This window comes from Acidobacterium sp. S8 (assembly GCF_009765985.1).
Classification (GTDB): Bacteria; Acidobacteriota; Terriglobia; order Terriglobales; family Acidobacteriaceae; genus Alloacidobacterium.
This window is the reverse complement of the sequence record NZ_LMUM01000028.1, coordinates 159,138-216,808: the sequence shown is the minus strand read 5'-3', so window position 1 is coordinate 216,808 and position 57,671 is coordinate 159,138. Positions and strand designations below refer to the sequence as shown.

The window sequence follows — 57,671 nt, the reverse complement described above, 5'->3', positions numbered from 1 at the left end:
CCGATCACTCCAATGCGGATCGTGTCGTTTGCGCCGAATGCTCTGGTTGAGGCGAGTGCGGTGAGTCCGCTGGCAATAAGAAAACTGCGACGTGTCGGGTTATAAGTCATTACGCTCCTGTTCCAGTTCGTTTTCGCAAACCATTATCCATGACAGATCGCCGCAACAGCCACGAACTCACCGATTTCCGCAGAAATGGCATTCTAAAAATAAATTTATTTGTTCAAACAAATGCTGGCATGGAATTATGCCTCAAAAAGCTATACTTGAAATAGAGGAAGAATTTCACTCTTGGAAAGAAAAACCTGGGTGCCCCATCCTTTCGCGTTTTTGCGAAAGGGTGGGAGATGACCATGGAAAAGCAGAGACCCCCTGCTAAGTGATTGAAAACACTAGATTGCACTTAAATCATTTCGATTCAATGGGATAGCGGGGGATGATCCCCCGCTATGTGTTTGATAATACGTGAAAGAGAGCCGATGAGAGGGGGGTAGTCCCCGACCCCTGGGATGGGAAATCCCCGCTGCACAGGTCAATTAAGGCTCATGCCGTGCATGCTGACACTGGATTCCGCGGAGTCGGTGCTCACCCGACATGCACTGTTCGTGAAGTGAGTTACTTCTTGCTCATTTCATCTCTAAAAGTAGTAGTTAAGTCGCCATATCTATCAGTACATGCCCCTAAGTAACACCTATCTCCTGCTTACTATCTTCTGAAAATAGTTTGACCGATGAAAATCAATCGGTGCTAACGTAGCTGCACAATTTCGCAGCGGACCTCGCTGCCCTATATCGTCTGGGCGTTGCCGACAGCAAATTGTCCTTCAGTACAGCAAATACAGAAAAACGATACCCACATTGCATTTCCCAAGGAGCATGGTTCATGGTTATGGATAAGGCAGTTCTCGCAAGCTCGGCTTTTACTTCGTCGAGAAGATGTCGAGCAGTCTTGCTCGCAACACTCACCCTCTTATTCGGTACTGCAATCACCCGCGCCCAATACACGGCCACGCGTCACGTCCGCGATACCGTACGCGATAAGCTCTCGTCTCCCGTTGGACGACTCGCTCCAACACAGATCATGAGCCTCAATATCGTCTTGCCGTTACGCGATCACGCTGGTCTCGACTTGCTCCTGGAAGATCTCTACAATCCGGAAAATCCCTCTTATCGGCATTTTCTTACCGTCTCCGAATTTACCGATCGGTTCGGACCAAGCCAGGCAGACTATGACGCCGTCCTCAAGTTCGCCAAAGCCAACGGTCTCACCGTTACCGGCGGATCAAGAGATGGCATGAATGTAGAGGTGAAAGGACCGGTTTCCGCGGTGGAATCCGCCTTCAACCTAACCATGCGCCTGTACCGGCATCCCACCGAGAATCGCATATTCTACTCGGCGGACCGCGAACCAACGACCACTCTGTCCTTTCCGTTATGGCACGTCTCCGGACTGGACAACTATTCCCTTCCACATCCGTTACTGATCAGCAAGACCGAGTATGCCAAGGCACATGGAATTGATCCGAAGACGCTTGTAAGTCACGCTACCACCGGCTCTGGACCATCAGCTTCCTTCCTGGGCAGCGATATGCGTGCAGCCTATTACGATGGAACGGCTCTGACCGGTGCTGGCCAGAACCTCGGCCTCTTCGAGTACGAAGGCACCGATCTTGCCGATCTGACCACGTACTACAAGAATGTGGGGCAGACCAACAAGGTTCCCGTCTCCCTGGTCTCCGTCGACGGCACAAGCACTTCCTGCGTCGACAGTCGCGCAGGCGGCCGATGCGACGATACCGAACAGACCCTCGATATGACCCAGGCCCTCGGCATGGCGCCCGGCCTGTCGAGTCTGGTCATGTATATCGGCTCGACAGATACGGCGATTCTCAGCTCGATGACAACCCACAGTCCCCTGCCTACGACCATAGGCTGCTCGTGGGGATGGACACCCGCCGACCCCAGCACACTCGACCCCTACTTCGAGAGGATGGCAACTCAGGGACAGACCTTCTTTGCCGCATCCGGCGACTCTTCAACATGGTCGAGAAGAAATGAGGCATGGCCCGCCGACGATGCGTACGTCGTCTCGGTCGGAGGCACCGACCTCATAACGGCCAGCGCAGGTGGCGCATGGAAGTCTGAGACAGCCTGGGCCGACAGCGGCGGAGGAATCTCGCCGGATAAGATCGCAATCCCCTCGTGGCAAAAACTTTCCGGCGTCATCAACTCCAGCAACAAGGGCTCCACAACCTATCGCAACGGACCCGATGTGTCAGCTAATGCTAACTTCACCTTCTACACATGCTCTGACCAGACAACCTGCCTGGCGAACGAGTACGGCGGCACCAGCTTCGCAGCTCCCATGTGGGCCGGCTTCATCGCACTCGTGAACCAGCAGCTGGCATCTGAGGGGAGCTCGAAAGTCGGCTACCTGAATCCAATCATCTATCCACAGAACGTGACAGCCACATATGGCACCGACTTCCACGACATCACCAGCGGCACATCAGGCTCGTATTCCGCAGTTACGGGCTACGATCTTGTCACCGGGTGGGGTAGTCCGAAGCCTGCCCTGATCAACACACTCGCACCCTAGCAAAAACGTAACGATTCAGCCAAAATAAACGGTGCCGTAGGCCAACTGCGGCACCGTTTATTTTGGCTGCCGGCAATTCATACGCAGGCATGCCAGAATGAATCAGATATTCAAACCAACCAGGAGAAATCCCATCGCCGTCTGGATATTGCTGGCGGGACTACCCGCAACAGGAAAAAGCACGCTGGCCAAAGCACTCGCAGCGAAATTGAATGCGGCAACCATTCTCGATAAGGACCGCGTCCGGGATTCCCTGTTTCCCGGCCCAATGACTGACTACACAGCAGAACAGGACGCTCTCTGTATGCATGCCATGATCGATGCAGCAGCGTATCTTACACAACATCGCCGCGGAGAATATATCTTCTTTGATGGCCGCACCTTCTCACGCAATGCGCAGATCGAAGAGGTGATCACAGCGGCTGAGAAATCCGGAGCGCCATGGCGGATCCTGTTATTAACATGCTCCGATGAGGCCGCGGAAAGCCGCCTTCGTATCGCAGATTCGAATCACCCTGCGCGCAATCGCGATTTTGATCTCTACCTTCGAGTGAAGGCTGCCTTCGAGCCTATCCTGGGCGACAAGCTGGAGCTCGACACAACCGAAAGCGTCGATTCATTGCTTCCCGCTGCACTGAGGTTCATCACAGCTGTTTAGCCACATACCTCTCAAGCACGGTATATTGCTTTCGTATGCCAACTAAAATTAAGCGCAAAGCTCCAGACACCCTGTGCATCGATGTCGGTGGAACCGGCCTCAAGATCATGTTGCTCGATTCAAACGGAAAGCCGCTTACTGAGCGCTTGCGCACGCCAACGCCAAAAAATCCCACGCCAGATAAAGTTCTGGCGACACTTGAACTACTCAAGAAAAAGGTGCCCTCCTTCGATCGAGTCTCAGTAGGGTTTCCGGGAGTGGTCAAGCGCGGCACGATCTTTACCGCCGTCAATCTACATCCGAAATGGGTCGGATTCAACTTGCAGGGCGAGCTTGAGAAACGCTGGAAGAAACCTGCACGCATAGCCAACGACGCTGCTGTGCAAGGCTTCGCGGCGATCCGCGGTAAAGGCGTAGAGATGATTCTGACTCTTGGCACCGGCCTCGGCTCCGCCATCTATACCGAAGGCCACTTATGCCCCGGTCTCGAGCTGGGCCATCATCCGTGGATCAAGGACAAGACCTACGAAGACTTCCTGGGAAAACGCGGCTTCAAGAAATACGGGAAAAAGCACTGGAACAAACTGGTCGAGAAGGCCGTCGCGCAGACCGTGGCGACTTTCAACTGGGATCATCTTTATATTGGCGGTGGAAACGCTAAAGAGATCACCTTTAAGCTGGCTGAAAACGTGACTGTTATTTCGAACGAAGATGGATTGCTCGGCGGAGCCGCTCTCTGGCAGCACGATTTCTGATCTTTGCTGGCCACCATTTGCGCCGCATCTTCATCGAACCAGACGATTCTGTTCAGAAGGAGTTGCATGCCCGTCGAGATCACCTGGCAAACGATAGCTATAAGGATTGTCATCACGCTGCTGGCAGGCGCACTGTTAGGCACGAACCGCAGCAAGCATGGCAATCCCGCTGGACTGCGTACGACGATGCTGGTGGCACTCGCTGCGTCGATTGCCATGATCCAGATGAACCTGCTGCTGCCGACGAATGGCAAGCCGCATGATTCCTATGCCGTGATGGATCTGATGCGCCTGCCCCTCGGCATCCTCACCGGGGTGGGATTTATCGGCGCCGGAGCGATTCTCCGCAAAGACAATTTGGTCATCGGAGTGACGACGGCAGCGACGATGTGGTTCGCCACAGTTGTCGGCCTCTGCCTCGGCGGAGGACAGATCATACTCGGTTCCGTCGCCGCAGTACTTGGCTTTATTATTCTTTCCACACTGCACTGGCTAGAGACGAGAATTGAAGAGCAACAACAGGCGACTTTGTGCTTAACGCTTTCGGACGATGGTATTTCTGAAACTGAGCTGCGGCGACTTTTGGAATCGGCGAGAATCGCAGTTCGCTCCGTTTCCGTGAAGCACCAGATGCAAACGCACCTGAAGAAATTCGAATTGGAGGTGCGCTGGCCTGCACACAAGGATTCGAAGAAGAACCCTGGTGTATTGAATGATATCGCTCAACTTCCGGGCCTCATCGAAATGGAATGGGTTCCTGCGGGCACGTCTACATGACAACTGTCATCCCGGATTTGTGACAGACTCCACTGATTTTCGTCCGCGCTAAGTTGCATTCTGTCTCCTGTAAGCACGAGGAGGCAAGATGTCGACTCTCACGGTTTCCGCCGAACAAACAGAAGAAGAATTGATGCCCTCTCACAGTGGCGGGGAAATTGCGCGACTGCATTCGGTGACAAAGCGATACGGAACAAATACTGCCTTGGATCATTTTTCCTTTGAGATTTATCCAGGCGAGATCGTCTCGTTGCTAGGCCCGAATGGAGCAGGTAAAACGACGGCGATCCGTCTTCTGTTGGGACTTATTTCCCCGACCTCCGGCAGCGTGCGTGTTCTCGGACGCAATCCACGCGACTCCTCTGCGCGGACGCGGATCGGCGCCATGCTGCAGGTGGCCAAGGTTCCGGAAAACCTGCGTGTACGCGAGCATATCGATCTCTTTCGCAGCTACTATCCGAAACCGTTGTCCGCTAATGAAGTAGTTCGCATCGCCGGACTCGAAGGCATCGAAGATAAATTCTTCGGCAAGCTATCTGGGGGACAGAAGCAGCGTGCGCTCTTCGGGCTGGCCCTTTGCGGCGATCCGGAGCTTGTCTTTCTCGACGAACCCACTGTCGGCATGGACATCGAGGCGCGACGCAATCTATGGACACAGATTCGCTTGCTTTCCGCTCGCGGAAAGAGCGTGCTGCTGACCACGCACTACCTCGAAGAAGCCGACGCTCTCGCGAATCGCATTCTTGTCATGAACAAAGGTTTCATGGTGGCGGAAGGTACGCCTACCGAGATCAAGAACCGCGTCTCCGGCCGCCGTATTCGTTGCGTCACACGCCTCGAACGGGATTTTGTTCGGACCCTGCCAACGGTGACGGATATCGTCGAAGACCGGGACGCTCTGGTTATCACGACGAGCCATCCCGAGTCGGTGATTCGGGTCATGCTGCAGAGGGACGAGACTCTGCACGATCTGGAGATCTCCGCAGCAGCGCTGGAAGATGCGTTCCTCGCACTAACAAAATCAGTCAACCAGTAGAGAAGGGACAATACCATGGCTACATCTGCAATTCGTCCAGTATCGCTGGGCACACCCTATTATCTAAACCTCTTTGTCAAGGAGACGCGCTACGAATTCCTGAAGGCTCTCCGCAATCGGATGTTCTCGCTGGCTACATTGGGCTTTCCTATCATGTTCTATCTGCTCTTCGGAGTGACGAACAGGCACACCGGCCCGGGACTCAACTACGCTCAATATCTAGTAGCGGGATACAGCTGCTTCGGTATGATCGCCGCGGCGCTGTTCAATCTTGGAGCGGGCATTTCCGCTGAGCGCGCGCAGGGTTGGCTGGAGGTAAAGCAGGCAAGCCCGATGCCTCGCGTGGCTTATCTTGGGGCAAAAGTGCTCACTTGCATGGCCTTCGGAGTCGTGATCGTTGCTATGCTCATGACGCTGGGACTGACTTTAGGCGGCGTACATGCGACACCGGGCCAAATTTTCCATTTGGCCGGAGTCGTCATCATTGGTTCAATTCCCTTCGCCAGCCTCGGCTTGCTGCTGTCCCTGATCATGCCGCCCAATGCAGCACCTGGTGTGATCAATCTGATTTATCTTCCTATGTCTTTCTGTTCAGGCCTGTGGATGCCGATCGAAGTGCTGCCCCACTGGCTACAGAAAACGGCAGTCGTGCTACCGACTTATCATTACGCACAACTTGCGTTAAACGTCTTTGGCTATGCTCGTTCGAGTGCTACGCTCATTCATTGGGAAGCTTTAGCTGGATTTACCTGCCTGATGCTGGGCGCCTCGTGGCTAATCTTTACTCGCAGCGAAGCAAAGGCATAGCAACGTGGAAGAGAACCATAAATCCGAATCTTCATCAAGGATGCCGCCTGGAGTGTGGCATTCGCTGGCAAGCGGCTGCGACAAAGTAACTCCCGAACAGGCTTATGAGGCAGTTCGTGTTCACACGGTGCCTGGCGACGCGCGACGTCGGAGCGGCTGGCCAGATAAGAACCGTCTCTATGACTACGTATGGCTGGTCTACTCCGTTTTCTTTTTCATTGAGCCGATAGCCCGCCGCAATCTGCGCTACTGGCTGGAATTTGCCGCGGTCTATGGCGTGTTCCTCGCTATTTATTCCGGATTGGTGTTCGCACGCACAAAAGTTCAGAGTTATTTATTACTCATAGCAATGTTTGCTCTCGGCCTACTGTATCTGCCCTATAACAACTCGGCGTGTGGCATGCTGGTCTACGTTGCAGCCTTCATCCCCTTCATCAGTGACTCGCTCGGACTCGTCGCCGGTACCATTGCTTCTCTCTGCGGCGCCATTGCACTTGAAGGATACTTGCTACACATCAGCCCGTGGGCCTGGGGATTTCCAGCATTTTTCTGCGTCGTCGTCGGCGGAACAAACCTTCTTACATCACAAAAGATCCGATCGAAAGCCACGCTCCAACTGGCTCAGGAGGAGATCGAGCAACTCGCCAAGCTTGCCGAGCGTGAACGCATTGCGCGTGATCTTCATGATGTTCTAGGGCATACTCTCTCCGTCATCGTTCTGAAGTCAGAATTAGCGGGACGCCTCTTCGAACGCGATCCACAGCGGGCGCGTCAGGAAATAGGCGAGGTCGAACAAGTTTCGCGCAAGGCATTGAGCGAAGTACGTGAGGCGATTCGGGGATATCGCTCCGAAGGCCTTATAGCTGAAATTGAACGAGCCCATCGCACGCTGGATGCAGCAGGCGTAATACTCACCTGCGAATCGAAGCCGCCATCTCTCTTGCCTGCAGAAGAAACGGTGCTCGCCCTGGCGGTGCGCGAGGCGGTTACGAACATCGTGCGCCATGCACAGGCCAGCCAATGCCTTATGCGCTTCGATACAGAAAAAGAACGCACATCGCTTACTGTAGAAGACAACGGCCGCGGCAACATACGGCAGGAAGGAAACGGGCTTCGCGGCATGCGGGAGCGTATTGAGAGCCTCGGCGGGAAGTTCAGCATTGACGGCAAGGAGGGTACCCGTCTTTCGATCGACATCCCGGTGAGATCGGCATGAATAAGAAAATCCAAGTCATTGTTGCGGAAGATCAGGCGATGGTGCTGGGCGCTCTGGCCGCATTGCTTGAAACCGAGTCAGATATTGCCGTTTGCGCGCGGGCCCGCAATGGTCGCGAGGCTCTGACGGCGGTGGGAAAGTATTCTCCAGACGTTCTGGTGACCGATATCGAAATGCCGGAGATGACTGGACTGACACTCGCCAGCGAGGTGAATGACCGTTATCCGAAGACGCGCGTCGTAATTCTGACTACATTTGCGCGGCCCGGGTATCTGCGACGGGCGCTGGATGCCGGAGCCAAGGGCTATCTGCTCAAAGATCGTCCGGCGTCGGAACTCGCAGAAGCGGTGCGACGTGTGCATCGCGGACTGCGCGTCGTCGATCCCGACCTGGCTGCGGAGGCATGGAGCGCCGATCCCGATCCGCTGACCGAACGCGAGCGGCAGATTCTCTGGCGCGCGGGTGAAGGCAAATCCAGCACTGAGATCGCCGATGAACTGCATCTTTCTGAAGGCACGGTACGGAATTACCTCTCAGAGGCTATCAGCAAGCTGGGTGCTTCGAATCGGGTGGAAGCAGCGCGGATTGCACGCTCTAAAGGCTGGCTCTAGCTCCTCATTAGCAGCTGCTATTGCCTCGTCATTCTGAGCCGACCGGAGGAAGGATTTCGAGCTCAGATGGTTGGGGATTCTTCGGCCTTCAGCTCAGAATGACGACTAGATTTTTACTGGTTTAAGCCGGCTATCGGGGCGCCCAGAATGGTTCGCCCGCTTTTACGAACTCGACAGGGATGCCCGGCAGAACGCCCTTCAGCCATTGAGCGCAATAACTCATGCCTGCTTCTTCTGAGACTTCGTGGCCGAGCAAGATCAAGGCCTTCTGTCTTCCCTGTCTGGCGGCGTCCCGGACGTATTCCACCGTCTCCCATTCGGATGCTTCGCCTGCGACAAGCACCTGAACATCATCGCGTTCCAGCATTTTGACCTGCTTCTGCAAGCCGGATGCTCCCGGGAGCAACCCGATGTGCGTGACCGACATATTAGGATCGCCCACGACGCGAATCAACCGTGAGCCTGCCTTGGATCGCAGGGTGGCAGCTAACTGGGATACCGTAGTTGGCGGCAAGGTGAAGAGGTGCGGGTCCGCGCTGCTTTGGTAAGGCCTCCAGCCAAACTCATCGATGACGCCTTCGAGGATGCCGTCTGGTTTGCGGAGGTGCCACGTGTCATGGAATCGCCAGACGACCAGGTGATGTTCTTTGATATAGGCCAGCTTCTGCGCCTGCACCGGATCGTTGCCGAGGACAGACATATCGTCCGGATGGTTGTAGAAGGTAGGCTCGTGGGTCACGATGAGATTTTTCCCATCGGCTACGGCCTGCTCTAACACCTGATAGGTATCGAGGAAAGTGGTGACGATGCCGGTCACAACCGTATTCGGATCGCCTGCCTTGATGGTGTCTACGGTATTGTCGGGCGGCGTTGCGCCTGTGGCTGCGATGATGCGCTTGATGACGACATCTGCAGTGAGCGAGGTGGTTGCTGTTTGTGCCGATACTTGAGAAACGGCGAATGCTGCAACAAAGATGACCGAGAGCAACTTCATTCCGAGCGCAAGGCCTCCATGGGGTCTACACCAGCTGCACGACGCGCCGGAATATAACTTGCGATGAGTCCGCAGATTGCGAGAATTGCAGCTACCGCAAAGACGGTGAATATGTCATATCCGTGAAAGCCATAGATGAAGGCCCGCATGACTCCGCTGGCGGCAACGGCGATTGCGATGCCAGCAGCAACACCGATGGCAAGCAGCGCACAGGCATGACGCAACACCAGCCATGCGACACGATTCTGCGAGGAACCCAGCGCAAGACGCACGCCGAATTCGCGTGTGCGTTGGCTTACAGAGTATGAGAGCAAACCGTAGATTCCGGCAACGGCAATGAGCAGCGCAGCCAGACCGAAGATGCCCAGCAGCCGAGCCCCAAGCGTCTGGTTACCCATGGAATCTTCCACAATCTGTTTCATCGGCGCGAGATTATCAAAGGCTATATCGGGCTGAAGCTGGTGCACGGCGGTGCGAATGGATTTCTCCGTAACATCCAGAGGCAGGTGAGTCCGCACGGAGACATTCATGATGAATGATACGAGGATGGGATAGAGCTCGTCCTTAGGAGTCAACTGCATCAGGTTGAGATCAAACTCAGGTAAGGCATTGTCTCCAGCGGAGATCTGGCGAACATCATCCGCGATGCCGACGATCGTTGCCCATCCGCGCGGGCCATTTGTATCTTTGTCACTGACATTAATCTGTTTGCCAATCGGATCCTCATTGGGAAACACCATTTTTGCAAAGGCCTGATTCACGATGGCAACGAGTGGGGAATCCGACGTGTCCTGATCGTTGAAAAAGCGGCCTTTCAACAGCCGGATTCCAAAGGTCGGGAAATATCCCGGATTCATAGCGCGGACAGCCGCATTCTGCGCATCGGCAGCGTTTGGCTTTGGCCGCCCATGCACCCATATGCCGCTGGTGAATGACCAGTTCGGCTGCATAGGGCGCACTGTCTCCAAGCTGACATTACTGATTCCGGGCATATGCGCGAGCTTATCGAGCAGCGGTGTATAGAAGATCTTGATCATATCCGGAGATTTTTCAGAATTGAACTGCAAGCCAAACAGGCTATTGCCGTGCGTGGGAAGGAACATCTGCCCGGTGACGACGTTTTCTGCTACAAACCCTAAGCGCGCATGCTGAAGAAGGAACAAGGTTCGGATCATGAGGCCAGCGGCAATCAGCAATGCCAGTGTCAGTGTTATCTCTCCGACGACAACCGCATCCCGCCAGAATGCCTGTCTCCTGCTGCTTCCGGCAGCTGCCGAATTATCACGCAATCCCTCCTGCGCAGGAGCATTGGCTGCAATCCAGGAAGGAAGCAGTCCGAAGAACACAGCCGAGAGGCAGGAGGCCATGAACAAGAAGGCGCAAACCCATCCATTGATATGAATATCTGCCCCATAGATGACCTCGCTTGAGAGATAGTGACGCAGCATGCGCAGGATCAGAGCGGCGATACCCAAGCCTGCTGTTCCTCCAAAGACTGCCAACAGCAGGCATTCCGTAAGAAACTGCTGCACCAATCTGCGCCGCATGGCGCCGAGAGCGGAACGAATCGCAATTTCTCTGCGGCGGGTATTTGCGCGCGTGAGCATGAGGCCGGCAACGTTCGCGCAGGCAATGAGCCACACCGCGATTACAGCGAAACTGAGAGCATGCAGCGCGGGACGGATTTTTGGAGTCAACGAATCTCGATAAGGAATGACGCGGATCGGATCTTTTCCTTCGTCTTTTGGATACTCCTTCAACAACTGCTGGCGGATGCCGTTCAGTTCGGCCTGAGCCTGAGCAGGCTGGACACCGGGGCGCAGCAGCCCAACAAGCGTTAGCCCCGCATTTCCGCGATCCTGCAGGGAGGGATCACTGGTATCCATGGGCGCGTATAAAAGGCCGTCGGGGCTGTCGCCGGGGAAACCCATTCCCTGCGGCAGAACTCCGATGATCGTGTAAGGGTCGTCATTGATCTTGATCGAGCGTCCGACGACGCTCTCATCGCTATGGAACTGATCCTTCCAGACGCCATAGCTCAGTATCAGCACATTGCTTCTTCCCGGCTTGGCGTCGTCTTCGATAAAGGTGCGCCCAAGGAGTGGCCGCACACCTAATGCGTCGAATAGATTCGTGCTGCTGATGACCTGCGGGGTGAGCTTCGGCTCATCGGTTCCGCTGACAGAGGCAAACTTGTACGAGTAGTAAATTACGCCTTGCAACGAATGACTGCGCGCGGCGAAGTCTTTTGCATCGGGCAGGGACGAAGAGGAAAAATCGTTGCCGCTCTGCGACCGGCCACCGAAACGGATGAGACGTTCTGCATTCTGATAGGGCAGCGGCCGCAGTAGTACCTGATCGATGACGGAGAACATGGCCGCATTGACGCCGATGCCGAGCGCGAGGGTAAAAACCGCAGTGAGAGTAAAGCCCGGAGTTTTCGCCAACTGACGCAGTGCGTACTTCACATCATTCCAGATCATGGCCGCAATTTACCGCCTCACAGATTGAAAACACCCTATCACAGCATCTGGAAATTGCACCTCTGGACGGGCGTGGAGAAGTTGTCAAGAGGGGAGAGGATTTCTGTCTGGCTTAATCTATATACGATGTCGACTCTTTATATAGCCAGCAGCAATCAGGGTAAGCTGCGCGATTTTGCCGCAGCCGCCGAGGTTTACCAATTCGATGTGCTTCCGCTGCCTGATCTCAAAAACATTCCTGCTCCTGATGAAGATGGTCTGACCTTCGAGGACAATGCCTGGCTAAAGGCTGCCTATTACAGCAAATTTTCGCCCGAAGATCTGATCATTGCAGACGATTCAGGGCTGGAGGTAGACGGATTGAATGGAGAGCCTGGTGTGCGCTCCGCTCGATTTGCCGATGACGTAGGCTTTGCAGCACCGACGGAGGCAAGCACGGACGAGCGGAATAATCGATATCTTCTCGAGCGGCTGACTGCGCACAAGGGCGAAAAGATTACAGCTCGTTACCGCTGTGTGATCGCGGCGGCTCGAAAGGGCGAGGTACTGATCACGGCTGAAGGCTCGGTTGAGGGTGAAATCGTGCAGGAACCTCGGGGAACGGGCGGGTTTGGGTATGATCCGCTCTTTTATCTGCCGGAACTGGGTAAGACGATGGCGGAGATCGATCTGGTGAGGAAACAGTCTTTGAGCCATCGCGGCAAGGCTTTTGCGGCATTGCTCAACAAGCTTCCGCAAGGGCAATTTTGAGCAGAGTTGACGGAAGTGCCTCAGATTCTTGACGGTCATTGTTCCGCGCACCAATAATAAAGGGTGATACCTCTAAAAGATTTAGCAGGGTTCAGGTCAGTTCTCTGCAGCGGATGCACGGGCTACAACTTCGACCGGCTCGCATTGCTTTGTCACCGGACATAAATGACTATTAAGTCAGCAAGGAAGATCCATGTTGTTTGAAAACAATCACGCGATGGAAAGAAGCCAATGAGCACAACTGCAGTGAATCTGCCAAAGAGCGGGAAAGCCAGCTTCTGGGGCTCGACGAACGGCAAGAAGGTCGTGATGGCGGTGACAGGATCGATCCTGTTCCTTTTCGTCATTGGCCACCTGGCGGGAAACCTGCAAATTTTTGAAGGCCCGGCGAAGCTGAATGCCTACGGCCATTTTCTGCACAGTATTGGGGAGCTGCTCTGGCCGGTTCGCATTGTGCTGATCATCTCTGTTCTGTTGCATATTACGGCTACGGTGCAGCTTGCACTCCTTAAGAAGAAGGCGCGGCCGGTCAGGTATTCGCGTAAGGAAGCGATTAAGTCTTCGTATGCTTCGCGGACGATGTACTGGTCCGGCCCCATTGTTCTGGCCTTCGTCATCTTCCATCTGCTGCAGTTCACTGCCGGATATATTCATCCGGAATCGCAGTTTATCGAAGGCGATGTGTATCACAACGTCGTTGCCGGGTTCAGCGTGTGGTGGGTTTCGGTTTGGTACATCTTCTCCATCTGCCTGCTTGGATTGCACCTGCGCCATGGTCTCTGGAGCATGTTTCAGTCGGTGGGCTTCAATCATCCGCGGCACACTCCTATCCTGAAGGGCGCGGCTGCGATTATCGCCGTGCTGATTGTTCTTGGATACATTTCCATTCCGATTAGCGTTTTGCTGGGGATCGTAAAGTAAATGACACTCGACGGAAAACTACCTACCGGCCCGATTGAGCAGGCATGGGACAAGGCGCGCTTCGATCTCAAGCTGGTGAATCCGGCCAACAAGCGCAAACATACGATTATCGTCGTCGGCTCCGGCCTGGCGGGGGCTTCGGCTGCGGCTACGCTGGGTGAGCTGGGCTACAACATCAAGTGCTTCTGCTTCCAGGATTCGCCGCGCCGCGCGCACTCGATTGCTGCGCAGGGCGGCATCAACGCAGCCAAGAACTACCAGAATGATGGCGATAGCGTATACCGGCTCTTCTATGACACGGTGAAGGGCGGCGACTTCCGCGCACGCGAGGCCAATGTCTACCGGCTGGCACAGATCAGCGTGAGCATCATCGACCAGTGCGTGGCGCAGGGGGTGCCGTTTGCGCGTGAGTACGGCGGCACGCTGACGAACCGCTCATTCGGCGGGGCGCAGGTTTCGCGTACCTTCTATGCGCGTGGGCAGACGGGTCAGCAGCTGCTTCTCGGCGCGTACCAGGCGTTAGAGCGGCAGATTCAGGCGGGCACGGTGACGATGTACTCGCGCACCGAGATGCTGGACCTGATCGTGATCGATGGCAAGGCTCGCGGCATCGTGACGCGCAATCTGGTTACGGGCGAGATCGATACGCATATTGGCGATGCGGTGATTCTGGGGACTGGTGGATACGGAAACGTCTACTATCTCTCGACCAATGCCAAGGGATCGAACGTTACGGCGAGCTGGCGCGCGCATAAGCGCGGGGCGCTGTTTGCCAATCCCTGCTACACGCAGATTCACCCGACGTGCATTCCGGTTTCGGGCGACTACCAGTCGAAGCTGACGCTGATGAGTGAATCTCTGCGTAACGATGGGCGCATCTGGGTGCCGCTGAAGAAGGGCGATAAGCGGTCTCCGGATCAGATTCCTGAGGCGGAGCGCGATTACTATCTTGAGCGGCGCTATCCGAGCTTCGGCAATCTTGTACCGCGCGACGTGGCTTCGCGCAACGCGAAGGCTGTCTGCGACGAAGGGCGCGGCGTTGGCGAGTCCGGACTCGGCGTCTATCTCGACTTCGGCGATGCCATCAAGCGGCTGGGCGAGCACACAATTCGGGAACGCTACGGCAACCTCTTCGATATGTACCAGCGCATTACGGATGAGAACCCCTACAAGGTTCCGATGCGTATCTATCCGGCGATCCACTACACGATGGGCGGGCTGTGGGTGGACTACAACCTGCAGAGCACGATTCCCGGGCTGTTTGTGCTGGGTGAAGCGAACTTCTCCGATCACGGCGCGAACCGGCTTGGCGCGAGCGCGCTGATGCAGGGTCTCTCGGATGGATACTTCATCATTCCCTACACTGTGGGCAATTACCTGGCGTCGAACAAGCTGGGCAAGGTGGACGCTTCGAACGAAGAAGTTCGCAGCACGGTTTCCAGTGTGCGGCAGATGACCGAGAAGCTGCTTTCGATCAAGGGCAAGCGGACCGTCGATTCGTTCCACCGCGAGCTGGGCAAGATCATGTGGGACGAGTGCGGCATGTCGCGCACGGCTGAGGGATTGCAGAGGGCGATCGGCCAGATTCGCGCGCTGCGCGAGGAATACTGGCAGAACGTCAATGTTCCGGGCAGCGGCGACGACCTGAACCAGAGCCTGGAGAAGGCTGGACGCGTAGCTGACTTCTTCGAGCTCGGCGAGCTGATGTGTACCGATGCCCTGGAGCGTAATGAGTCGTGCGGCGGCCATTTCCGCGAGGAGTATCAGACTCCGGACGGCGAAGCGCAGCGCGACGATGAGCACTATTCCTACGTTGCTGCGTGGGGATATCAGGGACCGGGCAATCGCGAAGAGCTGTATAAAGAGCCGCTCGAATTCAATTACGTTCATCCCAGCCAGAGGAGCTACAAGTAATGAAACTAACGCTGAAAATCTGGCGTCAAAAGGGGCCGAAAGACAAGGGCCAGTTCGTTGATTATCCGGTGAACGACGTGAATCCGGAGATGTCGATGCTGGAATGCCTCGACGTGCTGAATGAAACGCTTATCGAGCGCGGCGAGGAGCCGGTGGCTTTTGAGCACGATTGCCGCGAAGGTATCTGCGGGTCGTGCGGGTTCATGATCAACGGCGTTGCTCATGGGCCGATGCCGGCTACAACCGTTTGCCAGCTCACGATGCGTCACTTCAAGGACGGGCAGGAGCTGGTGATCGAGCCGTGGCGCGCCTCTGCCTTTCCGGAGATCAAAGATTTGATTGTCGATCGGCGCTCGTTCGATCGCATTATTGCCTCTGGCGGATACGTTTCGGTTTCGACGGGCAATGCTCCTGACGGCAACACTATCCTGGTGGGCAAAGAGATTGCCGATCGCGCGATGGATGCCGCGGCTTGCATCGGCTGCGGAGCCTGCGTGGCTGCGTGCCCGAATGCGTCGGCTGCGCTGTTTACCGGAGCCAAGATTGCGCACCTGAGCGTGCTGCCTCAAGGCGAGGTGGAGCGCGATCATCGCGCGATCAACATGGTGGCGCAGATGAATACCGAATCGTTCGGCGGCTGCACCAATATCGGGGAATGCACGGGTGCCTGCCCGAAGGAGATTCCGCTGGAAGTGATTGCGACGATGAATCGTGACTTCATCCGGGGAAGCTGGAAACATCGCGACAACGAGGTGAAGACGATTACGCCGATGACGGAGTGGAGTACAGGGTCGAAGCTCAAGATCGATCCACATGCCACCAGCTAACGGGGTACCCCCTCCCCCCTCTCTGTCCTCTTCATTTCTTTTATTTTCAACAGGTTAGCGGGGGATGATCCCCCGCTAACCTGTTGATATCTAAAGGCTTAGGTTCGTTCTAGTGTTTTCAATGACTTAGCGGGGGGTCCTCCCCTTTTTGTCCATTTCACGCCTGCATAGAAGCCCGGACTCGGGATCGAGGTATGCAAACATTCCCTCTATTTCAAGTATAGATTTTTAACCCATAATTCTCTGCCAATCTCCGTTTGAACAAATATTCCGCGATATCAGACGTTTATGGATTAGAGATAAGAAAATGCTCTTGACACAGGTTGTCGATCAGTTGTGCGGTCGCATAGGAGCGTATTGCTTCGCTGATCTCTTGGTTGAACGCCATGTTCGACATCATACTGCGAGGGTGCTAAGCAGCGCTGCACTCCGTCCGAAATTTACTCGATGAAAACTGAATCTCAGGACATGGGTTCTCATCATCCATTGAGCGCTCACCAGAAGCGCGTTCATGAGGAATTATGCTGCGCAGCGCGGTATGCTAGCTCCACGTCGTCGATGAGCTCAACACCCTCGCCCCGGAGTGGATTCCCTCTCGGCTGGCGACCAACGCGGCGATTTGAAATCCAGAGAAAGGGAAAGGCAATGCAGGTTCCCTACGCGAAGAAGTGGCAGAATGAAACGGATAAGCTGCGGGAGATTGCGCTTGGCTGTGACCTGACCGAAGAACTCAAGTGGGGCAAACCCTGCTTCACCTTTTTGAAGAAAAACGTCGCGATTGTGATTCCGCTCAAGGAGTCGTGCGCGCTTGCCTTCTTCAAAGGCGCTCTGCTCAAAGACCCCAGGCACGTTCTTGAAAAAGCCGGAGAGCACACGCAGGCGGGGCGGTGGATAAAATTCACTTCGATCAAGGAAATAACGGCCTTACAGTCGTCCCTGAGAAAGTACCTCTACGAAGCCATCGAACTGGAAGAGGCCGGGAAGAAGGTAGAACTCAGGAAGCCGTCCGAGTACACCATTCCCGAGGAACTGCAGACCCTGTTGAACAATAACGCGGCTTTAAAGGTGTCCTTCAATGCGCTCACACCGGGACGGAGGAAGTCATACGTCTTCCACATCTCAAGCGCCAAGCAGGCAAAAACGAGAGCAGCGCGAGCAGAAAGATGTATACCCATGATCCAGAACGGACGAGGGTTCAACGAACAGCCGAGATGAGGCGGGATTTGAGCGGCTCATTTCAGGACCCACTACGGACAGCTGCAGTTTCTTTGGCTTGTGACGAGAAGCGAGTCTTCCGAGGAATTACACCGATTCTTCCAGTTCGGTTTCTTCTGGTGCATCGGTCGGACTTGCAAACTCAATGCGATAGCCATCAGGATCCGTAACAGGTACAACCCATAAGCCATTTCCCACGGAGGGGCGGTTCCGCATCTGAATGCCCCGCGATTTGAACTCGCGATAGAGTGCGAGCGCGTCTTCGCACATGAAGTTTACCGAAACGCCAGTGCCGAGCGTTTCCTTTGGCCGACGTTGCGGCATGAACTCCTGAAGCATGATCGCGGCATCTCCAAGCTCAAGCCAGCACCAGCGAATTTTGCCGTTGGCGGGATATTCCTCATCACGATCCGGAATCCAATAACGCTTGATCGCAAATCCGAGGCCATCGACATAGAACCTCAGGGAAGATTCCATGTCCGTTACGCCGAAGAAAGGCACTGCTTGTTTGACGTTTGCGCTCATGTTGGTTGCTTCAGTAGTGGAATCCATGATGGACAAAAGGATAATGCCACATCCGGCTGGAGTTGCACGAAGATTTGAAGAGCGTGGTGGACGTGAGATGTGTACAGGCAATCTTTACAGTTTAACTGTAGATATGCAACACTGATTTTGTGCGTATTCGAAAGTCTTCTACTCAATCCGAGCTCGCTCGGACGCTTGCTACCGAAATCCGTGCCGTATACCGCAAGCTCAAGCTGCGCTTACGCGAGCATGGGGGTGGCAACGATCTGACGCCGTCTCAGGCTTCGGTTCTTCTTCGACTCGAAAATGGCTCGGCCACGGTTTCAAGTCTGGCGCGAGCGGAAGGCATGCGCCCGCAGTCGATGAGCGCGATAGTTTTGCCCTTACAGGAGTCCGAGCTGGTCAGCGGCGCACCTGACCCGAGCGATGGGCGGCAGACTCTGATGTCTCTCACGCCTAAGTGCCTGAAGTGGCTTGAGGAAGGCAGAGCTGCGAGACAGGACTGGCTCACCGCGACCATCTCCCGGAAGCTGTCTGTTCGCGAGCAGGCGAAGCTTCAGGCGGCACTCGAACTGCTTACGCGGCTGATTGAGGATTGAACCTCTGCTTCCCTTTCCTCGTGTTGGCGAGACAGGGTCGACGAAAAAATCATCTCGCTGTTCGAAAAATTGTTGAAAGAAAGGAACGCTGCTTCATGAATTGGCTTTGGCTTGTGTCGTACTTCTTTGGGGGCGTTTTTGCGGCAAACGCGATTCCTCATTTTGTCGCGGGCACGATGGGACATCCCTTTCAGAGTCCTTTCGCCAAACCGCCCGGCAAAGGGCTCTCGTCTTCGACGGTCAATGTTGTTTGGGGATTCTCCAATGCGGTGATTGGCTATCTGCTGGTCGCGCACGTTGGGGCTTTCGATCCGCGGGGGATAACCCACATCCTCGCCTTCGGCCTGGGCGCGCTGCTCATCAGCATTTTTTCGGCGCGTCACTTCGGCCAGTTTCATGGTGGCAACACTTCGTCGCGTCCATGAAGGACGGAGTGTCGGGCACCTTTCGTTCGCTGAGAAGCTTCAACTTCCGCTTGTGGACTGCGGGCGGCCTGGTTTCCAACGTAGGCACGTGGATGCAGCGCGTTGCTCAGGATTGGCTCGTGCTGACACAACTGACTCATCGCGATGCGTCAGCGCTGGGTATCGTGATGGGCCTTCAGTTTGCTCCGCAGCTTTTGTTCCTGCCCTGGACGGGATCGGCTGCGGACCGCTTGAATCAGCGCAAGCTCCTGATGCTCACCCAGGCGACGATGGGCGTGCTTGCGGTCATGCTGGGAGTTCTTACGATCGCAGGAGTCGTCCGTCTCTGGCATGTGTATGTGTTCGCCTTCCTGTCCGGTTCCGCTGCTGCGCTGGATGCGCCGGTGAGACAGACCTTCGTGGCAGAGATGGTAGGCGATGCGGATCTGCCGAACGCCGTGGCGTTGAACTCAACCTCGTTCAATGCGGCCCAGATGATCGGTCCGGCAGTCGCTGGTTTGCTCATCGCAAGGGTTGGCATTGGATGGGCTTTTCTTCTAAACGGGCTCTCATTCGCTGCGGTTGTGATCTCGATGTCTTTCTTCCGTCTCTCGGAATTGCGTACAAGTGCCAGGGCGCATCGGACTGCATCTGGATTCTTGGATGGGCTTCGCTATGTGTGGAGAAAACCAGACCTCAGGGCGATCCTCATCATGTTGTTTCTGATCGGCACATTTGGCTTGAACTTTCCCATCTTCATTTCCACCATGGCCGTGAATGTCTTCCACTCCGATGCCCGCGGTTTCGGCCTGCTCTCCTCGATCATGGCGGTGGGCACCCTCTCAGGAGCCTTGTTCGCTGCCGGTCGACAGAAGCCAAGCCTGGCGTCTCTTTTGGCAGGTGCTGGGGTCTTCGGGCTCGGCTGCACTCTGGCCGCACTGGCGCCTGGATACTGGTGGTTTGGCGCTGCTCTCATGATCCTCGGCGCTGCTGGCGTGATTTTCACCAACGGCACGAATAGCATCATGCAACTCTCAACAGAACCAGCGATGCGAGGCCGAGTGATGGCCCTGCGGGTTGGCATTGCACTCGGGGGAACACCCATCGGCGCACCGATCATCGGTTGGGTTGCCAACCAATTCGGCCCTCGATGGGCGCTCAGTATCGGCGCCGGGGCAGGCTTCACCGCTGCCCTGGTCGCGGCCCACATTCTGGCCCGCCAAAAAGAGCCGGTGCTCGCTTAATTTAGTCCTGCGAAGTCGGGTTCTCTTCATCCACTGATCGATCAGCAGTAGAGCGCTAATCGTTACTTGAAAGAGCTGAAACCGGACTCATGATCAATCCGATACTCGAAGGGTGTCAATCAGAGCGGCTAATGCGGCAGGTTGATTCCGGCGGCTGGGATAGTACAGAAAATATCCGGGGAAGGACGGGCACCAGTCTTTCAGAACCTGAACCAAACGTCCCGCTTTGATTAAGTCCCTCAGTGAACCCTCCATCGCTGTTCCGATTCCTACGCCTCTGAGCACAGCCTGGATGACGAGTTCCGGATCGTCGAACGATGCAGGTCCCTGAGGACTGACGGTGAGCGCCTTGCGGCCCTTCTCAAACTCCCACCGGTATAGTCCATTGCTGAAACGGAAGCCGATGCAAGCGTGATCTTTCAGATCCTGCGGATGTTTCGGGATGCTGTTTGACTCGAAATACTTTGGAGATCCAACTACAGCGAGACGCATCTCTTTCGTCACCCGGGCGGCAATCATGTCCCGTTGAATGAATTCACCAAGCTGCACACCTGCGTCGTACTCTCCGGCTACGAGATCGACAGGGTCGTTGGAAGAAGTGACCTCCAACACGATTTCAGGATAGGTGCGAGCAAACTGAGCCAGCTTCGGCAGAACCACCGCTTTAGTCGCCGTTCGCGGGATGATGAGTCGTATCCGACCGGACGGAGTCTCTCTTTGCTTCCGCGCCTCTGCAACTGCTCGCTCGATCCGCTCCAGGGCAGGCGCGAGTTCATGAAGAAGCGCTGTGCCTGCTGCGGTCGGGGAGACACTTCGCGTTGTTCGCGCGAGCAGTTGAAGCCCCAACCGTTTCTCGATCCCGCGAATAGAATGGCTCAGCGCGGATTGAGAAATACCCAAGCGGGCCGCGGCGCGCGTGAAGCTGCGCTCTTCCGCCACGATTGCAAATGCCGAAAGCTCTCCGAGATCGTTTCTCATAATTCATGAATTTTACTCATAACTCTTTAAACCTGGAACCATCTAGTCTCATAGACGCTTACTGCCTACACTTGTAGCAGATGGACTATGGCGCCATCGACACAGGAGAAAATGATGCAAAAGCGCACATTAGGAAACAGCGGCCTCGAGGTCTCAGCACTCGGCCTCGGCTGCATGGGTTTGAGCTTCGGCTTCGGCCCCGCTACGGAAAAATCAGAAGCCATCAAACTCATCCGCGCCGCCGTCGAGCGTGGCGTCACCTTCTTCGACACCGCCGAAGTCTACGGCCCATACACAAACGAAGAGCTTGTCGGAGAAGCCCTCGCACCGTTTCGTGACCGCATCGTGATCGCGACGAAGTTCGGGTGGGAGGCGAATCCCAATGACGATGGCAAGTGGAGTGCTCTGAATAGCCGTCCCGAACACATCAAGAAGGTAGCAGAGGAATCGCTCAAGCGGCTCAAAGTGGATGTCATCGATCTCTACTATCAGCATCGCGTCGACCTGAATGTTCCCATCGAAGATGTGGCGGGCGCAGTGAAGAAGCTCATTCAGGAAGGCAAGGTGAAGCATTTCGGCATGTCGGAAGCAAGCGCGAAAACTATCCGCCGCGCTCACGCTGTCCAGCCCGTTGCCGCGCTCCAGAGTGAATACTCGCTGTTCTGGCAAGAGCCGGAAGAGACGGTGATGCCTACGCTTGAAGAACTCGGCATTGGCTTCGTTCCCTTCAGTCCGCTTGGCAAAGGCTTCCTGACGGGCAAGATCGACGCAGAGACGAAGTTCGGCAGCACAGACTTTCGCAATACCAGTCCACGCTTCAATTCCGAGAATCGCAAGACCAACCAGGCACTGGTTGATGTCGTCACCGCGTTCGCGGAACGAAAGAATGCTACGCCGGCACAGATCGCGCTTGCGTGGCTTCTCGCGAAGAAGCCCTGGATTGTTCCGATTCCTGGCACAACCAAGCTTTCACGTCTGGAAGAAAATCTGGGCGGTGCGACTATCGAACTCACAGATCAGGATGTTCAGGCTCTTGAGGAAGCATCTTCAAAGGTCAAGGTGGAGGGAGCGCGCTATTCACCATTCCATCAATCGTTGGTAGGGCGATGAGAGACGCTCGCAGACGAACGCCGGCTCAGAATCCTGTTGACCTTTGCGTCGCTCGTCAGCCCATCGCATCGGCCAGACTGCAAAAATAGCAAACACAGTTGAAGGTGAAGGAATCAGTATGCAGATATCGTTTGAAAATAAAGTGGCTCTCGTAACAGGTGCAGCGTCTGGATTGGGACTTGCGACGGCGAAGGCATTTGCGGAAGCTGGCGCGTCCGTAGTGCTGGCCGACTGGAATGAAAAGGATGTGCAGGACGCAGCGAAAGATCTCGCGAGCAAAGGTCATAAAACGCTGGCCGTCCGCTGTGACGTGTCGGATGACGCGCAGGTGGAATCCATGGTGAAGCAGACCGTTGCTGCTTTTGGACAACTCGATGCGGCTTATAACAACGCAGGCATTCAGAATGTACTTGCGGAAACGGCTGATTCTCCCCGTGACGACTACGATCGCGTGATGGGCATCAACCTGCGCGGCGTGTGGAGTTGCATGAAGTTTGAACTGCAGCAGATGCGCAAACAAGGCAGCGGAGCCATTGTGAACTGCTCTTCGCTCGGAGGCCTTATCGGAGGAAACCAGCGCGGAACGTACCACGCCGCCAAACACGGCGTCATCGGTTTTACGAAGAGCGCGGCGCTTGAATACGCTACGCGAGGCATCCGCGTAAACGACGTTTGTCCCGGCATGATCCAAACCCCGATGTCCGACAAAATGATCGCCGAGGGGCAAGGACCAGAGCTGGACAAGATGCTGAAGACCTTCGTCCCGATGAAGCGATTGGGGCGACCCGAGGAGATTGCGGATGCCGTCCTGTGGCTTTGCAGCGACAGAGCCAGCTATGTTACAGGCCAGTCGATCTCAGTCGATGGCGGCTATGTGATGCGTTAGAAAATGGTTCACTTTATACCTCAAACGTCGCGGTGATGCGATATGAAGGAAGACTATGAGCGGCTGGACAAAAGACGAATTGACGAGGATTGCCGGGACGGACGATCTGCATATCTCACCATTTCGAGAGGATGGATTGACGTATGGAACGCCTACGTGGGTTTGGTCGGTAATCGTAGAGGACCAGCTCTTCGTCCGGCCTTACAACGGTAGTTCCTCGCGCTGGTACAAAGCTGCAATGACCCGGCGCGCTGGTCGCATTACGGCAGCGGGCCTAACGAAGGAGACCAATTTTGAGGCGGTCGCGGGGCCGCTCAATGATCAAATCGATGACGCATATCGGGCGAAGTACAAGGGGAGTCCCTATCTCCAATCCATGATCAGCTCACGCGCCCGCGCGGCAACTGTGAGAATCACGCCCCGCGACGTTTAGATTGAAAAACGCAATTCTGCCCGTATGAGATCGTCCTTGAACTGATGGCGGAGAGCTGCTTTACACTTGCTCCATGATCCGTCAGATCGCACCTCTGTTCTTTACCATTGATATTCCTGCCACGCTCGCCTATTACAAAGACAAGCTTGGCTTCGAGTGCGTGGGAAGATGGCAAGATCCGCCGACCTACGCAATCGTGACGCGCGACCAGCACGCGATTCACTTCCGCTGCGCCGAGCCGCCCACAGCCAATCCGGAGAAGTACGACGACGAACTGCTGGACGCATATCTCTTCGTCGACGATGCGGACGCGCTTCATGCCGAATATGAAGCTCACGGCGTAGAGTTCACCCGGCAGCTTGGCAACATGCCGTGGCAGTCACGAGAGTTTGTGGTGAAGGATTGCGACGGCCGTTTGCTGGCCTTCGGCGCGAACTTATAGTGCGTGGCAAATGCCTTTCCGGCGGATTCCCTACGAACTGGAAAGGGCCGGCTGCCTTGGTCGGCCGAAGAACAAGATGTAGCCGTCAGGATCGCAAATCTCGAAGCCACGCAGACCGTCGTGGGTATCGTTAAGATGCTCGCTGAATGTTGCGCCACGATCGGTGAATTCGGCGGCAAGCGCATCTGGATCCGGGGTATCGACATAGGCGTCCCACCGCATGAAGGGATGGCGCCTGGCATTCGGCAATGGTGACACGTCTTTGTCGGATTTGACGAAGAGCTGGACTCCATCGCGGCCGATGATGGCGAAAAATGGATTTCGATCGGGCTGCTGAAATCTCGTCTCAAAACCAAGCTTAGCGCTGTAGAAGGCGATGGTTTGATCGACATTGCTGACGATGAAGAATGGTGAAATTCCCTGGATGTTCGGTCGTGTCATAGGCATGCACGCTCTCGTTGCGGATCAATCGTAGGATATCAGCGCGATGGCTGACTACTATCTGTCTCGGATATGTACCGTTTATTGCCGTATCAGCAATAATCCCAGGATGGCCATGAAGATGATGGAGCCGGCGTGGAGGAGGACCTGGTAGGTAAGGCCGCTCTGGGTGAAGACGGTTGTTGCGTCGGTAAGTGGAACGACGATCATGAGCAGGATCAGGATGCCGGCGATTCGGCCTGCTTTCATGGCCATGATGGCGAGGAGCATGAGGCTGAGTGCTATGTCGCGGATGCCAGCGAGGCGGACCCATGGGAGCGCATCGATAGTTGTAACGGGCATACCGAAGAGAGCAGCTGCGTTATGCGGTGCGATGAGCGCGAGCAATCCGATGAGCAGGAGTCCGAGAGCGAATGCGCCGCAAAGCCAGTAGAGCGGGGATTTCAGATCAAAGTCGCGTGGCATGATTGCTTTCACTGGCCTGTTAGATTCCGAGGATGAGGCGAGTTTGCTTCAAGCGCGGATGGTGCCCGGGCTTACGCGGCGTGGGTCACGTCCATTTCACTGAGGCGCAGTACGAGACACTTAGCTGCGCCGCCTGCCTTCAGAAATTCCGTCAACTCGACCTGGATGACGTGAAAGCCTCGCGATTGCAGCCGCGCGCAGAGTTCGGCGCTGACCTGGTTGAGAAGTATGTTCGGGCCTACGTTCACGGCGTTGCAGGCGAAGCGCAGGGCGTCGGCTTCAGAGACGCAGATTCTCTGTGAGGCGGTGTAGCGCGCTTCGATTTTCTGTTGCGATGCGGCGTCGAAGGCGGCGGGGTAGTACATGACGTCGCCATTCGAGAGCGGACAGAAACAGGTGTCGAGGTGATAGAAGCGCGGGTCGATCAATCGCAGCGAGACAACTTCGAGATCCCATAGCCCGGTGAGGTGGCTGTGGCTGTCTTCCAGCGTGCGCAGTCCGTGGCCGGCCCAGAGGCGCGAGCCATCGGCTTCAAAGAGTGCGTCGCCTTCGCCTTCAAAGGGCGTGGCGCGAGGGATCTCGCTTATGGCGAAGCCTGATTCGTGAAACCAGCGGCGGAAGTGCGGCTCTTCGCCCTGGCGCTCGGGATGATGAAAGCTGCTGAGGGCTACGATGCCGGCGCGGACGAGTCCGGCATTCGCGGTGAAGACCATGTCTGGCGAGCCGGGTTGTGGCTCTACGAGAAGCACGTGCGCGATCCCGGCAAGCGCGGTGTGAAGCTGCTGCCATTGCGTGGCGGCATGCTCCCGGGAGGAGCGATGGACGTTGCCGGCCATCCAGGGGTTGATGACGTAATTTACGTCGTAGAGCGTTGGCGGACACATGAGAAATGTGGGCCGTTGATTTGCCGGTTTTGAAGTCGTTCCTTCCGGTCTCATGCTCGGGTCTCCTGCCAGAGTGTGGCTTGGTTTCGACGGGGCGTCAATATGAATGAAAATGCATGGAAAACCTGCATATTCATGCATTTGTGTGCGAGATGAGGGGCGTCCTGCTACAATCCCGCCATCGCCAAAACATTATGAAAACCAGATATGCCGCTATTATTCTTCTTGCTTCCACGCTGCCTTTGGCTGCTCAGACAACCGCTAAGACGACCGTGAAAAAATCTGCCGCTGACCCGCTGACGGTTCACCGCAATGCGATTGTGATTGATACACACGCTGACACGACGCAGCGGCTGGTGGATGAGAATTATGATCTTGCCGATCCGCTGAACGGCGGCCAGCTGAATCTTGAGTCGGCGAAGAAGGGCAACCTGGGTGCGGAGTTCTTTTCGATCTGGGTAGAGCCTGATCTTTACAAGGGCCAGTATGCGAAGCGGACGCTGGAACTGATCGATGCGGTGTACCAGCAGGCGGCGAAGCATCCGGATCAGATGATGATGGCGTATTCGCCTGCGGATATTGAGAAGGCGCATCGGGAACATAAACTGGCGGCGTTGATGGGGATTGAAGGCGGGCACTCGATTGAAAATTCGCTGGGTCTGCTGCGCGACTACTATCGGCTGGGCGTGCGGTATATGACGCTGACGTGGTCGAACTCGAATGACTGGGCGGATTCTTCGGGCGATGCAGACAACGAGAAGGTACACCATACGCAGGATGGGCTGACGGATTTCGGCAAGGACGTGGTGTACGAGATGAACCGGCTGGGGATGATGGTGGATATCTCGCACGTCTCGGACAAGACGTTTTATCGCGCGGTGATTACGTCGCGTGCTCCGGTGATTGCTTCGCACTCGTCGGCGCGTGCAATTACGAACGCTCCACGCAACATGACGGATGACATGCTGCGCGCGGTGGCTCGCAGCGGCGGCCCGACCAGCAAAGGCGGCGTGGTGATGGTGAACTACTATTCGGCGTTCATCAGCCAGGCGTACCGCGATGCCGCGCATGCGCAGGAGGCCGAGGTAAAGAAGGCTACGGACGATTTGAAGGCGCAGTACGCGAAGGATGGTAAGCAGGTCACCTATGGCGATCTGGAGAAGCTAGAGGAACAGTATGCGAATAAGATTCCGCGGCCGCCGTTGAGCGCGTTGATCGATCACATTGATCACATTGCCAAGGTTGCTGGTGTGGATCATGTGGGGCTTGGGTCGGATTTCGATGGCGTGTCAGGACAGTTGCCGGAAGGGATTGATTCGGCTGCCGATCTGCCGAAGATTACGCAGGCGCTAATGGCTCGCGGATATTCGGCTGCGGATTGCGACAAGATTCTTGGCGGAAATTTGCTGAGGGTGTTTCGTGAGGTGGAGGGTACTGCGAAGCGGTTGCAGGCTGAAGCGGGAACGCGGCCTAAGATCGGGGAGTCGCAGCCGTTTAAGAAGAATTGATTGGGTGTTAGATGGCTTTGTATCCCACCCTTTCGCACAAAACGCGAAAGGATGGGGCACCCGGGCTTGTGTTGCCAGTCGAGGCGGAAGAGATAGTTCGCTGCACTCAGGATGGCAATTCTTAGAGGACGATTCTTCGTGGGGTGCGTGGTTTTCACTTCCTGCGGCGATGCTGTACCCTAACCATTGGGAAACTGCATGAACGTACTCGCTCGCCTCGCCTCGCTCGCTGTCTTTTCTTCCGCTCTTATTTGTACTGGCTTCGCTCAGGAAGCTACGCCGCCTCCTAGTACTCCACCTGCGACACCTCCCGCTTCGAGCAGCCAGGACTTGCCGGATTCACCGGGAACGCAGGTGCATGTGAGTCCACAGCCTACGGGACCGACGGCGGTGCTGGATACCAGCATGGGCCGCATTACCTGCAAGCTGTTCGCGAAGGAAGCACCGAAGACGGTGGCGAATTTTATCGGGCTGGCGCAAGGAACGAAAGACTGGACCGATCCGACGACGCACCAGAAGATGCACAACAAGCCGCTGTATGACGGCACGCAGTTTCATCGCGTGATTCCGGATTTCATGATTCAGGGCGGCGATCCGACGGCGACGGGGATGGGCGATCCGGGATATATGTTTGAGGATGAGTTCGATCCGAACCTAAACTTCGATGTGCCGGGACGATTGGCGATGGCAAATTCGGGACCGAATACGAATGGCTCGCAGTTCTTTGTTACGGAGGTTCCGACGGAGCATCTGGACCAGAAGCACACGATTTTTGGGCAGTGCGATGATTCGAGCGTGCTGGTGGTGAAGTCGATTGCGCGCGTGGAGCGCGACGAGAATGACAAGCCGACTGATCCTGTGATTCTGAAGAAGGTAACTATTGTGCCGGAAGGGCAACCGCTGCCGCCGTTGCCTGCGACTCCTGCATCTACAACATCGAAATAGTTTCGATCCCACCCTTCGTTGTGCAAAGAGTGGGACATCCACGGTTTCTAATTCACGAGGAATATTCAAAGGAGTAAAACATGGCTCGTTCTACCGGAACATATGCAATTTTCAACACCAGCGAAGGTACGATTGTGTGCCGTCTTTTTGAGAAAGAGGCGCCGAAGACTGTTGCCAATTTTATTGAGTTGGCAGAAGGCTCGCGTGAGTGGACGCATCCTGTTACGAACAAGAAGAGCAATGACAGGCTGTTTGATGGCACGATTTTTCATCGCGTAATTCCTGACTTCATGATTCAGGGCGGCGATCCGGCTGGATCGGGCTTTGGCGGACCGGGCTACAAATTTGAGGACGAGACAAAGGGCTCGCCACACAAATTTGACGCCAAGGGCAAGCTGGCAATGGCGAATGCAGGACCGAATACGAATGGATCGCAGTTCTTCATCACGGTCGCACCGACACAATGGCTGACCGGTAATCACACGATCTTTGGTGAAGTGGTGGAAGGCCAGGATGTGGCCGATAAGATTTCAAAGGTCGCGCGCGCCGCACAGGACAAGCCGAAGACACCGATCACGATTGAATCGCTGGTGATTGAGCGCGTCGCTTAGGACATTTTCTTATATAGCTTACGACTGTCGGCATTTGACGACCGTGGAGGAAGAATCCTTCGCTACGCTCAGAATGACGTTTCTCTATTTTCGCAATGGCATAGAAGTAAGGTGTAGAACAGAAAGGCGCGGCTCAGGCCGTGCTTTTCTGTTTCTTGACAGTTTCCCGCAGGCGCGTAACTATAAAACTAAGCAGTTGTGGTGAAGGAGTTCACCCAAACCGCTGTCCTTCCTAACGGCCGGACAGATGATGACTCCTGACAGGAAACCCTGTCCAGGAGTTGTATCGTCCCGGCGAGTTTCCTCAAAACTTGTTTTTGTTGAGCAGGAAGGAGAAGCTCATTTGCAAAACTATTTTTATATAGCCGCCGGCGGTGCGCTCGGTTCGCTTACCCGCTATTGGGTTGCGACTGTTGTTGCGAATCGCATGGGGACGAAGCTTCCCTATGGAACGTTTCTCGTCAATATGTCTGCGTGCCTGGTTCTTGGATTTTCACTCACTCTGCTGGACAGCCGGCCGGAAGCGCATCCCGCTTGGAGATTTCTGATTCCGATTGGCTTTATCGGTGCATACAGCACATTTTCCACTTTTGAGTGGGAGACATTTGCTCATCTGGAACTGGGCGCGTTCCTGCTGGCGGGACTTTATGTTGCACTGAGCTGCATCCTGGGCCTGGCTGCGGTGTGGTGCGGTGTAACGCTTGCCCGCGTGTGCTCCTGAAGCTTATCTATGCGATCTCGGTAAGCGGTTTGCCCTGGCTGAAGCGCGCATCGAAACCGAGCCTTGCGCCAATGGTCGGCACCAGGTCGACCGATTCGATGGGACGATCGATGACAATTCCCTGCCGAGTGTCGGGGCCGAGAACCATCATCCATGTGGTGCGTGAGAGCGCATCGCCGGTGCGATGATGTTGGAAACCATTGCCACTCGCATCCATATCGGAGTCGCGTCCGAAGTCGGGGAGGATGAACATGGTTGTGCGGTCTTTATATTCCGGCTCAGCCTGGATTGTTTTCCATATCTCGGCGCAGAGGCGGTCGGAGCGCTGGATGCCGTCAATATAGAGCGAATAAGCTCCGGAATGGGCGATGTCGATATCGTGCAGCGTGATCCACAGAAGACTGGGCGCCATCTGCCTCATCAATTGTTTCGCGATATATACGGAAAGCTCGTCGGGGCTGGCGAGGCTGAGCGCGTGATGGACGAAATCATTCACTGACAGCTTGAGAATTTGTTCAAGATGCTGCATCTGCAACTCGTTGCCGGCGAGTTCAGGAGTGTAGAAAGGCGTCTCATAGTTGTCGCGCAGGAGGTGGGAGTAATCGGTAGAACTACCTGTGGGTAATGAAGCCTGCAGCAGGTGTTTCGGTAAGATGACCCCGGCGCCAAGGCCCGCACCATAAGATCGATTACTGCTTTCGCCAATGCGATTGAAGCCATTGCTGGGCGCGACTACCCAGGCATCATTCAGCGGCCGCTTGAGGTCTTTGCGGAAGTATTCGAAGATTGTCGGATTCTGCGGCGGCACGGTTGCAAAATTATTGAATGTCTCGTACACGCCTGTTGCCAGGCTTGCGGTGGCAACGTAGTGCCCGAGGATTCCGCGATTGACGACCTGCGTGTAAAGCGTGGATTGCGGGAAGAGAGTTTTGAGCAGGTTGGGGATATTTTCCTGGCCTGCCGGGGCGAAGGTCTCCTCGTCGCGCGCTCCTCCGCCAAAAGTTACAACGACCACTTTTTGATTTTTCAGCTGAGCCAAGGCGGACAGCGGTGCGAAGCTGAACATCGACGATGCGGCGGCAACCCCAATGCTGGATCGCAGAAAATCACGTCGACTCCAGGCCAGCGCCTGCGCTTGTTCACGCGGATTGAGATCACTTCTGAACTTCAATTTAGGTCCACCTGGAGCACCTTCGCTGCTGCTATAAGTCCGTGCCTAAAGGCCCTTTCTGCGTTGCGACCTTATTCACCGGCCTAAAGGCCGGGTGCTTCTACCGATGTCCTTACAAGCTTGCAGGTTACAGCAACCACTAAATTGACTTAACATTCAACTGCATTGCGATCATTCCTTCTCTCGGTGGGGGTCCACTGAGTGTATTTTTATCCAATTGTGAGCGAAAGCAACTCTCCCATACCTATTGATGAACTTGATTCTGTGCCACGAGGCAGCGATGGAGCAACCACAAGCGCCTGATTGTGGCCTTCGAACCACGCGAGGAACGAAGATTGCTCAGAGCCGGGGAGCCGCTGCTGGTCTATCCATTGATAATAGGCACCCATGTCCGCGTCGATCAGCGAGCCAGTGAAATCGAGTTCGGGATTGGCGCTGCTGCCAGTCATTAGCTCGTTCATCGGCCTTTGCCGTTGGCGCGGGGCGAAGCGAACCATCAATGTGAGTGGCTGTGCTCGCCGCAGAGCTTCGCGTGCCGTCCACTGAGCGAAGGTGGTGCTGAATATCTGGGTTCCGGAGCCTTCTGTGAGGATCTTGATTTGAAAGCGGTCGAGCACGGCATCTCCGGCATTGTTCATGCCGAGATCCGCCGGCGATAGCCGGGCTAGATGTGAACGCAGCTCCTCGGGACCATTACCGGGCCGTACGATTTCGCCCTGCATGTTTTTCAATAAGGCAGCGCGCACGGGCTCCAGCGCCTGATAGGAGACGCACGTGAGCAACGGGCTGTGATCGGCTTCCTGTCCTCCATCGACGTACCAATGGCCATAGCGGACAGGATGCGCCTGCGCGCGAGCTGCGACCGCAGTCAGCAGCAGCTCCAATCCTTTCTCCGGCTTGACTTGCGTGAAATGGGTGCCCTGCTCGCGCAGCTTGCTGAAAAGTGGCGCGTCGTAGGAGGTAACGCCTTGTCCGATGACTGCAATGCCGAGTCTGCGTAGGGGAAGCGGTTCGGATGAAGGTACTTGCGGCAAGCGATTCGCGTAGTCCACGGCTGCTTTGCGAAAGGCGTCAATCTGATGCGTGCTCCAGAGATAGGCCGACAGTTGTTCTACAAACTGCGCAGGCTGATCGACCCAGTCGAATTGCTGGAGCTGAGGGGACAGCGAGAATTGCGAGAATGCCTGAAACCAGTCTTTGATCTGAGCCGAGGAGAGAGAGCTTAGATTGGCCAGTTCCCTCTCAACGGCGGCGCGTTCCGCCGGGAACTTGTAGTCATAGTCGATGACTTCCCGAAGCAAGCTTGGCACAAAGATAAGCGGGAGCTGCTGCAGCGCTGCCAGGTGGGCCACGACCAGTTTCTTCGCTTCGGGAGGATATCCGGAAAATTGTTCGGCTTTGAGATTGCTTGGCAGCATAAAACTACGATCGTTCCGCTTGTTCCGTTGCTAAATCTTCATCGCGCCGGAATCAAGGCTTGGTGGAGGGTGCTGACTTCGCTGCATACACGAATTGCTGCACCTCTGCCCGCTCTTTGTCGACTTCGGCCATATGTTGCGCCCGAAGCTGCTGGTACATATCGAACTCTTTGTGTGCGCGGTCCTTTTGTCCGAGGTGCACATAGTCTGTTCCTAAACGATAGTGGGCATCCGGGAGATTCGGATCCAGTTCCAACGCGCGCGTGTACTCGGGGATTGATTTCTCATACTCGTGTTGGTCGGCATATAGATTGCCTAGCTGCACGTGGGCTTCGGGAAGCTTCTCATCCAGAGCGATTACCTTTTGCAGTAATGATTCTACTTCGTGAAGGTCCAGTCCCGAGTTTTCGGATCGCTTTCCTTTCCATAAACTCATCGCGTAGTAATACTGAGCCAGCGCGTTGCCGGGCTGAAGTTCGGCATAGCGCCGGAATCTCTGGATGACGTCTTCTGCGTGATTCGGAGAACTCTCGTAAGCCTTGGAAAGAAATAGATAGCAGCGAGGATCGGAGGGGTTGAGGTCGGATGCGGCGAGGAGTGCAGTGATCGACTCGTCATAAAGCCCCCGCGAATAAAGGGCCATTCCGAGGCCGATCTTTAGGCGGGGTGAATCCGGATAACGCAGCGTAGCTTGCTTGAAGACTTCGATCGCAGGTTCATAGGTGCGGTGAAGAAGCAGCTCACTGCCCCAGTCAAACAAGTTTTCTTCACTGGGATCCATATGAGCGGCAGTTTCATACTCGTTGCCGGCGGCTACGAATTTCCCTTCTTTCTCGTAAATCTGGCCTAAGAGGTTATGAAGTTCACCGACGTTCTTTTGCTGTAGCAGGCTTTGAGCAAGCTTCTCTGCTTCGCCGAGCCTGCCTGTGAGGTAGTAAGCGAGCGCCAGATCATAACCATTGCCGTAGGAAGCAGGATTGATTTGCTGGGCGCGTTCGAGATAAGGACTTGCTTCCTTAATTTTTTTGGACTGGATGTAGAACTCGCCGAGGTTGTGATTGGCGTCAAAATTCTGCGGCTCCAGCGACAGGGCTTTCTGAAATTGCTCTCCGGCTGAGTCAAGCTTTCCAAGACGGGTGAGGGTAGCGGCGAGATTTGTTCTGGCGGGAGCGGAATCGGGTTTCAATCGAACGGCGGTCTCGAGATGTTCGAGGGCTTTTGCATCCTGCGACTGCGCGGCGTAAACCAATCCTAAAAGCTCGTGAACCTCGAAGCTCTTTGGGGCGCGGGGTAAAAGGTCTTCCAGTTGGCTTGTTGCTTCCGCAAGGTTTCCTGCATGGTATTGGGCGACTGCCGACTGAAACTGAAGATTCAGCTTCTGGTTCTCGCTCTGATTGTTCTGCGCTTTCGCAAACGCTGCGCACACCAGAGAAATAAAAACCAACAGCCGAAACCAGGGCCTCTTGCTCACAATTCACCTTGTTAATCGCCGAGAAGCGAGCTGCTACGACGTTCCATAAATCATTTGCGTTCGTAACAGTGAAATTTCCGGGGCTGAAGCCCGCTGGATATCTCGCTGATTTCACCGGGCTAAATTCCGGTGCTTCTACCCGAATCCATTTATGAAACTCGCCTATACACGGAGAACACCCCGGGAAGTCAGCCGATAACCGTGACTTCCCGGGGTGTTTTCATCTTAGCTCAGAACAACAGCTTCAAGGCGAATTGAATCTGTCTCGGATCGAATGGGGCATCGCGAGTGGATCCAATTTCACCGAAGGTCGAACTGGTGAAGTTGGCCGAGTTTCCGACGGAGGTGACACCGTTGCCGCCGAAGTTAGGAGCATTGAAGTTAGGATGGTTGAGAATGTTGAAGAACTCTGCCCGGAACTGCATGGTGAACCGCTCAGTAATCGGGAAAGCCTTAAAGGTTGAGAGAGTGAATTGACGGAACGGCGGTCCGTAAGTCGTCGAAGGACCAGCGCCGAGAATGGCAGAACCGGTTAAGGGGAAGCATCCGGCGGTGGGAGCATTTCCCAGCGGGCACGGCTGCTGGAAGGCATTCGGATTCCCAAACCAGCTAAGCTTTCCATTCGAATCGGTGTGCAGCCCAAGCTTCGGACTTTGACCGGGGACCTTCACATCATTGCAACTGGTTCCAGAGGTGGTTCCGGTCGGGCAACTGAGCGAAAGGGGTTGGCCGCCCTGGATGGTAACAATCGTGTTGGCACTCCATCCACCGAGGATCGCATTTGCCAGTCTGCCGGAGTTGGCCATATACGCCTTACCCTTGCCGAACGGCAGTTCGTACCCGCCGCTCAGATGGAAGACGTTACGGACATCGAAGTCGGCCAGTCCCCAGTCAAAACGAGGACCAAGTCCGGGTACCCAGGGTGCACGATACCCGTTTGTGCTGCCGCCGTTTAACAAGTCGCCTGCGTCCGAAAGCGTTTTTGAATAGGTATAGGCGACGAGGTAATTCAAACCGTTCGAGAACTGCTGTTCCAGTTTGGTCTGCAGGCCGTTGTAGATGCTGCTTCCGATGGTCCGCTGATAGCTGCCGCCCGTTCCAAAATCATGGAACGGCACGTAGGGCGTGATGCTGGTGTTTGCCGGAAGAAGCTGCGATACCTCGTTGTTGCCGATGCCTGCCTGAAGTGCGCTGCCGTCAGTAAGCACGTATGCTACCTGCGCGGACAAGGTATTCGTCAGGGCGTATTGGACACTCAGGTTGGTGCTGAAGGTGCGGGGTGTCTTGTAATTAAACTGCAGTCCCTGGAGACTCAGGCCTGCAGCGTTGACTGCCAATGGAGTAAAGGCCGCGCAGCTGAGACCTGAACCGATGGTCGCACTGCCACCCGGACCTGCCGTTCCGCATGTGCCATAAGGGTTAGGTCCGGAGCTAAAGGGCGCTGAATCCGTTGTCCCTTTGAAGTCAAAGTTGTAGACGAATGGATAATTCTCTCCAATGTTAGGTCCGTAGCCCTGGTTTTCAAATGCGTTGTAGAAGAGGCCGACACCGCCGCGCACTACAAGTTTCGGATCTACTTGATACGCAAAACCGAAGCGTGGCGCAAAATTACTATGTTGCGTCTGAACCAGCGATTTTCCGTATTTGTCGGTGAGTCCGAGCGCAATTCCGTCCTTGGCAAGCAGATCGAGGAAGCCCTGACCATTGAGAGCCGGATTGTTTGCCGTCGAGGATAGAGACCTGTCGGCTTTGCCCGAAGCTGGGAGAAGGAACGTGGGAACACCGTTTGGAGGACCGTTTTGAACGAAGTTAGCCTGTGCTCCGTTTGATTCGGAGATCGGGCTGAAATAATCCCAACGCATGCCAAGGTTGAGGGTCAGATTCGGAGAGACTTTCCAGTCGTCCTGGAAATACGCGGCGAAATAATTCCTCGTATCGTAAGTCTTGCTGATGTTTGAGGCATGCACTTCATTCGCGCCGCCTACGTAATCCACACCGTTTGCAACAGTTGCAGCGGTTGGAGTAATGAGAAGCTGCGCGCGGCCTGTCTGATCGCCGCCCTGGCCCGGGACACCTGCGTAGTTGCCGTTGAAGTCAAATTCGCCACGGGAGTATGCAGGCTGCAGCGTGTTGAAGTGTACGTCCTGGTATTCGATACCTACTTTGAAGCTCTGGTTTCCGTAGATCTTGGTAAAGTCATCGGTGATTTGGAGGGTTTGGCTGACTTCATCGGAGGGGAGGAAGTCATTGCTGCCAAGTTCCTGCAGTCCCTGGATGACAATTGCCGGCAATCCACCGTTGTCAGAGCTCTGCGGGACGCCATTGATTCCGAATTGAGCGGGAATACCCTGTGTGCTGCCCTCGGGGCCGAATCGAGTGGTGTGAAGGTGGTTGAAGCCTACGTGCGCTACGTTGATCGTGCTCGGCGAGAAGACATGGGTGTATCCCACGACGGCCTGTTCCGATGTTGCGCCCTGCAGACCCTGCTGGAAGCCACCACCGTCGGCGATGCCGCCAAAAATGCCGGGAATAAATTGCGGGTCATCCACGTAGCTGAAGCGGACGAATATCTGGTCTTTTTCTGAGGGGTTCACATCTCCGCGAATGTCATAGGCGTTGCTGTGTTCGAACAGACTGGGGCTCGAAGTAAAGTTTGTACTGAACGAGCTGTTGGTCGGTGTCGGATAGAGATTCATGAGCTTGATGGCGTTCGCGTCCAGGCGGTTGGCCGGGATTTGGTTCAGGCCGCAGCCACCAAGCGTAAAGGTCTGGGTACCTGCGGGGCATGTGCCGAACGGATCACGAACAAAGACGGTATCGCCGCTCGTATTTTGAAAACCTGAGACGGGATCGATGGCATGGGGGCCGACTGACCGTGTTGTCGCCGGATCCAGCACGGTGCCGTAGGGGATGGATCGGCCAACGGCGTCAGTTCGCGGCGCACCATTCTGACCAGTGATGAGGTCGGAGAGATCGGTGAAACCGCTGTTGCGCTCCGTCAACGTTGGTACGCTACCGGGCAGTACAGTTCCCTGCACGCGACGGAACCCTTGATAGTCGCCGAAGAAGAAGATTTTGTTCTTGACGATCGGGCCTCCGATGGAAGCGCCGAACTGATTCCAGCGCAATTCACCCTTTTTGATTCCGGCGTTGTTTTCAAACCAGTCCGCAGCATCGAGCACGTCGTTCCGGAAGAACTCCCAGGCTGCACCGTGGATGCTATTTGTTCCCGACTTGATGGTTGCGTTCAGCACTGCGCCTGCGGAACGACCGAGTTCAGCACTGAAGTCCGCTGTCTGGACCTTGAACTCCTGGATCGCGTCTAACGGCGGAAGGATGACGAAGTTTGTTCCGTTCAGGAAGTCGACGGCGTTGGAGTTGTTGTCGATGCCATCGAGTAGATAGTTGTTTTGTGCTGGGCGCAGACCGTTGGCGGTGAAGGCACCGGAGGCTGCATTGCCTCGGGTGTCGGCTTGCGGCGTGTTCACACCGGCGCCGAGCTGCGCCAGGAATGTGAAGTTACGACCATTCAAAGGCAGGCTGTTCACTGTGCGTTCGTTGACTACCTGACCGACTGAAGCTTCACTCGTCTGCAACTGCGGTGGCGCGGTAGTGACCTCGACGGTTTCAGTCGCGGCGCCCAACTTCAATTGGACGGGGACCTGCAGTCGTTGGGCCACGTTCACTTGTAAATTCTGCTGGGTAGTAGTTGAGAAGCCACCGGCAGTTACAGTCAAGGAATAATGCCCGATTCTGACCGGTGAAAAGATGTATTGGCCATCGCTGTTCGTCGTGGTCTCAAGAGACAGACCGACATCAGTATTGAGGAGCGTGACCTTGGCACTGGGAACGACGGCACCGCTGGCGTCTGTAACCGTTCCGGAAATGGCGCCTTCGTCTACCTGACCGAATAAGGACTGGCTCTGTGCCAGAAGAAAGAATAAGCATGTGAGGGTTATGTAGCTAAGAAATCTAAACGAGCGTGAGCTCTTCGATTTACGACCCATGGAACAGCCTCCCTGTAATGACATTCATCGGTTTAACCCAGTGACGAATCGGTACATCTGCTCGCTTTGAGTAACCGGTTACATATACGTATCTTTGTGCTTTAAGTCACTTTGTCATTGCGGCGAGGAAGGTAGCATCGTGAATTGTTCATTGTCAACTGAAATTATGACAATGCTCTAAACCGCTGGGTGGAGAACTGTTTCGTTGGCGATGCAAAGTGTGATTTCACGAAAATTTTTCTGAGATGACCTCTGGGACTGAAACTCGCAGCCTGTTGACGATTTTGGATCGGACCCACCTTAGTGCTAGCATGCAAACGCTGAGCACCCACACGAGGACCTGTAGAGGATGTCGCGTCACCAGAACGAAAATCATTCCCTGTCTCGACGGACACTTCTAAAAGGCATGGGTTTGGCGCCGCTGCTTTTGCGTGCGGCACCCTTTCACGGATCGTCATTGCTTTTCGGGCCATCAGAATTCTTAGCAGAGCAGAATCACACCTTCCCTTTTTCCGAAGTTCGCCTGACACCGCACTATCCGGCAAGATCTCCTCTGGAAGATGTCCTTCGCCTTGTCACTCCGGGCCTGGATGAATACATCACGGAGAAATATGCCGCTGAAATTCAGTCGCTCCTCAAACAATGGAGCGAGACTCTCAAGGCATCCGGCGTCCGCGATCTTTCCGTTCTCGCAAAGTTGCTGGCTCCCTCAATCGAAGCTTCTCCGCTCGTTCCCGTAAGCGAGATCGCGCTGCGTGCCGGAGGCGGCATCGATATCAAGAAGCGGCGATTTGCTGCCGCTGCCACTTCCGGGCCTGGGCGATTTCTCAAGGAGGTTCACTCATGGCTGGGACAGGGTTCGCGAGTGGAAGCAGCGGAATTTGAGATTACCGGAATCGAAGAAATCGCGAGTGCTCCACTGACGGTTCGGCTGGATATTCGATATGACATTGTCGCCAGCCTGAGCGATGAGCGGCGCGAGGAACGTGTTGGGTTTTGGCGCACCGAGTGGCTGCGCGATGCCTCCGAGGCGTGGAGGGTGAGGAAGTGGGAGGCCAGCGAGGAAACTGTCAGTGCCATGCGCGGGGCCGCTTTTGTGGATGTCACAGCTCAGGCACTGAGAGGAGTGGAGTCATACGAGAGCCAGATGCTTCGCGGCACCGATTACTGGCGCACGGTGCTGGACGGCGCATGCGGCATCGACATTTACGGCAATAACGGAGTGGCGGCGGGCGACTTCGACAATGATGGCTTTGACGATCTGTATGTTTGCCAGCCGGCAGGATTGCCCAATCGGCTTTACCGCAATCGTGGTGACGGAACTTTTGAGGACGTAACGGAAAAGGCCGGAGTTGGCGTACTCGACAACACAGCATGCGCCTTATTCGCAGATTTTGAGAACAAAGGCCGACAGGATCTTCTTGTGGTTTGCGGCAATGGGCCCTTGCTCTTCCTGAATCAAGGAGACGGAACTTTTTCGATCAAGCGCGATGCTTTCAAGTTTCAGCATCCACCCGCCGGTACGTTTACGCACGCGGCTGTAGCCGACTACGATCGCGATGGACGTCTTGATATTTATTTCTGCCTGTATAGCTACTACCTTGGTCTGGACCAGTATCACTATCCGGTGCCCTATTTCGACGCACGGAATGGTCCGGCAAATTTTCTGCTGCACAACGAAGGCGACGGGACTTTCGTAGACAGGACTGAAGCGGCAGGGCTGAATGTGGATAACAACCGCTATAGCTTTGCGTGCGCGTGGGGCGATTACAAGTCCAATGGACTACCCGACCTTTATGTGGCCAATGATTTCGGGCGCGGCAATCTTTATCGCAACAACGGAGACGGGACTTTCACCAGCGTCTCAAAGGAAGCTGGCGCGGAAGATGTGGGCGCGGGCATGAGTGCCTGCTGGTCCGACTTCAATAACGATGGCAAGCAGGATATCTACGTTGCGAATATGTGGTCGGCGGCAGGACAAAGAATTTCTGCGCAGAAGAGCTTTCACGAAAAGGCTCCGGACGATATTCGCTCGTTTTACCGCCGACATGCGCGAGGCAATGCGCTGTATCAAAACCATGGGGATGGAAAATTTCAAAACGTCGGCCAGCAAACCGGAGTCGAAATGGGCCGATGGTCATGGTCGTCGGACTTCTGGGATTTCGATCATGACGGTTATCCGGATCTCTACGTCTCCAATGGATACATTTCGGCGCTAGAGCAACGCGATCTCGCAAGTTTTTTCTGGCGGCAGGTGGTGGCAAAGTCGCCTGACGACGATACGCCGTCGCTGGCCTACGAGCATGGATGGAATGCGCTCAACGAATTGATTCGGTCGGATACTTCCTGGAACGGCTATGAGAGAAATGTGATGTTTGCCAATAACCGCGACGGTACGTTTTCTGAGGTGTCAGGTGTGGTTGGGTTGGATTTTCTCGAAGACAGCCGGTCCTTTACTCTCGCCGATCTCGACCATGATGGACGTCTGGAGGTCATTCTTAAAAACCGGAATGCGCCTCAATTGCGGATTCTGCACAACGCGATGAAGGACCTTGGTCACTCCGTTGTGTTTCGTCTGCGAGGGACGAAAAGTAACAACGATGCCATTGGATCTGCGATTACCTTAGAGGCGGGAAGTTTACGCCAAACGAAATACTTACAAGCTGGATCTGGTTTTCTTGCGCAGCACTCCAAAGAGCTTTTTTTTGGAGTTGGCAAGGAAGAAAAGATACGGGCGACCGTTCGCTGGCCCAGCGGGCTTACGCAGCAATTCGAAGATCTCCCGGTGAATCAACGAATTGAGATTGTGGAAGGTTCCGCTACATTTCAGGCTAAGGCATTCGCGGCGCCGAGCCCTCTTTATGCGCAGGCAGGGCCAGCGCAGAAGCCTGAGTCATTACCCTCCACAGTGGAGACGTGGCTTATTGAGCCGCTCAAAGCGCCGGAGTTTTCTCTGCCTGATCTTGCCGGTGACGTACGGGAACTCCGATCATTACGGGGTAATTTTGCGCTTCTCAATTTTTGGGCGACGACCGCGACGCTCAGTCGCGACCAACTGAGAGTTCTGCAACAGCACAGTGCAGCGTTCGCCGCCAGCCATTTGGAAATTCTGGCTATCAATGTCGATGGCGCGAATGATGTCCAAACGGCAAGGTCGTTCGCTGCACAGGAAAAATTTTCCTTTCCGGTTCTTTTTGCGACCGAAGATGTGGCCGGGACTTATAACATCATCTACCGCTACATGTTTGATCGTCGCAGGGACCTTGGTATTCCAACGTCATTTCTGCTGGATAGAGAGGGTATGATCGTTAAGGTTTACCAGGGACCGATCGATCCGCAACGCCTGCTTGAGGATGTGAAATCTGCGCCGACTACGGCTTCGGAGCGGATGCAAAGAGCGATTCCGCTGGGTGGGAAGCTCTACCAGAGCTCGTTTTCGCGCAACGATTTTACTTACGGCGTGGCTATGTTCCAGCATGGTTATCTTGAGCAGGCGGCGGAATCTTTTCAGCAGGTGATTGCCGCGAAGCCGGACGATCCTGAGGGCTATTACAACCTGGGAACTCTTAACCTGAGAAGAAATAATTTTGCGGAGGCGCGCCGCTATCTGGAGCAGACTTTGAAGCTGCGTCCAAACTATCCGGAGGCGTGGAACAATCTTGGAATGATGGCGGCACAGGAAGGCCGCGCGGATGAAGCCATTCGAGACTTTCAGCAGTCGTTAAGTCTGCGACCGAGCTACGGGATTGCACTGCTAAACCTGGGGAATGTCTACCGGAGGCAGGGAGCTTTCGAGAAGGCGCAAGAGTGCTTGGGTCGCGCTCTTGAACTGCAACCTGACGATCCTGAAGTGAATTACAGTCTCGGCATGTTCTATGCACAGCAGAACCAGATGCAGAATGCGGCGGAGTATCTACAGAAAGCAATTGATCTGCGTCCGGATTATCCAGAAGCGTTGAACAATCTTGGTGTTCTCTTTGTGCGGGAGCAGAACTACGCGAAGGCAGAGGAGCAATTCGAGACTTGCATTCGTCTTGTTCCGAATTTCGATCAGTCTTATCTCAATCTTGCCCGTCTTTATGCGTTGCAAAACAACAAGGAAAAGGCAAGAGATGTGTTGCAGCGGCTATTGACCATACAGCCGCAGAATCCGAGCGCGAGACAGGCTCTGGGAGCTCTGCAATGACAGCTTTGTTTGTTCTGACTGCATACGCACGTGTCTGCTCTATGGTCTCCATAAGGGCGAGTTTCTGCCTCTATAATCATCGCAATCTATGAATTTTCCGCGGCGGCGCTTTCTCGGCTCATCCCTTTTTGTGCTTGGCAGTACGTTGACAGAAGCTCTTGCAACTCCACTCTGGAAATGGAGAGATTCTGCCCTTGTCGAGGCTGCCGTATCGAATTCCGCGCCATCTCCGGTTCAATTCGAGAACGTGGCTCAGCAGGCGGGGCTGAGTGCTCCCAATGTTTGGGGCGGCGTCGATCACAAGCGCTCGATCATTGAGGCTAAGGGCAGCGGGCTGGCTTTTTTCGATTACGACCACGACGGATGGCTGGACATCTACGTCACGAATGGAGACCGGCTCGATACCCATTGGCCGAAAGGAAAAGCGCCTACCTCGCATTTGTACAAGAACAACCGCGACGGCACTTTTACCGATGTCACGGAAAAATCAGGATTGGGGCGTACTGGCTGGCAGACTGGCGTTTGTATCGGCGATTACGACAACGATGGATGGGACGACTTGTTCTGCTGTTTCTGGGGACACAATGTGCTTTTCCATAACAACGGAGACGGCACCTTTACTGACGTTACCCATAATGCCGGCCTATATCAGGAACAAGTTCGCTGGGGCGCAGGATGTACGTTTCTTGATTATGATCGCGATGGCCATCTTGACCTGTTCGTTTGCAATTACCTCAAGCTCGATCCCGAAACAATTCCTCCCGCGAGCGATACAAAATTCTGCCAGTGGAAAGGTGTGCCGGTGATGTGCGGGCCGCGTGGGCTTCCGGCTGACACAAATATTCTTTATCACAACAACGGAGACGGCACTTTTACCGATGTTTCGGAGAAGTCAGGCATCCTGAAACCTGGCCCACGATATTCGATTACAGCGGTCTCTTACGATTTCGATAACGATGGATGGCCGGACATTTATGTTGCGGTGGATTCCGAGCCGAGCATCCTGTTCCAGAATAATCATGATGGCACTTTCACCGATATCGCCATCATGGCTGGCTGCGCCTACAACGATAATGGCCATGAGCAGGCAGGTATGGGCGTAGCAGTGGCTGATTACGATTGCGATGGCTGGTTTGATATTTTCAAGACCAACTTCGCCGATGACACCTGCAACCTGTATCACAACAACGGCGATGGAACTTTCAGCGATGTGACCTTTCCTGCGGGCATTGGCGTCAACACAAACTATGTGGCGTGGGGCTGCGGCTTTATTGACTACGACAACGACGGTTGGGCGGACATCATGCAGATCAACGGACACGTATATCCGGAGATCGACAGCTACAATTTCGGCCAGACTTTCAAGAATCCAAGACTGGTTTACAAAAATCTCGGCAATGGCCATTTCAAAGATGTGTCAGCAGGAATGGGGCCGGGTATCAGCGAGCGTTTTTCCAGCCGGGGGGCGGCATTTGGCGATTATGACAACGATGGGGACATCGATGTTCTGATCTTGAACATGAACGATCCACCATCGCTGCTTCGCAATGACGGCGGTAACAAACAAAACTGGATCAAGATCAAGTTGGTAGGAACCAAATGTAATCGCACGGCCATTGGGGCGCGAGTGCGGGTTACGACGGGCAAGCACACTCAGATGAATGAAGTTCACAGCGGCACGAGTGTCATGTCACAAAGTGACCTGCGTCTTCACTTCGGTCTTGGAATGGGTGAGACCGTGGACGCGATCGAAGTGAAATGGCCAACGACACAGAAGGTCGAACGATTCACGCAGGTCAAGGCGAATCAGATACTGACGATTCGTGAAGGCGACGGCATCGTAGGGAACTTTAAGCCGCGCACGACGTAAGGCGCGCTGCTATTTCTTCTGCAAAGCATCGAGACCCGCCTGAGCGATTTGCTCATCAATCTCAGACTTCGCACCGCTCGCGGCGATTCCGCCGAGAAGCTGGCCATCTATGCGAACCGGCAGGCCTCCCTGATTTGGGAAGAAGTTGGGAAAGGCGAGGACTTCGGTGTTGCCTTTCTTTACCGCATCTGCTCCATCTTTCGACGGGCTACCGTAAAAAGCAGCGTGCCGAGCCTTCTTCTGGGCGAATTGAATTGTGTTAAGCGATGCGCTCTCACCTTTTTCGAGGAAGAGTAAATTGCCGCTGTCATCGACAACGCAGATGGTTACGGAGACGTTCAGCTCCTGAGCTTTTGCTTCGGCGGCGGCAACCATAACTTTGATGGTGGCCAGGTTCAGATATTTCTTGCTTGGAAGATTGTCTGCGTACATGGTCATAACAGGAATCAGTAGCGCGGCGAATAATTTGAACATGGGAGGCCATCGTATCAATTGCCTCGACGATCGCCAAATGAAAACATCGAGTTTTCTCAGGTGATGTTTAGCTTTCTATAACTTCAGTGAACGGATGGGTCGGCTGGCTGCTTCTGAAGCACTACCAGGAACTGTTTGACTTCCCGCCGCTGGCGTTCGATGTCAGCTGCTTGTGACTTCTCTATCTCGTCGTGAAGTTGGAATTCCTGCTGGGCTTTCGCGGCCTCACCGGTCCGGTCGTAAGCGACACCCAGTCGATAATGAGCGTCGCCCATCTGAGGGTTGGCTTCGATGGCTTTTTTATAAAAGCTGATTGCTTTATCAAAGTCTCGGCGGGTGAAGTAGAGAATTCCAAGTTGAAGGTAGGCGTCACTGCATTGCGCGTCTATCGTCACCGCTTTGGTAAGCAGGGTTTCTACCTGTTGGATGACCTCGGGGGACGATAATTGTTCCTGCCGTTTCCAGATGGCCATTGCATAAAAGTAATTGGCGAGGGCGTTTTCGGGCTGCTGCTGTACGAACCGCGCCAGCTTTTGCTCAACGCACGGCAGTGGCGCAGGTGCTGCCATCTCGATCTTGCCCATGAAGATGTAGGGCTCGGGATCTGCCGGATTCAAGTCTGACGCATCGCAGAGGCGAAGGGCCGCTTCATCATAGAGAGCACCGGCAAAGAGAGCGGTACCCAGCGCGGTGAGCATTCTGGCCGACTTTGGGTATGCTTTAACGCCATTCCGAAAGACCGCGGCGGCTTGCCACACAGCGCGGTGCAGCAATAACTCCGAGCCCCACGCGAAATAATTCTCTTCGCTTGGATCCAACCGAGCGGCCTGCTCGTCTTCATGGACGGCGGCCAAGGGATCGTCCAGTTTCTCATCGAGTTCACCCAGCAGACGATGCAGGTCTGCGCTGTCGGCGGTCGCCAGTAATTTCTGGATGTGGTCACGGGCCTGGGCGAAATCGCCAGCTCCCCTATAAGCCAGCGCCAGATCGTATTCATTGCCGTGGTTTGCGGGGTCAATCTGGTATGCGGTCTGAAGCGGCGGAATGGACTCGCGATATTTGCCGGCGTGGAAATAGAACTTTCCGAGTTGATGGTTTGCCTCAAAACTTTGCGGAGCGCTGGCGACAGCGGCGCGGAGCCTGCTTTCAGATGCATCTATAGTTGCGCTGCCCGAGGAAGCTGAGAGGTTGGGCGTTGAGCCTTCCGGTTTGAGTGTGAGAGTCTCACGTGTGAGAGCTTCGCTGGTTCGCAGGCTGGCGTCTGATCCATGGCCGCCGACGGCCGTCCAATCTGTGACTCCGGCTACGGTAAAGTTTGGCTGATCGGCAAATGCCATGGCCTCAGCGGAGGATGGCGATGTGGCGCCAGCATTGGCAGGGGCTACATCTGAAGGTTCGAGGATCAGATTGATTGGTTCCGGGATTGCCCGCGCTGAAGCAGGGCAGGTAACGGCACGACTTGTTAAGCCGTTCTTTTCTGCCTTGATGAGATAGGTCCCATATTGAAGATCCTCAAAGGCGAAGATGCCTTCCGGGGTCGTTGTCGCCACGACGTCTGGACTTCCCTGTTGTCCAAGATGCACCGATGCGCCGCTCACGGGCTTGCCGGTTGAATCGATGACAGTCCCGCGGATTTCGATTTTATGCGGCTGCTGCGCAACAGCCACAGGAATCGACATACTTATAAAGGCTGCAACGATCAGAAGAGCAAACCGGAGACAACAACGATTCATGGTTTCAGACGAATGCCGCAATTTGTTATGACCCATTCACGAAGTAGCCCGATTTTACTATCCCGGGAATTGATCGTGTTTGGCAAAGACATTCGTCGCCAGAATACGCTGGCCGTTTTTTGATTGGCTATTTGCCGGTTTCTTCCAAAGGCTTGAGATCGCCTAAAACAGTCGGTATCAGCTCCGAGACGGTTGGGTGAATGTGGACGGCCCGTTGCTGTGTCGTGTAGGGAGCGCGTGCATACATGGTGTCGAGGATGCAGTGGACGGCCTCATCGCCTCCCGTGCCGAGTATCGATGCGCCGAGGATTTGTTTAGTCTCTTCATCGACAAGAATCTTCATGAAGCCTGCGGTCTCTCCCTTTTCGACGGCGCGGCCTACTTTGGTCATAGGGCGGGTGCCGATGAGGGCTTTCTTTCCTGACTCGCGGACCTGTTTTTCTGTCATGCCGCATCGACCAAGTGGCGGATCGGTGTAGAGTGCGTAGGCAGTGATGCGATCGCTGACGCGTCGCGGATCATTGTCGAGCAGATTGGCGGCTACGATCTCGAAATCGTTATATGAGGTATGGGTGAAGGCTCCTTTGCCGTTGCAATCGCCCATGGCCCAGATACCGGGAACATTGGTTCGCAACTGATCATCTACTTTGATATAGCCGTGCTCGTCGACTTCTACGCCTGCGTGCTCGAGGCCGAGATCATCTGTGTTTGGTCTGCGTCCGACGGCCAGCAGAATATGCGAGCCCACGCTGGCGGCACTGTCTTCATCGCAAGTAACTGCGACGGCAACGTCGGAGCCACTTTTCTCCAGCCGGATACACTCTGCATTCAATCTGAAACGGATACCCTCCGCCTCAAGGAATTGCTTGATGGTGGTTGAGACATCTTCATCTTCATGAAATGCCAGACGCGGTCCTTTCTCGACAACGGTGACTTCGCTGCCGAAGCGCCGGAAGATCTGCGCAAATTCGAGGCCGATGTAACTGCCGCCGACGATGATGAGGTGCTTCGGCAGAGTTTCCAATTCGAGGATGCCGACGTTTGTGAGAAACGGAACGGTATCGACGCCAGGAAAGTCCGGCACGATGGCGCGGCCGCCTATGTTGAGGAATATCTCGTCTGCGGAGATCAGCTCATCTCCCACGCGAATTTCATGAGCCGATTCGAAGCGGGCGTGCTCGTGGTATACTATGCAATTTTCCATGCCACGGAGCCAACCTTCGACGCCGGTACGAGACTTGCCGGAGACCTCGTCTTTGCGTTTCATGACGGCCTTCATGTCGATGGAAACGTCTTTCGCAATGACGCCGTATTCGTTTGCGGTACGCGCCTTATGCGCAACGTAGGCGCTGGCGACCAGTGTTTTTGTAGGAATGCAGCCGGTATTGACGCAAGTACCTCCGAAGAGCTTGCGCTCGATCATGGCGACCTTGCGACCGGACTGGGTAAGCCGCCCGGCCAGCGAAGGGCCGGCCTGACCAGCCCCGACGATGATGGAATCGAATTTTGTAGGCATTAGATATGAGTCACAATCAAAATACCACCGATGATGGCGATAGCATCTTCGATGAGCGCTGCGGGCAAATCTTTGCCTCCGAATGCTTTGGCGAGCATGCCGCGGAAGGTCGCTCCACCTAGCGTGCCTATCACCGCGCCGATGGCTCCGGCGATGAGACCCCCCACCAACGATTGCTGCGATGCGCCGATGGCTGCACCAGCGAGCGCACCCATCACAATACGAGCGATGAACGAAGGAGGAGCTTTCCGGCTGGGAGTTTTAGGAAGCTTATCATTCACCAGTTCGCCAAATGCGGCGACGGTGAAAATCCAACGTGTGACCGGATGGGCAAGAAAATGCAGAGGGGTGCCGTCCAGATGTATCAAGCCGAGACCAGCAGCCCAGCTCACTACGGCCGGAGCTGTCATGGCGCGCAGCCCGGCGATGATTCCAATAAGAAGAGCGAATACCAGGATCATTCAGCTTTCCTTTCATAAGACGTAATCGTTGCAGATGATTGAATGCCTACAAAGAGTGGCAGCAAGAAGCGCCGGCGGTGTGCGATTCCAACTAGGCCCTGACGACAGATCATTATGAAGCATAATCGGGCCGCACCTTCGAAGTATTTTCTACTGCGCCAAGAGAGGGCATGCCTGCGGGCATGATGCGCTCCATTGCCCGGCTCATGTAGAGTTATTTCGCACGTAATTTTGCTGTCGTGCGCATTGTGATCCCGTAAAGAGAGACACGCGGCTCCGACGGCGCCCATTTAGTTTGATCGGCATCAACAAAAAGGAGCATGGATGATTACTCGACGTGAATTTCTCGACACGCTGGCCGTAGGAGCTGCAGGCATGGCGATCGGGACAACGGCAAAGAGCTATGCGCAGATACTAGGATCGAATGAGCGGTTGAATTTTGCCGTATTCGGCCTGAACAGCAGAGCCTATGCTCATCTTTCATCGTTGAAAGCCAATAAGGACTCGGCCCGCATTTCGCATGTGTGTGACGTGGATACCACGATCCTTGAGAAATTTTCCGGCAACGTACAGAAAGAGCTTGGCTACGCGCCGGCGACCGGACAGGACTACCGGAAGGTGCTGGCCTCAAAAGATATCGATGCGATCACGATCGCCACTCCCGACCACTGGCACACTCCATTGGCCATTGCGGGTCTGCAGGCCGGCAAGCACGTTTATGTAGAGAAGCCCTGCAGCCACAATCCGGCAGAGGGCGCGATGTTGATTGATGCGCAGAAGAAATACGGAAAGCTGGTGCAGATGGGCACACAGCAACGGTCTTCCAAGCACACCATTGAAATCGTGAACAAGATTCACGATGGGCTGATTGGCCGCGCCTATTTTGCCAAGGCATGGTACAGCAACACGCGCAAATCTATTGGCGAAGGGAAAGTGGCTCCGGTTCCTACAACGCTCGATTGGGATCTGTGGCAGGGTCCGGCGCCGCGACGGCCTTACAAGGACAATCTGCACCCTTACAACTGGCACTGGTTCCGCATATACGGCACCGGCGAGGCCTTGAACAACGGAACGCATGAAGTGGATGTCTGCCGCTGGGCTCTTGGTGTGGATTATCCCAAGCGCATTACTTCTTCCGGCGGACGCTACCAGTTCAAGGATGATTGGCAATTTTATGACACGCTTGTCACGAGTTTTGAATACGACGACAAGCTGCTTACCTGGGAAGGTAAGAGCTGCCAGGGCATGAAGTATTACGGTCGCGACCGCGGATCGACCATCATGGGAACTACAGGCACGGTGCTCGTCGATCGCGATGGCTATGAGATATACGATCTGCACGGCAAGAAGACGGATGAGTTCAAGGTTGGCAGCACCACCAGCTCTTCCGACCTGACGGGGCGCGACTCGATGACGGACGACCACTTTGCCAACTTTATTGCGGGCATACGCAAGGGAGAGAAGCTGAATGCTCCTATTGAGGTTGGAAATGTCGCAGTGACGATGCTCCAGCTTTCGAACATTGCATGGGAAGTAAACCGCGAGCTGAAGATTGATTCCAGCAATGGACACATCATGGGCGATGCGGAAGCGATGAAGGGCTGGTCGCGGGATTATGAGAAGGGCTGGGCTCCTCATATTTAGTCAGCGATACGATTAGGGAGCAGCGGTTATTGCTGCTCCCTTTTTCAAACATCTCAACTAAAGCGATTTACGGCACAATATAAAAATATGACCCTTGATACATTGAGCCTTTGCGGACGCTCCGCTGTGGTGATTGGTGGAACGTCTGGTATTGGACGCGCCATCTCGCTTGGCCTCGCTGCGACGGGAGCCGATGTTATTCCGGCTTCGCGGAAAATTGAATCTGTACAGGAAACAGTTGCGGCGATTGAACGGCTTGGTCGACGGTCGGCGGCCATCGCTGCAGATGTACTCGATCGAGGCTCGCTACAGGCGTTGCATGATAAAGCTCTTGAGGTATTTGGAAAGATCGATATCCTTGTGAATTCTGCCGGCATCACTCAGCGGACGCCAACGCTTACCTGTCCGGAAGATGTGTGGAAGAAAATTCTGGATACGAATCTTACGGGAACGTTCCGGGCGTGCCAGATTTTTGGCCAGACGATGATGAAACAAGAATACGGCCGCATTGTGAACATCGCTTCGCTTGCGACCTTTGTTGCTTTTCATGAAGTCGCCGCTTACGGGGCGAGCAAGGCCGGAGTCGGAGCCCTTACGAAATCGCTGGCAATCGAACTTGCTCCCCATGGCATCTGCGTCAACGCGATTGCTCCTGGGGTTCTTCCGACTGCGCTGAATGAGAGCCTTCTTGAAGGAACAGGACGCGGGAAGGAACTTCACATGCGCATCCCCATGCAGAGATTCGGTCAAGCGGAAGAGCTTGTCGGCGCGGCGGTTTTCCTGTCTTCGGAAGCTGCGTCGTATGTCACCGGACAGATACTTCCAGTAGATGGAGGATTTCTTGCGAGCGGGGTGAACCAATGAAGATTACCGGGGCTTCGGTGAATGTGTGCTCGCCGGGACGCAATTTCGTAACGCTCAAAATTGAGACGGATGAAGGCATCTATGGTCTCGGTGATGGAACGCTAAATGGGCGCGAATTGGCGGTGGCCAGCTATATTACTGAGCATGTAATTCCCTGCCTCATCGGGCGCGATCCATTTCAAACTGAGGATATCTGGCAATACCTTTACCGTGGGGCTTACTGGCGGCGCGGTCCGGTGACGATGGCTGCGATTGCGGCGGTGGATGTGGCGCTGTGGGATATCAAAGGCAAAGCACTAAACACTCCAATCTATAACCTCCTCGGCGGCAGAAGCCGCGGAGGCGTCCTGGTCTATGCGCATGCGCACGGCGCTGATATCGAAGAGGCTTTGGATGATGTAGGCAAGCATATTGAAATGGGCTACCAGGCGATTCGCGTACAGAGCGGTGTTCCCGGGCTTGCTTCTACCTATGGTGTTCCGAAGGCGGGGATGCGATATGAACCGGCAGAGAAAGGCCTGCCATCTGAAGGCCAGTGGTCGACTGAGATGTATCTGCGGCATACGCCGAAGTTATTTGAAGAGACGCGAAGGCGGTTTGGTGAAAATGTTCATCTTCTGCACGATTGCCATCATCGACTGACGCCGATTGAGGCTGCGCGGCTCGGGAAAGAGCTGGAGCCATATCATTTGTTCTGGATGGAAGATCCTGTGGCTGCAGAATTACAGGAAGGCTTTCGCGTGATCCGCGAGCATACAACGACTCCGCTTGCCACCGGCGAAGTATTCAACACAATTTGGGATGGGCAGGAGCTGATCCAACGGCAATGGATCGACTACATTCGGATGTCGATTGTGCATGCGGGCGGCTTCACGCACCTGAAGAAGGTTGCGGATTTTGCTTCTCTCTACCATGTGCGCACCGGGTGCCATGGGGCTACGGATCTATCTCCGGTAACTATGGCAGCCGCACTGCACTTTGGTATTGCTGTTCACAACTTTGGCATTCAGGAACATATGGCGCATTGCGAAGAAACGGATGCGGTTTTTCCGCACGGCTATTCGTTCAAAGCGGGGTATATGTATCCGGGCGATGCACCGGGGCTGGGCGTCGAGCTTGATGAAAAACTTGCCGCGAAGTATCCGTATGAGCGCGCGTACCTGCCGGTGAATCGCAAGCTGGATGGGACGCTGACGGATTGGTAACACAGCCCAATCACACCAGTAGGCGAACAGAGTCAAGGATTTAACGCGATCGCCCCAAAATATCCCTTTTCGACATGAGCCCGGGGGTTGCATCCGCCGGGCACGAGACCGATGGGCAGATTTATAATCAAACTGGGGACGCCTGTACTCTTTTCTCCCGGAGCGCACTCTTTCGATGGACCAGATCATCATCCGCGGCGCGCGGGTGCACAACCTCAAAAATATCGACTGCAACATCCCGCACGGCAAACTGACGGTCGTCTCCGGCGTGTCCGGCTCGGGTAAGTCCTCGCTTGCCTTCGATACCATTTACGCCGAGGGGCAGAGGCGCTATGTCGAATCGCTTTCGGCTTACGCGCGGCAGTTTCTGGAGCGCATCGAGAAGCCGGATGTTGACCTGATCGACGGCCTGGCGCCCGCTATTGCCATCAAGCAGAAGAATTCCACTCGAAATCCACGCTCGACGGTCGCCACGGCTACAGAAATCTACGACTACATGCGCCTGCTCTACGCGCGCTGCGGAGTTGTGCACTGTATTGTCTGCAACGGCATCGTGCGCCGCGATACGGTGGATGAAATCGCTGCGGGGGTTCTGGCTCTGGGTGAAGGTACGCGCCTGCACGCGCTTTTTCCAGTAGTAAAGCAGCAGGAACAGCCTGTTTCGCCAGAACCGGAAAAGCCGGTAAAGCGGGGGCGCAAACCGACCATCAAGAAAACGCAGGAATCGCCGCTCACCGACGCACTCAGAGAGCGACTCACCGATCTAAGAAAACGTGGCTTTAACCGCCTCTACCAGAACGGCAACATTTACGAATTTTCTACACCCGAGTCATTGCTTGAAATCGACTTTACGCTGCCGGTTTTCGTCCTTGTCGATCGTATTGTCGTCAGCGCCGACAACCGGGCCCGCATCGTGGATGCAGCAGAGATTGGCTACCGCGAATCTGGTGAAATTCTGTATGAAATTGTTCCGCGCGATTCGGAGACGATCGAACGCGAGCGGCTTCGCTTCTCTGCAGCTTTTGAGTGCAAGAATTGTCACCGCATTTATCGCGATCCGGAACCGCGACTCTTTTCATTCAACAATCCATTCGGCGCCTGCCCGCGCTGTCAGGGCTTTGGCAACACGATCGACTTTGATCTTGACCTCATCATTCCCGATAAATCTAAGACCCTGGATGATGGCGCGATCGATCCCTGGAATCGGCCAAAATATCGCCCTTACTTCAGCGAATTGAAGAAGGCAGCAAAGCAGCATGGCATTCCCATGGATGTGCCGTGGCACGACCTCACTCTCGATCAGCAGGAATTTGTGCTCGACGGACGTGGTTCATTCGTCGGCGTGCATGGATTTTTTTCGTTGCTCGAACGCAAGAAATATAAGCTCCACGTGCGCGTGATGCTCAGCAAATATCGCGGCTATGCGCTTTGCCCTGAATGCAAAGGGCAGCGGCTGCGCGCGGAGGCACGTGCTGTTCGCATCGCGGACAAGAACATCTGCGAGGCATCGGCACTTACCATCAGCGACGCGCACCGGTTTTTCTCGAACTTGAAGCTTACGCCAATGCACGAGGAAATCGCAGGCAGCATTCTGCACGAGATCCAACAGCGCCTGCATTTTCTCAACGCTGTCGGGCTCGACTACCTCACGCTCGACCGTCTGGCTTCAACTCTTTCCGGCGGCGAATCGCAGCGCATTCAATTAGCGACTTCTCTTGGTTCGCGGCTTGTTGGCGCACTTTATGTGCTCGATGAACCCTCGATTGGCCTGCATACGCGGGATACGGCTAAGCTTATTCACATCCTCGAAGACTTGCGCGACCTGGGCAACACCATCCTTGTGGTCGAGCATGATCCGGATGTAATTCGCTCCGCTGATTACCTGCTCGATCTCGGTCCCGGAGCAGGCGAGTTCGGCGGACGGGTTTTAGCCGCCGGCACAGTCGAAGAAGTTGAGAAAAATCCGGATTCGATTACCGGCCGTTATCTGAATGGGCAAGTTACCATTCCTGTTCCTACACGCCGTCGCGAGCCTGGTAAAGAGTGGCTCAGGCTGCGTGGCGCACGTTCGCATAATCTCAAGAGCATCGATGTAGAGATTCCCCTGAATATGCTGGTCTGCATTACTGGGGTTTCCGGGTCGGGCAAATCGACTCTCGTACATGATGTTCTCTACCGCGCAATCGCCCACCAGCTTGGCAAGGGTGAAGGTGCCGATCCGACTGGGCTATATAAAGAGCTGAAGGGCGTGGAACGGCTGAACGATATTGTTCTGGTGGACCAGAATCCAATCGGGCGCACGCCGCGCTCGAATCCAGTGACCTATATTAAGGCGTTCGATGCGATCCGCGAGCTGTTCGCCTCCCAACCTGAGGCGCAGCGACGCGGGTACGCTGCCGGGCATTTTTCGTTCAATGTTCCGGGCGGTCGATGCGACGTCTGCGAGGGCGATGGCACGGTCACGGTGGAGATGCAGTTTCTGGCCGACGTAGAGCTGCCTTGCGAAGAATGCAACGGCACGCGCTATAAAGCCAGCGTGCTGGAAATCAAGTACAAGGGCAAGAGCATCCACGAAGTTCTGAGCCTTACGGTGAAAGAAGCTCTGCGCTTTTTTGTTGGCCAGCAGAAGATTCTTGAAAAGCTCGCCGTGCTCGATGAGGTCGGTCTCGGCTATGTCCGACTTGGCCAGTCGGCGACGACGCTCTCGGGTGGCGAAGCGCAGCGCGTGAAGCTGGCCGCGCACCTTGCTACGGTGCGTTCGGGAAATGCCGCGGCGAAAAAAGGCGGAAGCCGGGTTCTTTATGTTCTCGACGAACCCACTACCGGGTTGCATTTCGATGATGTCAGCAAGCTGCTTACCGCCTTCCGCAAGCTGATCGATGGCGGTGGATCGCTGCTGGTGATCGAGCACAATCTCGACGTTATCAAGTCAGCCGATTGGGTGATTGATCTTGGGCCGGAGGGCGGCTCAAAGGGTGGGCAAGTGGTGGCGATCGGCACTCCGGAAGAGATTACACGCAATGAACTGTCTCACACCGGCTACTGGCTGGCGAAAGTACTGACGCAGAGGCGCGAGTCCATGCAGGAACGCGGTCCATTGCAGGAAACGGAAAACGAAATAGCTGTATGACGTCATGGATTCACTCTTCTCTTAAGTTGTTCCCTGCCTCAGGTGTATTGCTTGTTGCGCTTTCCGCTTATGCACAGTCAGCTCCGCTGCCGCCGGGCACCAGCATCGATGATTCAAACCACGGGGCATCGTCTTCTTCTGCCAGCCCGTTGACAGAGGCGGAAGCTGCCATCGAGGCAAAGGAATTCGACCATGCCCGCAGCCTGCTTGATACTTTTCTCTCCGTTCATGCCAACGATGCTCGCGCACTCTTCGACCGCGGATATGTAGAAGACGCGCAAGGCCACGATGAGGCGGCTGCCGGCTATTACCAGAAATCCATCGCTTCGGACGCGAACCAGTTTGAGCCGCGTCTGGCGCTGGGTCTGATCCTTGCTCGCCAGGGAAAGGCTCAAGAAGCACATGAGCAACTGGAGGCGGCATCGAAGCTGACACCAAATCCGCCGAACCCTGCAGCCCGTGCGCAAGCGCTCCGTGCGCTGGCACAGCTTGATCGCATCAAAGATCCCGATGCCGCAAAGCAGGAGCTTCTGCAAGCGCTCTCGCTCAGCCCCGAAACTCCGGCCGATACGCTGCTGACCGGAGAAATTGCCGAGGCCGAAGACGACCCGGTTACGGCTGAAACTGCCTACCGGCGCGTTTTGAATCAACAGCCGGATTCTTCGGCCGCTACAGCTGGGCTCGCTCACGTGCTGATTGCCCAGAAGAAATATTCCGATGCCGAACCTCTCATCAAAACGGCGTTGGCGCGCGATCCCGACGATCCGGCGCTTAACACCCAGCTTGCTATCGTTCTCAACGCCGAAGGCAAGCAGAATGAGGCGATTAGCGCTTTAGAAAAACTGTATTCAGCGCAACCGAATGACGCCATGATCGGCGGCATGTTGGCGGACGCATACACTCAGTCCGGCGCAGCGACCAAAGCCGACCCCATTTACGTGCAATTGCTCAGTAAAATCCCGAATGATCCCGACCTGTTGACGGCCAGAGGGGAGAATCTGATCCGACAGCAGCGGTATCTGGAAGCGGTTACAGTTTTGCAAAAAGCGGTGAGCCTTAAATCTGATAATGGAAACGCCTGGAGCAGCCTTGCTTTTGCCGCTTCCGAGACGCATCAGTACCAATTAGAGATCGATTCTCTTTCCGCCCGATCAAAATATCTTGCAGAAACACCAGCAACCTACTTCCTTTGGGCGACGGCTTACGATAATCTACATCACACAAAGGAAGCGGCCGATTACTATCACAAGTTCCTGACCGCGTCCAATGGCGGATTCCCCGACCAGGAGTGGCAGGCAAAGCATCGGCTGATCACGCTTGGTAAATAATGGCCGATAACGTTCCCGTGGCACCTAAGGAGGTGTCCCATGAGGTTCGTAGCAATCGCAGCAGCAGCCGCTCTCCTTATTCCCTGTGCTCACGCATACGGCGCGAGCGAAAAGCTGGTAGATGCCCAGGCCCTTCTTCTCCTTGAAACAAAGGCAGACCAGGCGTCTCCCAAAGAGCAATGCTTTCTCTATGCAGAGATCGTTCACGATATGACCGAAATCGCCGGACAGGAACTCTCGTCCGGGGATTACAGTCATGCCTCAGAAACACTGAAGTCTGTTCAGGCCTATGCGGAGAAAATTCATATGGGCATGGCCGCCGACACGCGGAAGCTGAAAAACGCAGAGATTCTGATGCGGCATACTGCCTATCGTTTGAACGAAATCCTGCACAACGCATCGCTCGATGACCGGCCAACGCTTCAATCTACGCTGAAGCAGCTGGACCAGATTCAATCCGAACTGATGATGCAGGTCTTCCGGCACTAGCCTGGAATGCACTCGTCATCCTGAGCGAGACGGAAATGCTTCGGTCAGGATGACGAGCAGCCACAGTGAGTGCAAAGTCCTCAATCAGTACAGGTCAGAGCGACTTCTCTGATCACCGTCACGAAATTGCAAACTTGGGAATTTCTGCGCCAGGCACCTCAGGCTTAAGGATGGGAGTGTTGCTCTTTACATAGCTCACCTTGCCGGCGGCTATCTCGTCCTGAGCTATCTTGCACGCCTTGCGGGAGCGGGAATCGACGAGCGGGGCGGAGCCATTTTGAAGTTGACGTGCGCGGCGGGCGGCCACAAGGACGTAGCGAAAGTTGCTGTCGAACGACTGCTCAATACCCATGAGTATCCTCCAAATAAGAACTGCAACTTGCTCTTTCTTCTGCGTATCCTAGTCAGGCAATCCAAAGGCAGCGAGCACGGGCCGGAGGCGATTTTCCGCATTCTCCTGCCTGCAACCTTTCGCCAGAGTCATCAGTCGATCTTCCTCCGCGGTGACGTGATGTTCATCGCGCAGGATGCGTTCGCAGGTGACGATTGCGGAAAGTTCTTCTTCAGCTTGAGCCAAGATATCGTTGACGAGAATATAGCTGTATTCTCGATAATTCTCAATCTCCTGCTTCGCTTTGGCCAGCCGCCGCTGGATAACTTCTCCCTCCACACCACCTTCGGCGCGGCTGCGGTTGCGCAGCCGGGTGGCCAGAATGTCCGGCGTGGGCGGCATCACAAAAATGCTGACGGCGTCCGGCACACGCTGCCGGACCTGCAACGCGCCTTGCACATCGATATCGAGCAGCAGGTCTTTGCCATGCGCCTTTGCGTCTGCGAGGGAACGGCGTGATGTGCCATAGTAGTTGCCGAAAACTTCGGCGTGCTCCAGAAATTCGTCATTCTGCACCATGCGCTCGAACTCTTCGTGCGTAGTGAAGTGGTATTC

General features: G+C 55.0%; 50 protein-coding genes and 1 riboswitch (2 of these 51 cut by a window edge). Of the genes, 32 read left to right on the top strand and 18 right to left on the bottom strand.

Features of this window, described 5'->3' with window-relative positions; all coding sequences use genetic code 11:
- Positions 1 to 110, bottom strand: partial view of a Gfo/Idh/MocA family protein gene (locus GSQ86_RS12770; protein ID WP_158750327.1) — the 5' portion only. The gene continues 1,063 nt to the left of window position 1, outside the view; the window shows 110 of its 1,173 coding nt (coding positions 1-110); its start codon is at positions 108 to 110; its stop codon lies off the left edge, out of view.
- An 838-nt stretch (positions 111 to 948) separates the two neighbouring features.
- On the opposite strand from GSQ86_RS12770, the gene GSQ86_RS12765 reads away from it, so the two are divergent.
- The 8 genes from GSQ86_RS12765 (at position 949) to GSQ86_RS12730 (ending at position 8,458) form a co-directional block, all read left to right on the top strand.
- Positions 949 to 2,598 carry a protease pro-enzyme activation domain-containing protein gene (locus GSQ86_RS12765; RefSeq protein WP_216841133.1) on the top strand — a complete coding sequence of 550 codons (1,650 nt, stop codon included), beginning with the start codon at positions 949 to 951 and terminating at the stop codon, positions 2,596 to 2,598.
- 97 nt (positions 2,599 to 2,695) lie between these two features.
- The gene (locus GSQ86_RS12760; protein WP_158750325.1) at positions 2,696 to 3,256 is read left to right on the top strand and encodes an AAA family ATPase; all 561 of its coding nucleotides are present in this window, start codon (positions 2,696 to 2,698) and stop codon (positions 3,254 to 3,256) included.
- Between the two features lie 35 nt (positions 3,257 to 3,291).
- The gene (locus GSQ86_RS12755) at positions 3,292 to 4,011 is read left to right on the top strand and encodes an ROK family protein (protein WP_158750324.1); all 720 of its coding nucleotides are present in this window, start codon (positions 3,292 to 3,294) and stop codon (positions 4,009 to 4,011) included.
- A gap of 66 nt (positions 4,012 to 4,077) precedes the next feature.
- Positions 4,078 to 4,788, top strand: a complete 711-nt coding sequence (locus tag GSQ86_RS12750; RefSeq protein WP_158750323.1) for an MgtC/SapB family protein — start codon at positions 4,078 to 4,080, stop codon at positions 4,786 to 4,788.
- A gap of 88 nt (positions 4,789 to 4,876) precedes the next feature.
- Positions 4,877 to 5,824, top strand: coding sequence for an ABC transporter ATP-binding protein (locus tag GSQ86_RS12745; RefSeq protein WP_254062346.1), 948 nt, complete (start codon positions 4,877 to 4,879; stop codon positions 5,822 to 5,824).
- Between the two features lie 15 nt (positions 5,825 to 5,839).
- Positions 5,840 to 6,631, top strand: coding sequence for an ABC transporter permease (locus GSQ86_RS12740; RefSeq protein WP_158750322.1), 792 nt, complete (start codon positions 5,840 to 5,842; stop codon positions 6,629 to 6,631).
- Between the two features lie 40 nt (positions 6,632 to 6,671).
- The gene (locus tag GSQ86_RS12735; RefSeq protein WP_216841132.1) at positions 6,672 to 7,847 is read left to right on the top strand and encodes a sensor histidine kinase; all 1,176 of its coding nucleotides are present in this window, start codon (positions 6,672 to 6,674) and stop codon (positions 7,845 to 7,847) included.
- Positions 7,844 to 8,458 (top strand): response regulator transcription factor, encoded by a 615-nt coding sequence (locus tag GSQ86_RS12730; protein ID WP_158750320.1) that lies wholly within the window; start codon positions 7,844 to 7,846, stop codon positions 8,456 to 8,458. The genes GSQ86_RS12735 and GSQ86_RS12730 overlap by 4 nt, the downstream gene beginning before the upstream one ends.
- Positions 8,459 to 8,588: 130 nt before the next feature.
- Here the strand turns inward: GSQ86_RS12730 and GSQ86_RS12725 are convergent, their stop codons facing one another.
- Both GSQ86_RS12725 and GSQ86_RS12720 read right to left on the bottom strand, forming a co-directional pair.
- Positions 8,589 to 9,452 carry a Nif3-like dinuclear metal center hexameric protein gene (locus tag GSQ86_RS12725; protein WP_158750319.1) on the bottom strand — a complete coding sequence of 288 codons (864 nt, stop codon included), beginning with the start codon at positions 9,450 to 9,452 and terminating at the stop codon, positions 8,589 to 8,591.
- A complete protein-coding gene (locus tag GSQ86_RS12720) occupies positions 9,449 to 11,935 on the bottom strand; it encodes an ABC transporter permease (protein ID WP_158750318.1) in 2,487 nt (828 codons plus the stop codon). Before GSQ86_RS12720 ends, GSQ86_RS12725 begins: the two co-directional genes overlap by 4 nt.
- A 126-nt stretch (positions 11,936 to 12,061) precedes the next feature.
- On the opposite strand from GSQ86_RS12720, the gene rdgB reads away from it, so the two are divergent.
- From rdgB to GSQ86_RS12695, 5 genes are all read left to right on the top strand, one after another.
- Entirely contained in the window at positions 12,062 to 12,685 is a 624-nt protein-coding gene (gene rdgB / locus GSQ86_RS12715; RefSeq protein WP_158750317.1) for an RdgB/HAM1 family non-canonical purine NTP pyrophosphatase, read from the top strand.
- A gap of 231 nt (positions 12,686 to 12,916) precedes the next feature.
- On the top strand, positions 12,917 to 13,606 hold the full coding sequence (locus GSQ86_RS12710) for a succinate dehydrogenase cytochrome b subunit (RefSeq protein WP_158750316.1): 690 nt from the start codon (positions 12,917 to 12,919) through the stop codon (positions 13,604 to 13,606).
- Entirely contained in the window at positions 13,607 to 15,520 is a 1,914-nt protein-coding gene (locus GSQ86_RS12705) for a fumarate reductase/succinate dehydrogenase flavoprotein subunit (RefSeq protein WP_158750315.1), read from the top strand. It begins immediately after the preceding gene.
- A complete protein-coding gene (locus GSQ86_RS12700) occupies positions 15,520 to 16,347 on the top strand; it encodes a succinate dehydrogenase/fumarate reductase iron-sulfur subunit (RefSeq protein ID WP_158750314.1) in 828 nt (275 codons plus the stop codon). Before GSQ86_RS12705 ends, GSQ86_RS12700 begins: the two co-directional genes overlap by 1 nt.
- A 645-nt stretch (positions 16,348 to 16,992) precedes the next feature.
- Entirely contained in the window at positions 16,993 to 17,562 is a 570-nt protein-coding gene (locus tag GSQ86_RS12695) for a YdeI family protein (protein WP_158750313.1), read from the top strand.
- An 87-nt stretch (positions 17,563 to 17,649) separates the two neighbouring features.
- Here the strand turns inward: GSQ86_RS12695 and GSQ86_RS12690 are convergent, their stop codons facing one another.
- Positions 17,650 to 18,087, bottom strand: a complete 438-nt coding sequence (locus GSQ86_RS12690; RefSeq protein ID WP_158750312.1) for a VOC family protein — start codon at positions 18,085 to 18,087, stop codon at positions 17,650 to 17,652.
- A 149-nt stretch (positions 18,088 to 18,236) separates the two neighbouring features.
- On the opposite strand from GSQ86_RS12690, the gene GSQ86_RS12685 reads away from it, so the two are divergent.
- The 3 genes from GSQ86_RS12685 to GSQ86_RS12675 all read left to right on the top strand — a co-directional run bounded on the left by GSQ86_RS12685 (position 18,237) and on the right by GSQ86_RS12675 (position 20,334).
- Entirely contained in the window at positions 18,237 to 18,686 is a 450-nt protein-coding gene (locus tag GSQ86_RS12685) for a MarR family winged helix-turn-helix transcriptional regulator (protein WP_158750311.1), read from the top strand.
- 95 nt (positions 18,687 to 18,781) lie between these two features.
- Positions 18,782 to 19,111, top strand: a complete 330-nt coding sequence (locus GSQ86_RS12680; protein WP_158750310.1) for a hypothetical protein — start codon at positions 18,782 to 18,784, stop codon at positions 19,109 to 19,111.
- A gap of 8 nt (positions 19,112 to 19,119) precedes the next feature.
- Positions 19,120 to 20,334 (top strand): MFS transporter, encoded by a 1,215-nt coding sequence (locus GSQ86_RS12675; RefSeq protein ID WP_254062345.1) that lies wholly within the window; start codon positions 19,120 to 19,122, stop codon positions 20,332 to 20,334.
- 93 nt (positions 20,335 to 20,427) lie between these two features.
- On the opposite strand, the gene GSQ86_RS23675 is transcribed toward GSQ86_RS12675, so the two are convergent.
- Positions 20,428 to 21,312 carry a LysR family transcriptional regulator gene (locus GSQ86_RS23675; RefSeq protein ID WP_158750308.1) on the bottom strand — a complete coding sequence of 295 codons (885 nt, stop codon included), beginning with the start codon at positions 21,310 to 21,312 and terminating at the stop codon, positions 20,428 to 20,430.
- A 114-nt stretch (positions 21,313 to 21,426) separates the two neighbouring features.
- Between GSQ86_RS23675 and GSQ86_RS12665 the strand changes: the two genes are divergently transcribed.
- From GSQ86_RS12665 to GSQ86_RS12650, 4 genes are all read left to right on the top strand, one after another.
- Positions 21,427 to 22,422, top strand: coding sequence for an aldo/keto reductase (locus tag GSQ86_RS12665; protein ID WP_158750456.1), 996 nt, complete (start codon positions 21,427 to 21,429; stop codon positions 22,420 to 22,422).
- A 118-nt stretch (positions 22,423 to 22,540) separates the two neighbouring features.
- The gene (locus GSQ86_RS12660; protein ID WP_158750307.1) at positions 22,541 to 23,308 is read left to right on the top strand and encodes an SDR family NAD(P)-dependent oxidoreductase; all 768 of its coding nucleotides are present in this window, start codon (positions 22,541 to 22,543) and stop codon (positions 23,306 to 23,308) included.
- Between the two features lie 55 nt (positions 23,309 to 23,363).
- The gene (locus GSQ86_RS12655) at positions 23,364 to 23,741 is read left to right on the top strand and encodes a DUF2255 family protein (RefSeq protein WP_158750306.1); all 378 of its coding nucleotides are present in this window, start codon (positions 23,364 to 23,366) and stop codon (positions 23,739 to 23,741) included.
- Between the two features lie 73 nt (positions 23,742 to 23,814).
- Positions 23,815 to 24,183 carry a VOC family protein gene (locus GSQ86_RS12650; protein WP_158750305.1) on the top strand — a complete coding sequence of 123 codons (369 nt, stop codon included), beginning with the start codon at positions 23,815 to 23,817 and terminating at the stop codon, positions 24,181 to 24,183.
- A 30-nt stretch (positions 24,184 to 24,213) separates the two neighbouring features.
- On the opposite strand, the gene GSQ86_RS12645 is transcribed toward GSQ86_RS12650, so the two are convergent.
- From GSQ86_RS12645 to GSQ86_RS12635, 3 genes are all read right to left on the bottom strand, one after another.
- The gene (locus tag GSQ86_RS12645; protein ID WP_158750304.1) at positions 24,214 to 24,630 is read right to left on the bottom strand and encodes a VOC family protein; all 417 of its coding nucleotides are present in this window, start codon (positions 24,628 to 24,630) and stop codon (positions 24,214 to 24,216) included.
- Between the two features lie 75 nt (positions 24,631 to 24,705).
- Positions 24,706 to 25,089, bottom strand: a complete 384-nt coding sequence (locus tag GSQ86_RS12640; RefSeq protein WP_158750303.1) for a DUF4267 domain-containing protein — start codon at positions 25,087 to 25,089, stop codon at positions 24,706 to 24,708.
- A 71-nt stretch (positions 25,090 to 25,160) separates the two neighbouring features.
- Positions 25,161 to 26,027 carry a dimethylarginine dimethylaminohydrolase family protein gene (locus GSQ86_RS12635; RefSeq protein WP_158750302.1) on the bottom strand — a complete coding sequence of 289 codons (867 nt, stop codon included), beginning with the start codon at positions 26,025 to 26,027 and terminating at the stop codon, positions 25,161 to 25,163.
- Between the two features lie 140 nt (positions 26,028 to 26,167).
- Here GSQ86_RS12635 and GSQ86_RS12630 point away from each other — a divergent pair, with 140 nt between their 5' ends.
- The 4 genes from GSQ86_RS12630 to crcB all read left to right on the top strand — a co-directional run bounded on the left by GSQ86_RS12630 (position 26,168) and on the right by crcB (position 29,758).
- On the top strand, positions 26,168 to 27,481 hold the full coding sequence (locus GSQ86_RS12630) for a dipeptidase (protein WP_158750301.1): 1,314 nt from the start codon (positions 26,168 to 26,170) through the stop codon (positions 27,479 to 27,481).
- Positions 27,482 to 27,679: 198 nt separating this feature from the next.
- A complete protein-coding gene (locus tag GSQ86_RS12625; RefSeq protein WP_158750300.1) occupies positions 27,680 to 28,426 on the top strand; it encodes a peptidylprolyl isomerase in 747 nt (248 codons plus the stop codon).
- Positions 28,427 to 28,506: 80 nt separating this feature from the next.
- Positions 28,507 to 29,037 (top strand): peptidylprolyl isomerase, encoded by a 531-nt coding sequence (locus GSQ86_RS12620; RefSeq protein WP_158750299.1) that lies wholly within the window; start codon positions 28,507 to 28,509, stop codon positions 29,035 to 29,037.
- Positions 29,038 to 29,228: 191 nt separating this feature from the next.
- Positions 29,229 to 29,304, top strand: a riboswitch (Fluoride riboswitch).
- A 76-nt stretch (positions 29,305 to 29,380) separates the two neighbouring features.
- Positions 29,381 to 29,758 carry a fluoride efflux transporter CrcB gene (gene crcB, locus GSQ86_RS12615; RefSeq protein ID WP_158750298.1) on the top strand — a complete coding sequence of 126 codons (378 nt, stop codon included), beginning with the start codon at positions 29,381 to 29,383 and terminating at the stop codon, positions 29,756 to 29,758.
- Between the two features lie 7 nt (positions 29,759 to 29,765).
- Here the strand turns inward: crcB and GSQ86_RS12610 are convergent, their stop codons facing one another.
- The 4 genes from GSQ86_RS12610 to GSQ86_RS12595 form a co-directional block, all read right to left on the bottom strand.
- Entirely contained in the window at positions 29,766 to 30,929 is a 1,164-nt protein-coding gene (locus tag GSQ86_RS12610; protein WP_174239967.1) for a hypothetical protein, read from the bottom strand.
- Between the two features lie 209 nt (positions 30,930 to 31,138).
- Positions 31,139 to 32,347, bottom strand: coding sequence for a hypothetical protein (locus GSQ86_RS12605; protein ID WP_158750297.1), 1,209 nt, complete (start codon positions 32,345 to 32,347; stop codon positions 31,139 to 31,141).
- Between the two features lie 52 nt (positions 32,348 to 32,399).
- Complete coding sequence (locus GSQ86_RS12600; RefSeq protein ID WP_158750296.1) at positions 32,400 to 33,818, bottom strand: tetratricopeptide repeat protein; 1,419 nt, start codon at positions 33,816 to 33,818, stop codon at positions 32,400 to 32,402.
- Between the two features lie 230 nt (positions 33,819 to 34,048).
- The gene (locus GSQ86_RS12595; RefSeq protein WP_158750295.1) at positions 34,049 to 37,825 is read right to left on the bottom strand and encodes a TonB-dependent receptor; all 3,777 of its coding nucleotides are present in this window, start codon (positions 37,823 to 37,825) and stop codon (positions 34,049 to 34,051) included.
- A 349-nt stretch (positions 37,826 to 38,174) separates the two neighbouring features.
- Here GSQ86_RS12595 and GSQ86_RS12590 point away from each other — a divergent pair, with 349 nt between their 5' ends.
- On the top strand, positions 38,175 to 42,011 hold the full coding sequence (locus tag GSQ86_RS12590) for a tetratricopeptide repeat protein (protein WP_158750294.1): 3,837 nt from the start codon (positions 38,175 to 38,177) through the stop codon (positions 42,009 to 42,011).
- A gap of 88 nt (positions 42,012 to 42,099) precedes the next feature.
- Positions 42,100 to 43,881: a CRTAC1 family protein gene (locus GSQ86_RS12585; protein ID WP_158750293.1), complete on the top strand. Its 1,782-nt coding sequence runs from the start codon at positions 42,100 to 42,102 to the stop codon at positions 43,879 to 43,881.
- Between the two features lie 9 nt (positions 43,882 to 43,890).
- On the opposite strand, the gene GSQ86_RS12580 is transcribed toward GSQ86_RS12585, so the two are convergent.
- The 4 genes from GSQ86_RS12580 to GSQ86_RS12565 form a co-directional block, all read right to left on the bottom strand.
- Positions 43,891 to 44,355 carry a heme-binding protein gene (locus GSQ86_RS12580; RefSeq protein ID WP_158750292.1) on the bottom strand — a complete coding sequence of 155 codons (465 nt, stop codon included), beginning with the start codon at positions 44,353 to 44,355 and terminating at the stop codon, positions 43,891 to 43,893.
- Positions 44,356 to 44,438: 83 nt separating this feature from the next.
- Entirely contained in the window at positions 44,439 to 46,034 is a 1,596-nt protein-coding gene (locus GSQ86_RS12575; protein WP_254062344.1) for a tetratricopeptide repeat protein, read from the bottom strand.
- A 181-nt stretch (positions 46,035 to 46,215) separates the two neighbouring features.
- The gene (locus GSQ86_RS12570) at positions 46,216 to 47,604 is read right to left on the bottom strand and encodes an FAD-containing oxidoreductase (RefSeq protein WP_158750290.1); all 1,389 of its coding nucleotides are present in this window, start codon (positions 47,602 to 47,604) and stop codon (positions 46,216 to 46,218) included.
- Positions 47,604 to 48,065 carry a DUF4126 family protein gene (locus GSQ86_RS12565; protein ID WP_158750289.1) on the bottom strand — a complete coding sequence of 154 codons (462 nt, stop codon included), beginning with the start codon at positions 48,063 to 48,065 and terminating at the stop codon, positions 47,604 to 47,606. Before GSQ86_RS12565 ends, GSQ86_RS12570 begins: the two co-directional genes overlap by 1 nt.
- Before the next feature lie 324 nt (positions 48,066 to 48,389).
- Here GSQ86_RS12565 and GSQ86_RS12560 point away from each other — a divergent pair, with 324 nt between their 5' ends.
- The 6 genes from GSQ86_RS12560 to GSQ86_RS12535 all read left to right on the top strand — a co-directional run bounded on the left by GSQ86_RS12560 (position 48,390) and on the right by GSQ86_RS12535 (position 56,725).
- A complete protein-coding gene (locus tag GSQ86_RS12560; protein WP_158750288.1) occupies positions 48,390 to 49,709 on the top strand; it encodes a Gfo/Idh/MocA family protein in 1,320 nt (439 codons plus the stop codon).
- Between the two features lie 87 nt (positions 49,710 to 49,796).
- A complete protein-coding gene (locus tag GSQ86_RS12555) occupies positions 49,797 to 50,573 on the top strand; it encodes an SDR family NAD(P)-dependent oxidoreductase (RefSeq protein WP_158750287.1) in 777 nt (258 codons plus the stop codon).
- Positions 50,570 to 51,778, top strand: coding sequence for a D-mannonate dehydratase ManD (manD, locus tag GSQ86_RS12550; protein WP_158750286.1), 1,209 nt, complete (start codon positions 50,570 to 50,572; stop codon positions 51,776 to 51,778). The genes GSQ86_RS12555 and manD overlap by 4 nt, the downstream gene beginning before the upstream one ends.
- Positions 51,779 to 51,953: 175 nt before the next feature.
- Positions 51,954 to 54,908 (top strand): excinuclease ABC subunit UvrA, encoded by a 2,955-nt coding sequence (gene uvrA / locus GSQ86_RS12545; RefSeq protein WP_158750285.1) that lies wholly within the window; start codon positions 51,954 to 51,956, stop codon positions 54,906 to 54,908.
- Positions 54,905 to 56,236 carry a lipopolysaccharide assembly protein LapB gene (locus GSQ86_RS12540; RefSeq protein ID WP_158750284.1) on the top strand — a complete coding sequence of 444 codons (1,332 nt, stop codon included), beginning with the start codon at positions 54,905 to 54,907 and terminating at the stop codon, positions 56,234 to 56,236. Before uvrA ends, GSQ86_RS12540 begins: the two co-directional genes overlap by 4 nt.
- 39 nt (positions 56,237 to 56,275) lie before the next feature.
- The gene (locus GSQ86_RS12535; RefSeq protein WP_158750283.1) at positions 56,276 to 56,725 is read left to right on the top strand and encodes a hypothetical protein; all 450 of its coding nucleotides are present in this window, start codon (positions 56,276 to 56,278) and stop codon (positions 56,723 to 56,725) included.
- A gap of 118 nt (positions 56,726 to 56,843) precedes the next feature.
- Here the strand turns inward: GSQ86_RS12535 and rpoZ are convergent, their stop codons facing one another.
- Together rpoZ and gmk are read right to left on the bottom strand one after the other, a co-directional pair.
- Positions 56,844 to 57,077: a DNA-directed RNA polymerase subunit omega gene (gene rpoZ, locus GSQ86_RS12530; RefSeq protein WP_158750282.1), complete on the bottom strand. Its 234-nt coding sequence runs from the start codon at positions 57,075 to 57,077 to the stop codon at positions 56,844 to 56,846.
- Positions 57,078 to 57,125: 48 nt separating this feature from the next.
- Positions 57,126 to 57,671, bottom strand: the 3' portion of a protein-coding gene (gmk, locus tag GSQ86_RS12525) for a guanylate kinase (protein ID WP_158750281.1). Its footprint extends 147 nt past the window's final position; 546 of the gene's 693 nt are visible here — the last part of the coding sequence; its start codon lies beyond the right edge, outside the window — the gene reads right to left on this strand; it ends in the stop codon at positions 57,126 to 57,128.

What these genes read in the sequence shown, in the direction of transcription:
- GSQ86_RS12760 (WP_158750325.1), top strand. Translation starts at nt 2,696, where the DNA reads ATGAATCAGATATTCAAACCAACCAGGAGAAATCCCATCGCCGTCTGG.
- GSQ86_RS12755 (WP_158750324.1), top strand. Translation starts at nt 3,292, where the DNA reads ATGCCAACTAAAATTAAGCGCAAAGCTCCAGACACCCTGTGCATCGAT.
- GSQ86_RS12750 (WP_158750323.1), top strand. Translation starts at nt 4,078, where the DNA reads ATGCCCGTCGAGATCACCTGGCAAACGATAGCTATAAGGATTGTCATC.
- GSQ86_RS12745 (WP_254062346.1), top strand. Translation starts at nt 4,877, where the DNA reads ATGTCGACTCTCACGGTTTCCGCCGAACAAACAGAAGAAGAATTGATG.
- GSQ86_RS12740 (WP_158750322.1), top strand. Translation starts at nt 5,840, where the DNA reads ATGGCTACATCTGCAATTCGTCCAGTATCGCTGGGCACACCCTATTAT.
- GSQ86_RS12735 (WP_216841132.1), top strand. Translation starts at nt 6,672, where the DNA reads ATGCCGCCTGGAGTGTGGCATTCGCTGGCAAGCGGCTGCGACAAAGTA.
- GSQ86_RS12730 (WP_158750320.1), top strand. Translation starts at nt 7,844, where the DNA reads ATGAATAAGAAAATCCAAGTCATTGTTGCGGAAGATCAGGCGATGGTG.
- GSQ86_RS12725 (WP_158750319.1), bottom strand. Translation starts at nt 9,452, where the DNA reads ATGAAGTTGCTCTCGGTCATCTTTGTTGCAGCATTCGCCGTTTCTCAA.
- GSQ86_RS12720 (WP_158750318.1), bottom strand. Translation starts at nt 11,935, where the DNA reads ATGATCTGGAATGATGTGAAGTACGCACTGCGTCAGTTGGCGAAAACT.
- rdgB (WP_158750317.1), top strand. Translation starts at nt 12,062, where the DNA reads ATGTCGACTCTTTATATAGCCAGCAGCAATCAGGGTAAGCTGCGCGAT.
- GSQ86_RS12710 (WP_158750316.1), top strand. Translation starts at nt 12,917, where the DNA reads ATGAGCACAACTGCAGTGAATCTGCCAAAGAGCGGGAAAGCCAGCTTC.
- GSQ86_RS12705 (WP_158750315.1), top strand. Translation starts at nt 13,607, where the DNA reads ATGACACTCGACGGAAAACTACCTACCGGCCCGATTGAGCAGGCATGG.
- GSQ86_RS12700 (WP_158750314.1), top strand. Translation starts at nt 15,520, where the DNA reads ATGAAACTAACGCTGAAAATCTGGCGTCAAAAGGGGCCGAAAGACAAG.
- GSQ86_RS12695 (WP_158750313.1), top strand. Translation starts at nt 16,993, where the DNA reads ATGCAGGTTCCCTACGCGAAGAAGTGGCAGAATGAAACGGATAAGCTG.
- GSQ86_RS12690 (WP_158750312.1), bottom strand. Translation starts at nt 18,087, where the DNA reads ATGAGCGCAAACGTCAAACAAGCAGTGCCTTTCTTCGGCGTAACGGAC.
- GSQ86_RS12680 (WP_158750310.1), top strand. Translation starts at nt 18,782, where the DNA reads ATGAATTGGCTTTGGCTTGTGTCGTACTTCTTTGGGGGCGTTTTTGCG.
- GSQ86_RS23675 (WP_158750308.1), bottom strand. Translation starts at nt 21,312, where the DNA reads ATGAGAAACGATCTCGGAGAGCTTTCGGCATTTGCAATCGTGGCGGAA.
- GSQ86_RS12665 (WP_158750456.1), top strand. Translation starts at nt 21,427, where the DNA reads ATGCAAAAGCGCACATTAGGAAACAGCGGCCTCGAGGTCTCAGCACTC.
- GSQ86_RS12660 (WP_158750307.1), top strand. Translation starts at nt 22,541, where the DNA reads ATGCAGATATCGTTTGAAAATAAAGTGGCTCTCGTAACAGGTGCAGCG.
- GSQ86_RS12655 (WP_158750306.1), top strand. Translation starts at nt 23,364, where the DNA reads ATGAGCGGCTGGACAAAAGACGAATTGACGAGGATTGCCGGGACGGAC.
- GSQ86_RS12650 (WP_158750305.1), top strand. Translation starts at nt 23,815, where the DNA reads ATGATCCGTCAGATCGCACCTCTGTTCTTTACCATTGATATTCCTGCC.
- GSQ86_RS12645 (WP_158750304.1), bottom strand. Translation starts at nt 24,630, where the DNA reads ATGCCTATGACACGACCGAACATCCAGGGAATTTCACCATTCTTCATC.
- GSQ86_RS12640 (WP_158750303.1), bottom strand. Translation starts at nt 25,089, where the DNA reads ATGCCACGCGACTTTGATCTGAAATCCCCGCTCTACTGGCTTTGCGGC.
- GSQ86_RS12635 (WP_158750302.1), bottom strand. Translation starts at nt 26,027, where the DNA reads ATGAGACCGGAAGGAACGACTTCAAAACCGGCAAATCAACGGCCCACA.
- GSQ86_RS12630 (WP_158750301.1), top strand. Translation starts at nt 26,168, where the DNA reads ATGAAAACCAGATATGCCGCTATTATTCTTCTTGCTTCCACGCTGCCT.
- GSQ86_RS12625 (WP_158750300.1), top strand. Translation starts at nt 27,680, where the DNA reads ATGAACGTACTCGCTCGCCTCGCCTCGCTCGCTGTCTTTTCTTCCGCT.
- GSQ86_RS12620 (WP_158750299.1), top strand. Translation starts at nt 28,507, where the DNA reads ATGGCTCGTTCTACCGGAACATATGCAATTTTCAACACCAGCGAAGGT.
- GSQ86_RS12605 (WP_158750297.1), bottom strand. Translation starts at nt 32,347, where the DNA reads ATGCTGCCAAGCAATCTCAAAGCCGAACAATTTTCCGGATATCCTCCC.
- GSQ86_RS12595 (WP_158750295.1), bottom strand. Translation starts at nt 37,825, where the DNA reads ATGGGTCGTAAATCGAAGAGCTCACGCTCGTTTAGATTTCTTAGCTAC.
- GSQ86_RS12590 (WP_158750294.1), top strand. Translation starts at nt 38,175, where the DNA reads ATGTCGCGTCACCAGAACGAAAATCATTCCCTGTCTCGACGGACACTT.
- GSQ86_RS12585 (WP_158750293.1), top strand. Translation starts at nt 42,100, where the DNA reads ATGAATTTTCCGCGGCGGCGCTTTCTCGGCTCATCCCTTTTTGTGCTT.
- GSQ86_RS12580 (WP_158750292.1), bottom strand. Translation starts at nt 44,355, where the DNA reads ATGTTCAAATTATTCGCCGCGCTACTGATTCCTGTTATGACCATGTAC.
- GSQ86_RS12575 (WP_254062344.1), bottom strand. Translation starts at nt 46,034, where the DNA reads ATGTCGATTCCTGTGGCTGTTGCGCAGCAGCCGCATAAAATCGAAATC.
- GSQ86_RS12570 (WP_158750290.1), bottom strand. Translation starts at nt 47,604, where the DNA reads ATGCCTACAAAATTCGATTCCATCATCGTCGGGGCTGGTCAGGCCGGC.
- GSQ86_RS12565 (WP_158750289.1), bottom strand. Translation starts at nt 48,065, where the DNA reads ATGATCCTGGTATTCGCTCTTCTTATTGGAATCATCGCCGGGCTGCGC.
- GSQ86_RS12560 (WP_158750288.1), top strand. Translation starts at nt 48,390, where the DNA reads ATGATTACTCGACGTGAATTTCTCGACACGCTGGCCGTAGGAGCTGCA.
- GSQ86_RS12555 (WP_158750287.1), top strand. Translation starts at nt 49,797, where the DNA reads ATGACCCTTGATACATTGAGCCTTTGCGGACGCTCCGCTGTGGTGATT.
- manD (WP_158750286.1), top strand. Translation starts at nt 50,570, where the DNA reads ATGAAGATTACCGGGGCTTCGGTGAATGTGTGCTCGCCGGGACGCAAT.
- uvrA (WP_158750285.1), top strand. Translation starts at nt 51,954, where the DNA reads ATGGACCAGATCATCATCCGCGGCGCGCGGGTGCACAACCTCAAAAAT.
- GSQ86_RS12540 (WP_158750284.1), top strand. Translation starts at nt 54,905, where the DNA reads ATGACGTCATGGATTCACTCTTCTCTTAAGTTGTTCCCTGCCTCAGGT.
- GSQ86_RS12535 (WP_158750283.1), top strand. Translation starts at nt 56,276, where the DNA reads ATGAGGTTCGTAGCAATCGCAGCAGCAGCCGCTCTCCTTATTCCCTGT.
- rpoZ (WP_158750282.1), bottom strand. Translation starts at nt 57,077, where the DNA reads ATGGGTATTGAGCAGTCGTTCGACAGCAACTTTCGCTACGTCCTTGTG.